Origin of the sequence: Collinsella sp. AM12-1, from assembly GCF_003472325.1 — a bacterium.
GTDB lineage: Bacteria > Actinomycetota > Coriobacteriia > Coriobacteriales > Coriobacteriaceae > Collinsella.
In genome coordinates, this window is sequence record NZ_QRLS01000008.1 from 1 (window position 1) to 57,671 (window position 57,671).

At 60.6% G+C, this 57,671-nt stretch carries 54 protein-coding genes (1 of these 54 running past the window's edge); 12 read left to right on the forward strand and 42 right to left on the reverse strand.

What is annotated here, in order from left to right:
• Positions 1 to 109 precede the first annotated feature (109 nt).
• The 3 genes from DW136_RS05285 to DW136_RS05295 form a co-directional block, all read right to left on the reverse strand.
• Positions 110 to 1,510, reverse strand: a complete 1,401-nt coding sequence (locus tag DW136_RS05285) for a phosphoglucomutase/phosphomannomutase family protein (protein WP_233546543.1) — start codon at positions 1,508 to 1,510, stop codon at positions 110 to 112.
• 158 nt (positions 1,511 to 1,668) lie between these two features.
• Positions 1,669 to 2,562: a homocysteine S-methyltransferase family protein gene (locus DW136_RS05290; RefSeq protein WP_118289238.1), complete on the reverse strand. Its 894-nt coding sequence runs from the start codon at positions 2,560 to 2,562 to the stop codon at positions 1,669 to 1,671.
• Positions 2,563 to 2,572: 10 nt separating this feature from the next.
• Entirely contained in the window at positions 2,573 to 2,995 is a 423-nt protein-coding gene (locus DW136_RS05295) for a metal-dependent transcriptional regulator (RefSeq protein WP_089573098.1), read from the reverse strand.
• A 120-nt stretch (positions 2,996 to 3,115) separates the two neighbouring features.
• Between DW136_RS05295 and pepT the strand changes: the two genes are divergently transcribed.
• Positions 3,116 to 4,363 carry a peptidase T gene (gene pepT, locus DW136_RS05300; RefSeq protein WP_118289239.1) on the forward strand — a complete coding sequence of 416 codons (1,248 nt, stop codon included), beginning with the start codon at positions 3,116 to 3,118 and terminating at the stop codon, positions 4,361 to 4,363.
• A 411-nt stretch (positions 4,364 to 4,774) separates the two neighbouring features.
• Here pepT and DW136_RS05305 read toward each other — a convergent pair whose 3' ends face one another.
• From DW136_RS05305 to DW136_RS05445, 29 genes are all read right to left on the reverse strand, one after another.
• Positions 4,775 to 6,010, reverse strand: coding sequence for an LCP family protein (locus tag DW136_RS05305; protein WP_117582996.1), 1,236 nt, complete (start codon positions 6,008 to 6,010; stop codon positions 4,775 to 4,777).
• A 12-nt stretch (positions 6,011 to 6,022) separates the two neighbouring features.
• On the reverse strand, positions 6,023 to 7,306 hold the full coding sequence (gene murA / locus DW136_RS05310) for a UDP-N-acetylglucosamine 1-carboxyvinyltransferase (protein WP_117817046.1): 1,284 nt from the start codon (positions 7,304 to 7,306) through the stop codon (positions 6,023 to 6,025).
• A gap of 88 nt (positions 7,307 to 7,394) precedes the next feature.
• Entirely contained in the window at positions 7,395 to 7,787 is a 393-nt protein-coding gene (gene atpC, locus DW136_RS05315) for an ATP synthase F1 subunit epsilon (protein ID WP_006235718.1), read from the reverse strand.
• A gap of 3 nt (positions 7,788 to 7,790) precedes the next feature.
• A complete protein-coding gene (gene atpD, locus DW136_RS05320) occupies positions 7,791 to 9,245 on the reverse strand; it encodes a F0F1 ATP synthase subunit beta (RefSeq protein ID WP_006235717.1) in 1,455 nt (484 codons plus the stop codon).
• Positions 9,245 to 10,153: an ATP synthase F1 subunit gamma gene (atpG, locus tag DW136_RS05325; RefSeq protein ID WP_118289240.1), complete on the reverse strand. Its 909-nt coding sequence runs from the start codon at positions 10,151 to 10,153 to the stop codon at positions 9,245 to 9,247. Before atpG ends, atpD begins: the two co-directional genes overlap by 1 nt.
• Before the next feature lie 5 nt (positions 10,154 to 10,158).
• Positions 10,159 to 11,757 (reverse strand): F0F1 ATP synthase subunit alpha, encoded by a 1,599-nt coding sequence (gene atpA, locus DW136_RS05330; protein ID WP_118289241.1) that lies wholly within the window; start codon positions 11,755 to 11,757, stop codon positions 10,159 to 10,161.
• A complete protein-coding gene (locus tag DW136_RS05335; RefSeq protein WP_006235713.1) occupies positions 11,757 to 12,233 on the reverse strand; it encodes a FoF1 ATP synthase subunit delta in 477 nt (158 codons plus the stop codon). Before DW136_RS05335 ends, atpA begins: the two co-directional genes overlap by 1 nt.
• Entirely contained in the window at positions 12,223 to 12,825 is a 603-nt protein-coding gene (atpF, locus tag DW136_RS05340) for a F0F1 ATP synthase subunit B (RefSeq protein WP_117758464.1), read from the reverse strand. Before atpF ends, DW136_RS05335 begins: the two co-directional genes overlap by 11 nt.
• A 15-nt stretch (positions 12,826 to 12,840) precedes the next feature.
• Positions 12,841 to 13,035 (reverse strand): ATP synthase subunit C, encoded by a 195-nt coding sequence (locus DW136_RS05345; RefSeq protein ID WP_022094262.1) that lies wholly within the window; start codon positions 13,033 to 13,035, stop codon positions 12,841 to 12,843.
• Positions 13,036 to 13,161: 126 nt separating this feature from the next.
• Positions 13,162 to 13,965 (reverse strand): F0F1 ATP synthase subunit A, encoded by an 804-nt coding sequence (atpB, locus tag DW136_RS05350; protein ID WP_022094263.1) that lies wholly within the window; start codon positions 13,963 to 13,965, stop codon positions 13,162 to 13,164.
• A gap of 3 nt (positions 13,966 to 13,968) precedes the next feature.
• Entirely contained in the window at positions 13,969 to 14,280 is a 312-nt protein-coding gene (locus tag DW136_RS05355) for a hypothetical protein (protein WP_118289242.1), read from the reverse strand.
• 280 nt (positions 14,281 to 14,560) lie between these two features.
• Entirely contained in the window at positions 14,561 to 15,208 is a 648-nt protein-coding gene (gene upp, locus DW136_RS05360) for a uracil phosphoribosyltransferase (protein WP_118289243.1), read from the reverse strand.
• Between the two features lie 122 nt (positions 15,209 to 15,330).
• Complete coding sequence (gene glpK / locus DW136_RS05365) at positions 15,331 to 16,872, reverse strand: glycerol kinase GlpK (RefSeq protein ID WP_089573103.1); 1,542 nt, start codon at positions 16,870 to 16,872, stop codon at positions 15,331 to 15,333.
• A 13-nt stretch (positions 16,873 to 16,885) separates the two neighbouring features.
• A complete protein-coding gene (locus DW136_RS05370; protein ID WP_089573104.1) occupies positions 16,886 to 17,629 on the reverse strand; it encodes an L-threonylcarbamoyladenylate synthase in 744 nt (247 codons plus the stop codon).
• 134 nt (positions 17,630 to 17,763) lie between these two features.
• Positions 17,764 to 18,255, reverse strand: a complete 492-nt coding sequence (locus DW136_RS05375; RefSeq protein ID WP_147351643.1) for a type II toxin-antitoxin system HicB family antitoxin — start codon at positions 18,253 to 18,255, stop codon at positions 17,764 to 17,766.
• On the reverse strand, positions 18,225 to 18,407 hold the full coding sequence (locus DW136_RS10265; protein ID WP_117641020.1) for a type II toxin-antitoxin system HicA family toxin: 183 nt from the start codon (positions 18,405 to 18,407) through the stop codon (positions 18,225 to 18,227). The genes DW136_RS05375 and DW136_RS10265 overlap by 31 nt, the downstream gene beginning before the upstream one ends.
• Before the next feature lie 67 nt (positions 18,408 to 18,474).
• Positions 18,475 to 19,737 (reverse strand): HemK/PrmC family methyltransferase, encoded by a 1,263-nt coding sequence (locus DW136_RS05385; protein WP_117641021.1) that lies wholly within the window; start codon positions 19,735 to 19,737, stop codon positions 18,475 to 18,477.
• 589 nt (positions 19,738 to 20,326) lie between these two features.
• Positions 20,327 to 21,394, reverse strand: coding sequence for a peptide chain release factor 1 (prfA, locus tag DW136_RS05390; RefSeq protein ID WP_055252487.1), 1,068 nt, complete (start codon positions 21,392 to 21,394; stop codon positions 20,327 to 20,329).
• Between the two features lie 231 nt (positions 21,395 to 21,625).
• The gene (locus tag DW136_RS05395; RefSeq protein WP_117582990.1) at positions 21,626 to 23,041 is read right to left on the reverse strand and encodes a M20/M25/M40 family metallo-hydrolase; all 1,416 of its coding nucleotides are present in this window, start codon (positions 23,039 to 23,041) and stop codon (positions 21,626 to 21,628) included.
• Positions 23,042 to 23,113: 72 nt separating this feature from the next.
• Positions 23,114 to 23,899: an amino acid ABC transporter ATP-binding protein gene (locus tag DW136_RS05400; protein ID WP_089573110.1), complete on the reverse strand. Its 786-nt coding sequence runs from the start codon at positions 23,897 to 23,899 to the stop codon at positions 23,114 to 23,116.
• Positions 23,900 to 23,921: 22 nt separating this feature from the next.
• A complete protein-coding gene (locus DW136_RS05405; RefSeq protein WP_089573111.1) occupies positions 23,922 to 25,070 on the reverse strand; it encodes an amino acid ABC transporter permease in 1,149 nt (382 codons plus the stop codon).
• Positions 25,071 to 25,079: 9 nt separating this feature from the next.
• Complete coding sequence (locus tag DW136_RS05410) at positions 25,080 to 26,006, reverse strand: transporter substrate-binding domain-containing protein (protein ID WP_117630043.1); 927 nt, start codon at positions 26,004 to 26,006, stop codon at positions 25,080 to 25,082.
• 256 nt (positions 26,007 to 26,262) lie between these two features.
• Positions 26,263 to 27,156, reverse strand: coding sequence for an aldose 1-epimerase family protein (locus tag DW136_RS05415; protein WP_117582988.1), 894 nt, complete (start codon positions 27,154 to 27,156; stop codon positions 26,263 to 26,265).
• Between the two features lie 79 nt (positions 27,157 to 27,235).
• Positions 27,236 to 28,102 carry a hypothetical protein gene (locus tag DW136_RS05420; RefSeq protein WP_117582987.1) on the reverse strand — a complete coding sequence of 289 codons (867 nt, stop codon included), beginning with the start codon at positions 28,100 to 28,102 and terminating at the stop codon, positions 27,236 to 27,238.
• Positions 28,103 to 28,288: 186 nt separating this feature from the next.
• Positions 28,289 to 29,158 (reverse strand): MerR family transcriptional regulator, encoded by an 870-nt coding sequence (locus tag DW136_RS05425; protein WP_117630044.1) that lies wholly within the window; start codon positions 29,156 to 29,158, stop codon positions 28,289 to 28,291.
• Between the two features lie 92 nt (positions 29,159 to 29,250).
• Positions 29,251 to 29,829 (reverse strand): UbiX family flavin prenyltransferase, encoded by a 579-nt coding sequence (locus tag DW136_RS05430; protein WP_117582985.1) that lies wholly within the window; start codon positions 29,827 to 29,829, stop codon positions 29,251 to 29,253.
• 33 nt (positions 29,830 to 29,862) lie between these two features.
• On the reverse strand, positions 29,863 to 31,350 hold the full coding sequence (locus DW136_RS05435; protein WP_118289245.1) for a UbiD family decarboxylase: 1,488 nt from the start codon (positions 31,348 to 31,350) through the stop codon (positions 29,863 to 29,865).
• 143 nt (positions 31,351 to 31,493) lie between these two features.
• Positions 31,494 to 32,951, reverse strand: coding sequence for an SLC13 family permease (locus tag DW136_RS05440; protein WP_199580181.1), 1,458 nt, complete (start codon positions 32,949 to 32,951; stop codon positions 31,494 to 31,496).
• Between the two features lie 243 nt (positions 32,952 to 33,194).
• Positions 33,195 to 34,142 carry an isopentenyl-diphosphate delta-isomerase gene (locus DW136_RS05445; RefSeq protein ID WP_158549396.1) on the reverse strand — a complete coding sequence of 316 codons (948 nt, stop codon included), beginning with the start codon at positions 34,140 to 34,142 and terminating at the stop codon, positions 33,195 to 33,197.
• A gap of 161 nt (positions 34,143 to 34,303) precedes the next feature.
• Here DW136_RS05445 and DW136_RS05450 point away from each other — a divergent pair, with 161 nt between their 5' ends.
• On the forward strand, positions 34,304 to 35,539 hold the full coding sequence (locus DW136_RS05450) for an MFS transporter (protein WP_233546544.1): 1,236 nt from the start codon (positions 34,304 to 34,306) through the stop codon (positions 35,537 to 35,539).
• 57 nt (positions 35,540 to 35,596) lie between these two features.
• Positions 35,597 to 36,043 (forward strand): low molecular weight protein-tyrosine-phosphatase, encoded by a 447-nt coding sequence (locus DW136_RS05455; RefSeq protein ID WP_199580183.1) that lies wholly within the window; start codon positions 35,597 to 35,599, stop codon positions 36,041 to 36,043.
• Positions 36,044 to 36,241: 198 nt separating this feature from the next.
• On the opposite strand, the gene DW136_RS05460 is transcribed toward DW136_RS05455, so the two are convergent.
• On the reverse strand, positions 36,242 to 36,571 hold the full coding sequence (locus DW136_RS05460; RefSeq protein WP_192934641.1) for a TIGR04076 family protein: 330 nt from the start codon (positions 36,569 to 36,571) through the stop codon (positions 36,242 to 36,244).
• Positions 36,564 to 37,388, reverse strand: a complete 825-nt coding sequence (locus DW136_RS05465) for a PfkB family carbohydrate kinase (RefSeq protein WP_117640962.1) — start codon at positions 37,386 to 37,388, stop codon at positions 36,564 to 36,566. The genes DW136_RS05460 and DW136_RS05465 overlap by 8 nt, the downstream gene beginning before the upstream one ends.
• 691 nt (positions 37,389 to 38,079) lie before the next feature.
• Here DW136_RS05465 and DW136_RS05470 point away from each other — a divergent pair.
• From DW136_RS05470 to DW136_RS05480, 3 genes are read left to right on the forward strand one after another with little or no spacing between them, the layout of a single operon-like run.
• Positions 38,080 to 38,586 carry a MarR family winged helix-turn-helix transcriptional regulator gene (locus DW136_RS05470; protein ID WP_117640961.1) on the forward strand — a complete coding sequence of 169 codons (507 nt, stop codon included), beginning with the start codon at positions 38,080 to 38,082 and terminating at the stop codon, positions 38,584 to 38,586.
• Complete coding sequence (locus DW136_RS05475; protein WP_118289246.1) at positions 38,579 to 40,423, forward strand: ABC transporter ATP-binding protein; 1,845 nt, start codon at positions 38,579 to 38,581, stop codon at positions 40,421 to 40,423. Before DW136_RS05470 ends, DW136_RS05475 begins: the two co-directional genes overlap by 8 nt.
• Complete coding sequence (locus tag DW136_RS05480; RefSeq protein WP_118289247.1) at positions 40,416 to 42,335, forward strand: ABC transporter ATP-binding protein; 1,920 nt, start codon at positions 40,416 to 40,418, stop codon at positions 42,333 to 42,335. The genes DW136_RS05475 and DW136_RS05480 overlap by 8 nt, the downstream gene beginning before the upstream one ends.
• A gap of 218 nt (positions 42,336 to 42,553) precedes the next feature.
• On the opposite strand, the gene DW136_RS05485 is transcribed toward DW136_RS05480, so the two are convergent.
• Positions 42,554 to 43,645, reverse strand: coding sequence for a GGDEF domain-containing protein (locus tag DW136_RS05485; protein ID WP_199578354.1), 1,092 nt, complete (start codon positions 43,643 to 43,645; stop codon positions 42,554 to 42,556).
• Between the two features lie 119 nt (positions 43,646 to 43,764).
• Positions 43,765 to 44,643 (reverse strand): LysR family transcriptional regulator, encoded by an 879-nt coding sequence (locus DW136_RS05490; RefSeq protein ID WP_117629818.1) that lies wholly within the window; start codon positions 44,641 to 44,643, stop codon positions 43,765 to 43,767.
• 233 nt (positions 44,644 to 44,876) lie between these two features.
• Here DW136_RS05490 and DW136_RS05495 point away from each other — a divergent pair, with 233 nt between their 5' ends.
• The 4 genes from DW136_RS05495 (at position 44,877) to DW136_RS05510 (ending at position 50,526) form a co-directional block, all read left to right on the forward strand.
• Entirely contained in the window at positions 44,877 to 45,758 is an 882-nt protein-coding gene (locus DW136_RS05495) for an SDR family NAD(P)-dependent oxidoreductase (protein WP_117582973.1), read from the forward strand.
• A gap of 66 nt (positions 45,759 to 45,824) precedes the next feature.
• Positions 45,825 to 47,081, forward strand: coding sequence for an MFS transporter (locus tag DW136_RS05500; protein ID WP_117582972.1), 1,257 nt, complete (start codon positions 45,825 to 45,827; stop codon positions 47,079 to 47,081).
• 70 nt (positions 47,082 to 47,151) lie between these two features.
• Positions 47,152 to 48,192, forward strand: a complete 1,041-nt coding sequence (locus tag DW136_RS05505; protein WP_117582971.1) for a Gfo/Idh/MocA family protein — start codon at positions 47,152 to 47,154, stop codon at positions 48,190 to 48,192.
• A 186-nt stretch (positions 48,193 to 48,378) separates the two neighbouring features.
• Entirely contained in the window at positions 48,379 to 50,526 is a 2,148-nt protein-coding gene (locus DW136_RS05510; protein WP_118289248.1) for a Tex family protein, read from the forward strand.
• Between the two features lie 381 nt (positions 50,527 to 50,907).
• Here DW136_RS05510 and DW136_RS05515 read toward each other — a convergent pair whose 3' ends face one another.
• The 5 genes from DW136_RS05515 to DW136_RS05535 form a co-directional block, all read right to left on the reverse strand.
• Positions 50,908 to 51,612: a transaldolase gene (locus DW136_RS05515; RefSeq protein ID WP_233503772.1), complete on the reverse strand. Its 705-nt coding sequence runs from the start codon at positions 51,610 to 51,612 to the stop codon at positions 50,908 to 50,910.
• A gap of 324 nt (positions 51,613 to 51,936) precedes the next feature.
• Complete coding sequence (locus DW136_RS05520) at positions 51,937 to 53,328, reverse strand: PTS ascorbate transporter subunit IIC (protein ID WP_089573144.1); 1,392 nt, start codon at positions 53,326 to 53,328, stop codon at positions 51,937 to 51,939.
• Between the two features lie 71 nt (positions 53,329 to 53,399).
• Entirely contained in the window at positions 53,400 to 53,675 is a 276-nt protein-coding gene (locus DW136_RS05525) for a PTS sugar transporter subunit IIB (RefSeq protein WP_022094539.1), read from the reverse strand.
• 75 nt (positions 53,676 to 53,750) lie between these two features.
• Positions 53,751 to 54,197 carry a PTS sugar transporter subunit IIA gene (locus tag DW136_RS05530; protein ID WP_117582968.1) on the reverse strand — a complete coding sequence of 149 codons (447 nt, stop codon included), beginning with the start codon at positions 54,195 to 54,197 and terminating at the stop codon, positions 53,751 to 53,753.
• A gap of 9 nt (positions 54,198 to 54,206) precedes the next feature.
• A complete protein-coding gene (locus DW136_RS05535) occupies positions 54,207 to 54,917 on the reverse strand; it encodes a transaldolase (protein ID WP_117582967.1) in 711 nt (236 codons plus the stop codon).
• A gap of 348 nt (positions 54,918 to 55,265) precedes the next feature.
• Between DW136_RS05535 and DW136_RS05540 the strand changes: the two genes are divergently transcribed.
• Positions 55,266 to 56,057 (forward strand): DeoR/GlpR family DNA-binding transcription regulator, encoded by a 792-nt coding sequence (locus DW136_RS05540; protein ID WP_158548938.1) that lies wholly within the window; start codon positions 55,266 to 55,268, stop codon positions 56,055 to 56,057.
• 45 nt (positions 56,058 to 56,102) lie between these two features.
• Here the strand turns inward: DW136_RS05540 and DW136_RS05545 are convergent, their stop codons facing one another.
• A complete protein-coding gene (locus DW136_RS05545; RefSeq protein ID WP_158551683.1) occupies positions 56,103 to 56,930 on the reverse strand; it encodes an HAD-IIB family hydrolase in 828 nt (275 codons plus the stop codon).
• A 75-nt stretch (positions 56,931 to 57,005) separates the two neighbouring features.
• On the opposite strand from DW136_RS05545, the gene rlmKL reads away from it, so the two are divergent.
• Positions 57,006 to 57,671 carry the beginning of a bifunctional 23S rRNA (guanine(2069)-N(7))-methyltransferase RlmK/23S rRNA (guanine(2445)-N(2))-methyltransferase RlmL gene (rlmKL, locus tag DW136_RS05550; RefSeq protein ID WP_117629820.1) on the forward strand. It continues 1,905 nt past the right edge of the window, so only the first 666 of its 2,571 coding nucleotides appear in the window; the start codon lies at positions 57,006 to 57,008; its stop codon lies beyond the right edge, outside the window.

A 57,671-nucleotide genomic window follows, 5' to 3' on the forward strand; every position in this document is an offset into this window, starting at 1 on the left:
GCGGGAATCTGGGCGTACACATTTCCTACACAGTTTGGAATCCGACCAACGTTTGCCAGCCGTTAACTACCGCTCGCCGAGCATCTCTTTATATAAGGCAGTCTCATGGTTAAAGCGGATACGTCCCCCTAGCTAAAGCACAGCCAGCATCGAGCAACTCATCACGTTCTTCCACCGAGAACCCCTCGGCGTAGACGCGCACCACTGGTTCGGTCCCGCTAGGACGGACCAGCAGCCACGTATCATCCTCGAATGACAGACGCAAGCCGTCCATATGACTAACGTTTTGCGGCACCTTGCCACAAATCGACTTGGGGTTTACGCCCGGCAGCAGGGTTCGTAACGTTTCGGCATCTTCGGCCTCAAGGCGCAAATCGCGTCGACCGTAACTCGTCTTACCAAAACTGTCCTCGAGTTGGTCGACCAGAACGCCCAAAGGCGCGTCCGTCTTTGCCATAAGCTCACACAGAATCAGACAGGCGAGGATTCCATCGCGCTCGGGCATATGCGCGGCGATGCCGATACCACCGGCTTCTTCGCCGCCCATGAGGACGCCGCCCTTCTTCATCTCCGCCGCTATATATTTGAAACCGACTGGTTTGACGGTCATGCGGCAGCCAAGCGCCTCGGCAATGCGACGCACGAGCGTCGAGCATGAAAGATTGACGACGACGCGCCCCTCCAAATTACGAAATTGAACCAAGTCGCCTAAAACGAGCGCCATGATCTGATGCGGATGTATATATCTGCCGCGCTCGTCAACCGCGCCGATACGGTCGGCGTCGCCGTCGGTCACCAGGCCAGCGCAAGCTCCGTCCTCGATAACCGTATGCTCGCAAGCGTCCACCCACGGCTCAACGGGGTCGGGGCAGATATCTTCTTGATCAGACGCCTGCCCGGCGTGAATCTCGTGCACCTCAACGCCAAGCTCGCGCAGCAAGTCGGCTAGATAGCCCTGGGCTGCGCCGCCCATGGGGTCGACAACCACGCGCAAGTGCGCGGCGCGGATGGCTTCGGCATCGACAAACGATGCCACCGCTTGCATATAGTCAGGAATGATATCCGCGGTGCGATATTGCCCCTCGATCCCCATTGGCTCGGGAGCCATGGTCTCTTCGAGCTCTTCGATGACATCCTGGTTGGCGGTCGAGCCGTCACCCATGCGAATCTTGAGGCACAGATAACCCTGCGGATGATGGGACCCCGTCACCATGAGCGCGCCGCACGCCTCACCGTCATAAGCCGCCGCCCACGTAAGGGCAGGGGTCGGAACAGGTCGCGAAGCGAGCACGGCGTCTAGCCCGTGCGCTGCTAGCACGCCCGCCGCAAGCTCAGCGAACTCGCGCGCCAGGGGCCGGGTGTCGAACCCTATATATACCGTTTTGCCCGGATTGGTCTTTTGCCACAACTCGCCGACGGCATCGGCGATACGGGCAACGTTATCGGCAGTGAAGTCCTCATCGACGCGAGCGCGCCAACCGTCAGTTCCAAAATGAATTATCGCGCACACGCGCAGACACCTCACAGTGTTTGGATCATGGTACGCATGGGGTATACCCGCAACATGCACTCGGCAACCTGCCGGCACCAGCATTCACCATTTGGGCAAATGCTGCCGAGGACATGCAGGCAATAAAAAAACCGCCCCGTATGGAGCGGTTTTGCCCTTTATATATCGAGCGCCTCGGCCATCGCTGCCGTAGTGATTGCCGTGGTTCCACAGCAACTGCCCACCATTGCGGCACCGGCATGTCTCCATTCGATGCATGCGCGCGCGAAAGCTTCGGGGTTCTCGTGCCATACGGGGCCATCCTGAGTCTGGACCGGATCGCCCACGTTAGGACGCACCGTGACGGGAGTAGTCGCCGATGCAACCATCCTGGGCACCGCCGCGTTCGCGGCCGCAAGCGAACAACAATTAACACCAACCGAGTTTGCGCCGTGTTTTTCGGCGTACAAAACGGCTGCCTCGATGTTGAGGCCATCGCCTAACAGGTCGCCTTTGTCATCAACGACAAAACTCACCAGGACAGGCATGCCGCCAGCGGCATCTCGAGCGCCGGCAAGCATGGGCTGCAAATTACGGATAGACGTCACCGTCTCGATCAGCAGACCGTCAACACCAGCATTGAGCAAGGCGTGCGCCTGTTCGCGCGCAATGCCTCGGATCTCACGAAACTCGGCAGAGTCTTCGGCAAACCACTCAATACCGATCGGACCCATCGAGCCCAGCAGCAGCTGAGGGTGCGCCTGGCGGGCATCGTCGACGGCCCCGCGATTGACCTCCGCCACGGACGGCGCAATCTGGTCGTGCTTGAGGGCATAGCTTGATGCCTGAAAGGTATTGGTAATGAGTACCTGCGCGCCGGCGGCGACATACAAGCGATGGATACGAGAAACGGTCTGCGGCTCTGCCAGATTCCAAAACGCCGGTGGAATATCGGCGGCATCGTACTCACTCAACAGAACACTGCCCATGGGACCCTGCGCCAACAAGGTCTCGCTCGACAAGCGGCGCGTAAGTTCCTCGGCACCAAAGCGATTGTAATAACTCGTATCCATATATATCCCGCTATTCCTCGACGCTGATTCCCTGCTTTTCGAGATAGGCGAGCCAGCGGTTCATCGTGTCCTCGGATAGCGCATGCTCCATCATGCAGGCCTCGGAATCGGCTCGCTCAAATTCGACACCGAGCTCCTGAACCAAAAACGTGCGGACGAGGCGATGACGGTACCAGATAGCCGTGCCAACCTCGCGGCCGCGATCGGTCAGGACTACCTTGCCGTAGTGCGATTGCTCGACAAGCTCGGATGCCTTGAGCGCCGAAACCGCTTTATTGACCGATGCCTTGGAGACGCCAAGGCGCTGCGCGATGTCGACCGATCGCACGCCGTTGGTTTCCCCCTCTTCGCTTTCAATGCGAACCATGCACTCCAAGTAGTCTTCGTTCGCCACCGTCAGATGTAGTTCGCGCGAGCTATTTGTCGTATCCATGATCTTCCGTCCCTTCTGCATTCAATGGCTGATTCTACCCCATCCAAGCGTCGCGGTATGCCGTGGCATACCGTGCTAGAGTTCTTGTTGCACACGACGACCAAGATTGGAGCGGTCTTTATGGAAAACACCACCACGAACCCCGATGTCCTCGAGCGCTTTTTGCGCTACGTCCAGATCAACACGCAGTCCGAGGATGCAAACTGCGACCAGGTACCCTCGAGCGCCGTTCAGTTTGACCTTGCCAACGTGCTGGCTGAAGAGCTGCGCGAGCTTGGTGCGGAAGATGCCCACGTGACCGAGCACGCCTATGTCTGCGCGCATATCCCCGCAAGTGTGGGCGCTGAGGACAAGCCCGCCCTGGGCCTGATCGCCCATCTCGACACCACCGAAGTTGCACCGGGCGCCGGCGTGAAGCCGCACATCGTACACTACGAAGGCGGCGACCTGGTCTGCGGCACGGTTGACGGTAAGCCCGTTGCCATGAGTACCGCCAAGCTTCCCGCCCTGAACGACCTCGCGGGTGAGGACCTGGTCTGCAGCGATGGCACCACGCTGCTGGGCGCGGACGACAAGGCAGGCGTCGCCGAGATCATGTCGCTTGTCGCGCGTATCGCTCAGGACCCTTCTCTGCCCCATCCCGCACTCGGCATTTGCTTCTGCCCTGACGAGGAGATCGGTCACGGAGCCGAGCTGTTGGATATCGATACCTTTGGCTGCAAGTACGCCTACACGGTCGACGGCGGCCCCATCGGCGAGCTGGAGTGGGAGTGCTTTAACGCCGCCGAGGCGACCATCCGCTTTGAGGGCCAGTCCATCCACCCGGGCGACGCCAAGGGCCGTATGGTCAACGCAGGCAATCTGTTCTGCGACTTCAACGCGTTGCTCCCCTACGTGCAGCGCCCGGAGTATACGGAAGGCTACGAGGGCTTTTATCACCTTGAGGGTGTATCTGCGACCGTCGATCACGCCACGGCGCGCTATATCGTCCGCGACCATGACGCCGCCAAGTTCCAGCAGAAACTCGACCTTATTGATGCCGCCGCCTCGATGCTCAACCAGCGTCTGGGTGAGGAGCGCGTAACGGTCGAGATTAAGCAGCAGTATCGAAATATGGCCGAAATCGTTCGTGACTATCCCGAGCTTATTGATGTTGCCAAGGAAGCCTACCTTGCCTGCGGCGTTGAGCCCCAAGTGCTGCCGATTCGCGGCGGCACCGACGGCGCGCAGCTGTCGTTCCGCGGTCTGCCCTGCCCCAACCTTTCCACCGGCGGCTATTGCTATCACGGCGTCAACGAGTTCGTCCCGGTCAGTTCGCTCGTCAAGATGACCGATGTCCTCCAGGAACTAGTCGCCCGCTTCGCATAAGCCTGGCTGCATAAGCCCAAAAGACGAATCGCCCCGTCCTCAACCGAGAACGGGGCGATTATTTATGGTGCACTGAAGACAGGTAGATGTGCGCCAGCCTCTTGGCACAAGGAGTGTCCCAAACTGCCGGCACAAAAGGAACGTCCCCAAGTGCCAAGTGCATCAAGAGTGTCCCCTTTGACCAGTCGTTTAAGAACGTCCCCAATGACAACGGGGCGGTTTTGGTGCAAGGGGAGTAGTTAGCACCGCAGGTTGAGCCAACGTCAGCGAGCGACGTCCAAGGCGAACAAGTTGGCATGAAAAAGGCAGGGCATTGACCTTCTGGTCATGCCCTGCCTTTTGAATGACAAATTGTCGCCTTGGGCGGCGCGCAGCGTCGAGCCGTTACGGCGTTTGGTAAAACGCCGTAACTTAGTAGTTGGCCTCGTAACCGTTGCCGTCGCCGGTGGGCTCTTCGTAGTAGTCCGAATCGCTCGAATCGCTTGAGTCATCGGAATCGTCAGAGCTGACCGATGAGGTTGCGGTACCGTTTGCGTAGTCGTCAGACGTGTTGTTGTTCAGGTCACCGATCGTAGAGCTGGAGCCGTCGGAAAGACCCATGGTGTTGGGACCCTTGGGATCCTTGCCGGCATCGACGCGCTCCATCATTTCCTTGAGCTCGTCCTCGTAGACAAAGACATAGCTCACGCCGTCGATCATGGTGCTGTCGTCGGCGTACGAGGGCAGGTTGGCCGAGTAGATACCGTCGACATCCATACCGCGCATGGCATTGACCGTAGCCACGATATCCTGAACGCTCATATCGGTTACGAGCATATCGGACAGCGAATTAACCAGGCCAAAGATCTTCGTGGCATCGAAGTTATTGAGAATCTGGTTGGCAAGGGCGCCAAGCACCTGACGCTGGTGGCGCATGCGCGTGTAATCGCCGTCGGCATAGGTGTAGCGGCAGCGGGCATAGGTAAGGGCGGTGGCACCGTCCATATGCTGCTGGCCAGCGGTAATCTTAATATCCAGGTGCTCGGGGTCGTCAACATCATCGGTTGCGTTAATGTCGATACCGCCAACCGAATCAATCAGCGCCTGCATACCGTCGAAGCTGACCTCGGCATAGTGGGAAATCTGAACACCGCACAGCTCGTTGACCGCCTCGACCATGGCCTCGGCGCCGCCAACGGTATGGCAGGCGTTGATCTTCATGGTCTCGCCCTTGTACACGACCTTGGTGTCGCGCGGAACGGAAATGAGCGTCGCCTGCTTTTGCGTGGGGTCGATGCGTGCCAGGATAATCGAGTCGGCACGATACGTATCCTCGCCCGGACGGCCGTCGGTGCCAAGAAGCAGCACGTAGAACGGATCCTTTGCTTCATCGGTGTCAACCAGAACCCGACGCAGATTGTCGGTAATGACATTAGAATCGCCGAGCTTGCCCATAATGGTGGCAAACCACAGGCCGGCAGCGGTAGTGGCGCTCAGTAGCACGCCAAGCACGACAATGAGCGCGACGTGGCGAATCGTGTGGCTACGACGACGTTGGCGAGCTCGCTCGGAATAACGAGCCACGTTATCGCGACTGTAGATCTTGGCCTGCGCACCAGTTGAGGGTCTTCGGGTGGTGGTATCCGCGAGGGGCTTTTTATTAAACATAGGCAACCTGTATTAGTAGATGACGGGATCGGGGACGGTAGCATGCTCGACATGCGCGCCAAGCGCCTGCAGCTTTTCGACAAACTGCTCGTAGCCGCGCTTGATGTGATGGATAGCCGAAACCTCGGTCGTCCCGTCGGCGATCAACCCCGCTACGACGAGGGCCGCTCCGCCACGCAGATCGGGCGAGGTAACCTGTGCACCCGAGAAGCCCTTGACGCCATGAATCATGGCATGATGGCTCTCGATACGAATGTCGGCACCCATGCGCACCAGCTCAGAGGCAAACATAAAGCGATTCTCGAAGATGTTTTCGGTAATAACGGAACTGCCGTCGGCGAGGGCGGAGAGTACCATAATTTGTGCCTGCATGTCGGTCGGGAAGCCGGGGAACGGAAGCGTCTGGATGTCGACCGGCTTGATGCGCTCGGCACGGTTCACATGGACGCCATCCTCGACGCGCTCGCAGTCGATACCCATGAGCTCCATCTTCTTGAGCACCATGCCCAAGTGAATGGGACAAAAGCCCGTGACATCGACACCGCGATCGTCGGCCATCAACGCACCGGCAACGATAAAGGTACCGGCCTCGATGCGGTCGCCCACCACGCGATGGGTAACGGGATGGAGCTCTTCCACGCCTTCGATAGTCACGACAGGCGTACCGGCGCCGACAATCTTGGCGCCCATCTCGTTGAGCATGTTGGCGAGATCGACGATCTCGGGCTCGCGGGCGGCATTGTCGATAACCGTGGTGCCCTGTGCGCGCACAGAGGCCATGATGAGGTTCTCGGTCGCACCGACGCTGGCAAACTCGAGCGTGACGGTGGTGCCGCGCAGGCCCTGAGGCGCGCTAGCGTTGATGTAGCCGTGGGCGGTATCAAACTCTACGCCCAGGGCCTCGAGACCCAGAATGTGCATATCGATCTTGCGAGCACCCAGGTTGCAGCCGCCCGGCATGGCAATCTTGGCGCGATGGAAGCGACCCAGCAGGGGTCCCATGACGGCGGTGGAAGCACGCATCTTGGCAACGAGCTCGTAGGGGGCCTCCCAAGAATCGACCTGAGAGGTATCAATCTCGAGCGTGTGCTCGTCGAGAACATCGATCGTAGCGCCCATGCCCTTGAGCACCTTGCCCATCACGTGGACATCGGAAATATCGGGCACGTTCTGCAGCGTCGTCTTGCCCGGCGCCAGAAGCGTTGCCGCCATGAGTTTGAGCGCGGAGTTCTTGGCACCCGAGACGGGCACAGAGCCTCCGATGGCGTGGCCACCCTCAACGCGGATAATATCCAAGGTCTACCCTTTCAAAAAGCATGCCCGGGGTGGCTGGGCCATCCCGGGCATGATGTGTTCGCAAATGGTCGAACGTTAAATCGTTTGACTATTGGGCAAGCTTGAGCTTACACCATGCGATTTCATTATAGAGGTAGGCGCGGCGTGCATCATCCTCCGACAAATTACCCAGCTTCTCTTCAAAACCTTGAATATCAGCTTTAAGCTTGTCGGCATCGACGGTCGCCAGATCGCAAGCGCGCTCGGCGAGAACGGTCACGACATCGTCCGCAACCTGGGCATAGCCGCCGGCCACGGCAAACGTGTGGTCGACAGTGCCCATGGCCTTATCGGAAACGCGAACGTAACCGCGGTCGATCGTGCAGATCTCGCTGGAGTGAGCAGGCAGGACGCCAAACTCGCCATCCGTGGACGGAATCGACACAAACGCAGCGTCGCCCTCATAGGCGCAGCTCACGGGGCACACGATGCGGATACGCATAACCTACTTCTCCCCCATCTTGCGGGCGCGCTCGCGCACGTCCTCAATCGTGGAAGCATAGCGGAATGCCTGCTCGGGCAGGTCATCGGCCTTGCCGTCAACAATCTCGGCGAAGGAGCGGACGGTATCCTCGACGCGGACGTAGACACCGGGGTTGCCGGTGAACTTCTCGGCGACGTGGAAGGACTGGGAAAGGAACTGCTGGATCTTACGGGCACGGTTGACCGTAAGGCGCTGCTCCTCGGACAGCTCGTCCATACCCAGAATGGCGATGATGTCCTGAAGGTCGGAGTACTCCTGCAGGAGCTCCTGGACCTTGACGGCGACACGGTAGTGCTCCTCGCCGACGATCGAGGGATCGAGAGCGTCGGAGGAAGACGCGAGCGGGTCGATAGCCGGGAACAGACCGAGCGACGAAATGCTACGCGAAAGAACCGTAGTGGCGTCCAGGTGCGTAAACGTCGTGGCAGGCGCCGGGTCGGTCAGGTCGTCTGCAGGGACGTAGACAGCCTGGACGGAGGTAATGGAACCCGTCTTGGTCGAGGTAATGCGCTCCTGGAGGTCACCCATCTCGGTAGCCAGCGTAGGCTGGTAACCGACGGCGGACGGCATACGACCCAGCAGAGCGGAAACCTCGGAACCGGCCTGGGAGAAGCGGAAGATGTTGTCGATGAACAGCAGAACGTCCTGGCCGCGATCGCGGAAGTACTCAGCGGTGGTAAGGCCAGCCAGACCGATGCGCAGACGCGCTCCAGGCGGCTCGTTCATCTGACCATAGACCAAGCAGGTCTTGTCGATAACGCCAGACTCGCTCATCTCGAGGAACAGGTCGGTGCCCTCACGAGTACGCTCGCCGACACCGGTGAACACCGAGGTGCCGCCGTGCTCCTGGGCGAGGTTGTTGATGAGCTCCTGAATCAGAACGGTCTTGCCGACGCCGGCGCCGCCGAACAGACCCGTTTTGCCGCCACGGATGTAGGGCTCGAGCAGGTCAACGGCCTTAATGCCGGTTTCGAAGATCTCGGTCTTGGTGGTGAGCTCGTCGAAGCGGGGTGCTGCGTGGTGGATGGGATAGAACTCCTCCACCTCGGGCATGGGCTTGCCGTCGACAGGCTTGCCCATGACGTTCCAAATGCGGCCGAGCGTCTTGGGGCCAACGGGCATCTTCATGGGCTCACCGGTATCGGTGGCGATGAGACCACGCTGCAGACCGTCGGTCGAGGACATGGCGACCGTGCGGACGACGCCGCCCGGAAGCTGGCTCTCAACCTCGAGGATCGTGCTCAGGTGACCGATCGGGGTCTCGGCCTCGACCGTGAGCGCGTTGTAGATCGGGGGCACCGCACCGTCAAACTTGACGTCGACGACAGGGCCGATGATACGCACGATGCGACCATCACCGGCAGTCGTCTTCTTGGTGGCTTCCTCGACCGCAAGCTTTACGGTGTTATTAGCCATTACTGTTCCTCCAATGCTGAGGCTCCGCCGACGATCTCGTTAATCTCGGTCGTGATCGAAGCCTGACGCACGCGACTATACGTGCGGGTAAGGGTCGAGATGATCGCGGTGGCGTTTTCCGTCGCGGAGTGCATGGCCTTGCGGCGTGCACCCTGCTCGGCGGCCGCCGAATCGATCAGGGCCTGGTAGACGACCGTCAAGATATACGACGGTACAAGCTTGCCGAGAACATGCTCGGGAGAGGGCACGAACTCGAACGTGGACGAGATGCGCTTAGGGGCGTCGGTCTCGTTCTTACGCGGACCGTGGGCCATAGCGATCATCTCGGGATCGAGCGGCAGCAAGTGCTCGACGCGAAGCTCCTGATCCACGCGGTTCTTGGCGTGGTGATAGACAAGCTCGACACGGTCAAGCTCACCGGCACGATACGCATCGCAGATATGAGAGGAAATCATGCGAGCCTGATTGAAATCGGGCTCGGAGGAATTGCCCTCAAAGTGCATGACGACGTTTGCGCGGTCGCGGAAATACGTGGCCGGCTTGCGTCCGCACGCAATGATCTCGCACTCGATGCCATCGTTCGCCCAAGAAGCGGCGAGCTTTTCGGCCGTGCGCTCCACCGTCGTATTGAAACCGCCGGCAAGGCCGCGGTCCGAGGCAATAACGACAATCAGGCCATGCTTGACGCTCTCATGCTTCTGCAGCATGGGATCGGTGCCCGAGCAGGAGGCGTCGCCGGCGACCGTCAACATGACGTCGGTCAGCGCCTCCTTATAGGGCTCGGCCTGCTTGGAGCGATCGAGGGCACGACGGATCTTGGCCGTAGAGACCATCTCCATCGTGCGCGTGATCTGCTTGGTCGTGGTAACCGAGGAGATTCGCTTCTTAATGTCGCGAAGGTTGGCCATAGGGCTTAGTTCTCCTCTGATCCAGTCGTATCGGCATGGTGCTTGGCCATGAACTGCTGCTTGAAGTCACCGATGACGCGCAGGAGCTCAGCCTTGGTGTCATCGTCGATCTTCTTGGCGCGAACCTTGTCGAGCAGCGAGCCAAAGCCATTGTCCATGTACTCGATGAGCTCGGCACGGAAAGGCAGCACATCGGCGATCTCCAGGTCGTCCAGGAAGCCCTCGTTGCCGGCAAACAGCGCAACGATCTGCTCGCCAACCTCAAACGGTTTATAACGCGGCTGCTTAAGGAGCTCGGTCATGCGGGCACCATGGGTCAGCTGCTTCTGAGTAGCCTCGTCAAGGTCGGAGCCGAACTGGGTAAAGCCAGCGAGCTCCTGGTACGAAGCGAGGTCCAGACGGAGGTTACCGGCGACCTGCTTCATGGCCTTGGTCTGAGCGTCGCCACCGACGCGGGACACGGAAATGCCCACGTCGACTGCCGGGCGCTGGCCCTGGAAGAAGAGCTCGGACTGCAGGTAGATCTGACCATCGGTAATGGAAATGACGTTGGTCGGAATGTAGGCCGAAACGTCGCCGTCCTGGGTCTCGATGATCGGCAGTGCCGTCATTGAGCCGTAGCCGTTCTTCTTGGACATCTTGACGGCACGCTCGAGCAGACGAGAGTGCAGGTAGAAGATGTCGCCAGGATAGGCCTCGCGTCCGGGCGGACGATGCAGCGTCAGCGACATCTGACGATATGCCACGGCCTGCTTGGACAGGTCGTCGTAGATGACGAGCACGTGACCACCGGGGTTGGTCTCGCTGGCGGGCTTGCCGTCCTCGCCGTTGTACATAAAGAACTCGCCGATAGCGGCACCGGCCATAGGCGCGATGTACTGCATAGGGGCGGAATCGGCAGCGGTGGCCGAAACGATGATGGTGTAGTCGAGCGCACCGTGCTGAGCGAGGGTCTCGCGAATGTTAGCAACCGTGGAGGCCTTCTGGCCGATGGCGACATAGATGCAAACCATGCCCTTGCCGCGCTGATTGAGGATAGCGTCGATGGCAATGGCGGTCTTACCGGTCTTACGGTCGCCGATGATGAGCTCACGCTGACCGCGGCCGATAGGCACCATGGAGTCGATAGCCAACAGGCCGGTCTGAACCGGCTCGCACACCGGGGTACGGTCGATGACACCGGGGGCCTTGAACTCGATGGGGCGACGGTGCGTGGCGACGATGTCACCCAAACCGTCGATAGGCTGGCCGAGCGGATTGACGACGCGGCCGAGCATGGCGCGGCTCACAGGGATATCCATAATGCGGCCAGTGGTGCGGCACTCGTCGCCTTCCTTGATGGCGTCGACGGCACCGAACAGAACGGCGCCGACCTCGTCACGGTCAAGGTTCTGGGCAAGGCCGAAGACGGTCTCACCGGTATCGGAGCTCTTGAACTCCAGAAGCTCGCCTGCCATGGCGCTCTTGAGGCCGGAGACGCGCGCGATGCCGTCGCCTACCTCGTCGACCGTTGAAACCTCATGCGTATCGACCGTCGCGGAGAGGCTCGTGAGCTGCTCCTGCAGTTTCTTGGCGATATCCTGGGCATTGAGGGTTTCGGACATTAGGCTTCACCTCCGTACGAATTAGCAGAGTTTGCGAGGGTCTCCTGCGCGATGCGCAGCTGCGTCTTGACGGAAATGTCACGACGCTCGCCGCGGGCCTCGAGCACCAGGCCGCCCACGATAGACGGGTCGACCTGCTCGATAAGGAATACCTTGCGGCCGAAGTCCTGCTCGCATTTCTTAGTGATGGTTTGACGCAGCTCGTCGTCGAGCGGGATCGCCGTGGTGACGGTCACGCCCACTACATCCTCGTCTTCCTCGGCAACATACTTAAAGGCAGCTGCCACCTTGGGAAGAAGGTCGAGCTGGTCGCGCTTGGACATGGTGTCGAGCACGGCGATGATCTCGGGGCTGGCGCTAGCCAGACGCTCGATCATCTCGAGGTCCTCGAACACATGGTTCTCGGCCTTGGCGGCTTCCAAAAGGGAGCGCGCGTAGGTCTCGAGCACCTTGTCCTGATAGCGGCTAGTCGGCATTCAGGCTACCTGCTTCCTGGATGTAGCGCTCGATGAGCTTCTTCTGCTCGGCCTCGTCGTCGAGTGCCTCGCCCACGATCTTGGTGGCGACGGCAACGGACAGGTCGGCGATAGAGCTCGCGGCACCGGCGTAGATGGACTTGCGCTCGTCCTCGACGGTCGTGTGGGCCTTGGCGATGATCTCCTCGGCCTCCTTGTGAGCAGCCTCGATGATACGGGCGCGCTCGGACTCGGCGTCCTTACGGGCCTCGAGAACGATGTCGGCAGCCTGACGACGGGCGTCGGTAACGATCGAGTCGGACTCAGCGCGCTTGGCGATAGCCTCCTGCTTGGTCTTCTCGGCCTCGTCGAGGCTCTCCTCGATCTTCTTGCCGCGCTCCTCCATGGTTTTCATGATGCCCGGCAGGGCGACCTTGGCCAGCACGATCCAGATGATCAGGAAGGCGATAAGCGCCGGGATGAACTCCGCCATCTTAGGGATGAGGATGTCCGCACCGGCAGCGCCGTCCTCGGCGAACGCGGAAACCGGCATGAGCAGCGCGGCCGCGGACGCGGAGAGTGCGATCGCGCTCTTCTGGGATGAAAGATTCATACTTGACGCTCCGTGCTATTTAACGATCAGCGCGACAACGAAGCCGATCAGAGCCAGAGCCTCGCCGAAGGCGGAGCCCATGATGAAGACGGTGAACACGCGGCCCTGGACCTCAGGCTGACGGGCCATAGCACCCGTAGCACCCAGAGCAGACAGGCCGATAGCAAGACCAGCGCCGATAACACCGAGACCGTAACCGATAACTCCCACGATTCCTCCTTTGTCGTGCGTGTCTTATTTCACGCAGGATAACCTTTTTTATAACTGCCGGGCTCCATGGGTACGGGCACCGGCGGTTTAACGAACTGCCTTACCTTTTAAGGCGCGAACGGAGGTCTACTCCTCCTCCGCGACCTCCTCTGCCTCGGAGACATACACGGCGGTAAGGACCGTGAAGACGTAAGCCTGGATGGCGCCGACCACAAGCTCGATCGCATAGATCAGGATGAGGATGGCAAGCCAGGCCAGCGAAGGCAGAGCGCCGACGGCGTGGGCCGCGGAAACCTGCTGAAGCAGCGGCTGCATGAACATGCTCGCCATGATGGCGAACGAGCCCATGACCACGTGTCCTGCGAACATATTGCAGAACAGACGGACGGCAAGCGTGATGAGGCGCAGGAAGGTCGAAAAAAGCTCGACGACCCACACAAGCACGTTCATCGGGAAGCTCACGCCCTGCGGGGCGAGGCTCTTGATGTAGCCGATCACGCCGTGAGCCTTGCATCCGTAGTAGATGAAGTACACGAAGGCGAAGATGGCGAGCGCGGCGGTGGAGCCGATTGCACCGGTGCCGGGCTTCATTCCCGGGATCAGGCCGATCATGTTATTGATCAGGATGAACAGGAAAAGCGAGCACAGGAACGGGAAGTGCTTCTTCCAGTTCTCACCCACGACGCCCTTGCCGATATCGTTCTCGACGTACTCGATGATGTACTCGAAACCGTTGACGAAGAAGCCCTTGGGAACCAGGGTCTGCTTCTTCTTGAACACGGCCAGGACGATCAGGAGCACGATCGTGGAGACGATCAGCCAAAACGAGTACTGCGTGATGCCGCAGCTCAGATCGCCCACGACAGGGGTGGAGCTGAACTCGCTGACCAGATGATTAATCTCATCAGGCAGCTTTTCAAAAATTTCCACGACTTACCTTTCGACCTCATGAGGATCTCGCAGCGCCTTGGCGACGCGAACCGTGCAGGCGGCCATAAAGGCCACGAAGCCGATCGCCTCGCCCAGGAGGAACATACGAAATGCCTCTCCGAACAACGCAAACACAACCAAGGTAAAGACAAGCAACGCGATCGCCGAGACCGCGAGACTCACCATGCCCCTGAGCATGCCCGCATTCTGTTTATCGTCAAGAACCGGCTTGAGCGTAAAAACAAAGGGAAGGAAGGCAATTGCGCCCGCGATGGCGCCTGCAACGATAGCGAGCAGATCGGCTATCTGAAACACTGGCTTCCTCGCTTTCCTTTTTAACGCCTCACAGCACAGTCCCAGCCAAACATTGGTGACTATTGTACGAGCCAATCGCTAAAGTACAACCGTAAAACAAACGGTTAATACGCACCTGTACGTTTTCTTAAGGCCTTCTTTATGCCGCAGGTACGGTAATACGTTTTTTCGAACCCCTCAGCGCAAAACGTCCGTTAACAGAAGTGCGCGTGGACGACTTTTGCTCGCCCACGCGCACCATTTCTTCGTATTTGTGACCGTAGCCGACAAGGCCCAACGACTAGAGCGTACCGTAGATGCGGTCGCCGGCGTCACCCAGGCCGGGAACGATGTAGGCGGCCTCGTTGAGATGGTCATCGATGGCGCACGTATAAATATGTACGTCGGGGTCCTTTTCGGTCAGTGACTTGAGACCCTCGGGCGCGGCGACGATGCACAGCACGCGGATGTCCTTGACGCCACGCTCGCGCAGATAGCTGATAGCCATCTCGGCCGAGCCGCCCGTGGCGAGCATGGGGTCGACGACCAGGCAGATGCGCTGGTCGATATCCTTGGGCATCTTGCAGTAATACTCATGCGGCTCGTGGGTGACCTCGTCGCGCTCCATGCCGATGTGGCCCACGCGAGCAGAGGGCACCAGGTCGAGGATACCGTCGACCATGCCAAGGCCCGCACGCAGGATAGGCACGATGGCGAGTTTCTTGCCGGCGAGCTGTTTGAACGTGGCGGCAGTGATGGGGGTCTCGACCTCGACGTCTTCCATGGGCAGGTCGCGCATGGCCTCGTAGCCGTCAAAAAGCGCAAGCTCGCGCACGAGCTGGCGGAACTGATTGGTGCCGGTGCTCTTGTCGCGCAAGATCGACAGCTTGTGCTGGACGAGTGGGTGATCGACAAGGGTCACACGGGACGTATCGTAGGTGACGGTCATGGGTTGAAGCCCCTTTCGTTGCGGCCGGAAGATGGCCTTGCTGACAAGGCGCGCAGCAATGTTGCCGCCGCACGCCATGCATTAGTTTAGCGGTTTGTTGTATCGAGCAGCCCATCGCAGCCCTACTGTGAGGTGCTGAGCGAGCGCCTGACTGCATCACGCCAGCCCGCAAGGTTTTGCTCGCGGCGCTCGGCGGACATGTGGGGAAGGAAGGTCCTAACGATCTGGGCATTTTGCTCCAGCTCTTCCAGGTCTTCCCAATAGCCGACGGCAAGACCCGCCAAGTACGCGGCACCGATTGCCGTGGTCTCCACCGTCTCGCATTGCAGCACGGGGATATCCAGCAGGTCGGCCTGGAATTGCATGATGAACTCGTTGCGCGAGGCACCGCCATCGACAGACAGGCGCTCAATCGAAAGCCCCACGTCCTGCTCCATGGCGCGCAGCACGTCGTAGCTCTGATATGCCATGGATTCGCAGGCGGCACGTACGATGGTCGCACGGCTCGAGGCGCCGGTCAGACCGCACACGATACCGCGAGCATGCGGGTCCCACCAGGGAGCACCCAAACCCGCAAAGGCGGGAACGAAGTAGCAGCCCTCGTTGTCGCTAATCGAAGCAGCGAGTTGTGCCGACTCGCTCACGCTCGAGATGATGCCCATGTTGTTGCGAAGCCAGTTCATCGTTGAGCCGGCGGCAAAAATAGAGCCCTCGAGCGCATAGCTGACTTTGCCGTCCGCAGCGATACCGATGGTGGAGACCAGGCCATTCTTGGATTCGACGATCTCGTCGCCGGTGTTCATGAGCATAAAGCAACCCGTGCCATAGGTGTTTTTGGTCTGGCCGGGACGGAAACAGCAGTGGCCGAACAGCGACGCCTGTTGGTCACCCGCCACGCCCATGATGGGCGGCATGTTGGTCATGATGTCGCTCGCGACGCGGCCGTAGTCGCCCGAGCTCCAGCGAACCTCGGGCATCATGGAACGTGGAACGTCAAAGAGTGCCAGCAGGTCGTCGTCCCAATCGAGCGTATGGATATTAAAGAGTGCCGTGCGGCTGGCATTGGTGTAGTCGGTGGCAAAGACCTGGCCGCCGGTGAGGTTGTAGATGAGCCAGGTGTCGATGGTGCCAAACATGAGGTCGCCCGCCGCCGCGCTTTCGCGTGCGCCGTCGACGTTGTCGAGAATCCACTGCACCTTGGAGGCCGAGAAATACGGGTCGAGCGTGAGTCCCGTGCGGGAGCGCACCAGCCCTTCTGCGCCCTGCTCGACAAGCTCGTCGATCAGAGGTGCGGTACGGCGGCACTGCCATACGATAGCGTTATAGATCGGCTGACCGCTCACGCGATCCCAGACCACCGTGGTCTCGCGCTGGTTGGAGATGCCGATGGCGGCAATGCGGTCGGAGTGGATACCGCTCTTAAACTGGACTTCCATCATGACGGCGATCTGGCTAGCAAGGACCGCCATGGGGTCTTGCTCCACCCAGCCGGGACGCGGAAAGCTGGTTTTGACGCTGCGACGTGCCTGCGCGACGATGCAGCCGTACTCGTCGACGATGGTCGCAAGTACCGAGGTGGTGCCGCAGTCGAGCGCCATGATGTAGGAACCGCCAAAGTCAAACGAGGCATCTTCCATGCCCAGGCTGCCCAGATTCAACGACATCGCTTAAACCTTTCTATTGCATCGGGTCGGACAGGACCCGTTCGATCTCTGATGCGGGAAGTGCGCCTTGGCGCAGGATCTGGAGCTCGCCGTGCTGAAACGACACGATGGTCGAGGCGTCGCGACACGGGGTCTCACCGGCGTCGACGGCAACATCGACCCCCTCCAGGATGCGACCCTCCACCGTGATAAAACTTGCCGGCGCGGGCGCGCCATGCGTGTTGGCGCTGGTGCAGGCAAGGGGGCTGCCACAGGCGCGAATGAGCGCCTGCACCACGGGCGAGGCCGAAGCGCGAAGTGCCACCGTGTCGTCGGCAGCGCGCATAAAGGTCGGCACGCAGGGAGCTGCCTTGACCACGATAGTCAGGGCTCCCGGCCAGCATCGTCGCGCGAGTATGCGGGCATCTTCCGGGATATCCACGCCATAGCGGTCGAGTGCTTCGACGCCATCGACCAGCCAAGCGACGGTTTGCGTGAGTTCACGTTGCTTGAGAGTGAAGATACGGCGATAGCCGGTGCCGAGCGCAGGAACTGCGGCGCCATTGACGGCAGCCTGCGGATCGCGCGGCCACGATGGGAATTCGCTTGTATCTTGGGGCACGGCGTCCGAGAAGGCGTTGACTGCCACGGCGACACCGTAGACGGTCTCGGTCGGGATCAAAGCCAGGCCGCCGCGGCCGAGCACCTCGGCCGTGCGCTCGACGGCAAGCCGATGCGGCTCGCGCGTTCCCTCGTATACCCGATAGACCGTCTGCATGTGTATGCCAGCCCCTTACGCTCTGGTGCAAGTTTGTTTACTGTGGGGCATTCTCGCACGAAACGTTCAACCTATTTGCCCAGAGCGCATGTTGGTTTGGTGAGCGGCTCTAGTAGTCGGTGAAAGTGAGGGGGTTATTGGACTGCGACGAACTTCTTTGGCCTGCCGGCGTGACGTTCTTGGGCGGCGTAACGCTCGATACTGTCTATCGTTATCATCCGACGGCCGTCGACGAGTTCAACATCGAGTTTGCCGGCTTTGACCAGCGCGGTAATCCGCGGAGCGGAGACTATGAGGTCCAGCGCTGCGTCTTTAAATGTTCGGCACGCCGCTTCCCGAGCGTCCTCGTGGTCGATTTCGACTGAAAGGGCCACGACCTCGGCCGAGCGTTCGTACCCTGCCGGAGTCAAACCGTTGTTGAGGTCGTCGGCCAAAAACGCCATCAGTGCCTCGGTGGCATGGGCAATCGCTTCTTCGCGCGTATCGCCATCGGCAAAGGCGCCGGGAATCTGCGGGAAGCTGGCGCAGTAACCGTCGTCTTCTTTTATGAGAACGCAGTCATAGGTAAATCGCTGCCTCATTTTGCCTCCAACTATCATCCAGCTTGGCGACGAATACTTGACCACGTGCCCTTCTTTGGTCGATCACCACCAGAGCCGTTCACGGTGACAACACGGTCACCAGAAACATACTTAGCATGACTACCGACTTGCGCGACCTTCACGAATCCATCGTGCTTGAGTAGGGCAATGATTTCCCGAAAGGCAGGGGGTTGCATGGGCCGACCTCTTTCAGCCGTCCTAATTATAAACTACTTTATAATTTTGCTAACCAGTTAATAAATATTACTGGCGCTGTTTGGGCTCGGCGACGATGGCTCGAACGATGCGGGGGCGATCGGTGAGATCGCGGACGATGCGCACATCCGAAAGGCCCGCCTGGCGGCAGAGTTCGGCGGCAGCGTCGAGGGCACCCTCGTAGAGCTCGCAGGCAAAGAGTCCGCCGGCACGCAGCATATAGGGTGCCGCATTGAGCAGGCGGCGGAAGATGTCCAGGCCATCGGCACCGCCCTCGAGCGCCAAATCGGGCTCGAAGTCCTTTACCTCGTGCGGCAGCGAGCGCATAACGTCGGTCGGGATGTAAGGCGGGTTGGAGACGAGCACGTCGAAGGTGCCCCACTCGTCGTGGGGAATGGAACTCACCAGGTTGGTGAGGCTAAAGGCGACGTCGTCGGACGTGAGACCAAGCGCATCGCGGTTTTTGGTAGCAAGGTCGATGGCGCGCGGCTCGATATCGGTAGCAGTGCAGGTGACGTGGCCGCGGCGCTCCCAGGCAAGGGAGAGCGAGATGCAGCCCGTGCCGCAGCCGACCTCGAGAACGCGGGCGATGCGGGGCTCGGCTGGGGTAGGCGTGACGGCATCGTCCGCGGCATCTTGCGCGGGAGTCGTCTGTTGGTCGTTGCCCTCAATGGCGATGCCGTATTCGTCGAGCTCGGGCTCGGGGGTTTCCATGGCCTCTACTTCTGCCGCCTGCACGGCGGCTTCCTCGGCCTCGCGATCGGCAAGCTCCTCGGCATAGGCGCGGCTGCCGAGCACGTCGCCACCCAGCGCAGCCTCATCTGCGGCCGTCAGGTTGGCGGCACGGCGCTCGGCGGTCGCGCGTTCGTCGGCCAGCGCCGCCTCGGCTTTGCGGGCCTGCTCGACCTCATCGTTCCAGGGCAGCTCCACGCGCTGGCGGACGGCGGCCTCGGGGCTCAGCACCTCGGTATCCAGATAGTTCAGGACTTCTTCGACGAGCATCTCGGTCTCGGGGCGCGGGATGAGCACGCCGGGGGCGCACGCGACGTCGATCATGCGAAACTGCGTGCTGCCCGTGATGTATTGCAGCGGCTCGCCCTTAGCGCGACGGACAACGGCCGCGTGCATGGTCTCGAGCTGGGCCGCGTTAAGCGTCTCGTCCATACGCATATATAGGTCAATGCGCGCCAGGCCCGTGGCGGCGCACAGCAGCCACTCGGCAGAAAGACGGGGGTGCTCCTCGCCGCGCTCGGCCAGGTACTCCTTGGTCCACTCGAGACAACGCTTGATGGTCCAGATCTCGTTTGCCATGGGGCCCTCCCCTCTTAAGCGCCGGGCGGCGCGCGAATGTCGGAGCAGATTGTAAGCGAGGCCAGCGCTTGGCAAGGGACGATTGAAGGCGATTATCGAGAATCAGCCCAGAATTTTGCACCGGGCTCGCTCAAAGTGTTCATTCGCCGACGTCTAGATTTGCATTCGTCAAGCTTTTGGCAAGGTTGCCCCAAAACTGACCAATATCTAACCAAGAACTTGCCAAATCACTTGACGCGCGACGCACCAAAAATCGCCCCGCGACTTCTTGAACGATATTTTGAGCAATATTTTCGATAGCGGACTTATGCCGTCAATTACCTTAAGCAGGTAAGCAGCTCAAATGCCATAACAGCCGACTGAATAACATCTCAAAGCAATGTCCCCAATGACTCCCTACGGATCATTTGACAACCAAGGAAACGCCGATGTTTTGGCAATGCCAGCGAGCGACGTCCAGAGCGAACAAGTTGGCATGAAAAAGGCAAGGCATAGACCTTCTGGTCATGCCTTGCCTTTTGAATGACAAATTGTCGCTCTGGACGGCGCGCAGCGTCGGCTGGTCCGCCGTTCGGTAGAACGGCGGAACTTAGACTGCCTGTGCCAGCTTCTCGGCTCGCTCGGCGGCGGCGAGTGCCTCGATGACCGTGCCGAGCTGGTCGCCCAGGAGGACGCCGTTGTAGGTGGAATTGAAGCCGATGCGGTGATCGGTCACGCGGTCCTGGGGCTGGTTGTAGGTGCGGATCTTCTCGGAACGGTTGCCGTGGCCGATCTGGCTCTGGCGCTCGGCACCGAGCTCTGCCTGCTGCTTCTCGAGCTCCATCTCGTACAGGCGGGCGCGCAGCATCTGCATGCAGACCTCGCGGTTCTGGATCTGGGAGCGCTGTTCCTGCGACTGCACCACGGTGTTGGTGGGAAGGTGGGTGATGCGCACGGCGGAATAAGTGGTGTTAACGCACTGACCGCCAGGGCCGGAGGCGCAGTAGGTGTCGATGCGCAGGTCGGACTGGTTGATCTGGACGTCGATCTCCTCGGCCTCGGGAAGCACGGCGACAGTTGCCGTGGAGGTCTGGATACGGCCCTGGGACTCGGTCTTGGGAACGCGCTGGACGCGGTGCACGCCGGACTCGAACTTCATGACGGAGTAGACGCGGTCGCCCTCGACCTTGAACTCAATGGACTTAAAGCCGCCGGCCTCGCTGGGGCTGGAGTCGAGCACGGTGGTCTTCCAGCCGCGCGACTCGCAGAAGCGCTGATACATCTTGTACAGGTCGCCGGCGAAGATGGCCGCCTCGTCGCCACCGGCGGCGGAGCGAATCTCGACGATGGTGTTCTTGTCGTCGTTGGGGTCGCTCGGGATGAGCATGTACTTGATGTCTTCCTCGAGCTGGGGAAGCTTGGCCTCGTTTTCGGAGATGTCCATCTGGAGCATCTCCTTCTCATCGGCATCGGTAGTATCGTGGAGCATTTCCTTGGCAGCCTCGATGTCATCGAGCGCGCCGATGTACTCGCGCGAGGCAGCGATGAGGTCGGACTGGTGCGCGTACTCCTTGTTGAGACGCGTGAACTCCTTGATATCGGAGGCGACGGCTGGGTCGGAAAGCTTCTTCTCGAGCTCCTCGTAGGCCTTGATGATCTTTTCGAGCTTGTCGCGCATGACGGACTCCTTTTATATGCGTGAAGGTGAAAATCGGCAGAATTGATGGGGCGCGGGGCGCCGCTGCGGGGGTAAAGCCCGGCTAGAACATGTCGATCTTCAGATACATGCGCATCCCTTCGCGTATGGGGGTACATAGTTGCGGTCTAACCCATACATGATAGCGTGCGCAGGCAAACCTGCATACAACCCGCACGGAATCCGACAAAGGGAGAGTCCCTTTGTCGGATTCTAGAGCGTATGGAGCAGGGCGATGAGGAAGCGAACACCCTGGAGGTAGGCGCGGCGGGTGATGCGCTCGTTGGTGCCGTGGACGCCGCGGTCGCACTCGTCATCGTCGACCACAAACGCCGAAAAACGAATGCATTCGGAGCAAATGTGCTGGTAGTTGGCAGCGTCGGTCGCGCCGATCACGGTCGAGGGGACAATCGCCAACGGCTCGGATGATCCGTTTTCCTCCGTCCCCTTTGGATCGCAGAAATAGCGGGCGGCGATGGAGCGAACCGCCTCGAGGCCGGGACCACCGATGCGCGGGGACGGCGAGGGCTCGGAGCTGCCGGGGCCCAGCTCCACTTCGACACGACCGGCAAGGTCCGCCCCGGCAACCGCCTCACGGCAGCGCGCCACAACGTCGGCCACGCTCGTGCCCTCGAGCATGCGGAAGTTAATGTTGGCCCACATATCCTGCGGCATCACGTTGGCGCCGGCGCTGCCTCCCTCGATCTGCGTGGGCGCGCAGGTGGTCGTCACCAGCGGATAGAGCTTCTTGCTGGCGAGGCAATCGCGGACAATGGCGCCCCCGTTGGCGGCAATCTCATCCGCCGTGTAGAGCCCCAGCTCGACAAGCTGCGCGGCAAGCAGATCGGTCACGCGCGTCGGCCACTCGATATCGCAGATTGCGGCGATGGCACGGCTGAGCACCTCGAGCGACGTGCCGCCGTAGGGGTTAGACGAATGCCCGCCCGCGCTCTTCGTCTTGAGCACGATATCGGCATAGCCCTTTTCGGCCAGGTCGGCATGCATAAGCCAGCCCTCGCCCGCGCCGTACTCGGCAGCCGAAACAATACGGTAGTCGCCCTCGTCGATCAGGAACTCGAGCTCAACACCGCGCTCCTCGAGCACGCGGCCGATAGCTCCAGCGCCGTACTGCGTGGTTTCCTCGTCCTGGCCAAAGGCGAGCAACAGCGAACGCTTGTGCTCCCAACCGTGCGCCAATGCATACTCAACCGCCTCGAGAATGCCTGCGACCTGATCCTTCATGTCGATAGCGCCGCGGCCCCAAATGTAGGTGTCGTCCACGTGCCCGCTAAAGGGGGCGTGCGTCCAGTCGGCCTCGGTACCCGGCACCACGGGGACCACGTCCATGTGGCCCATGAGCATAACAGGATTGAGAGCAGGGTCGGAGCCGACAAGCGTCACCAACAGCGAGTGGTCGATAAGCTCGACCTCGCCCGCCGCAAACACGCGCGGCCAGGCCTGCTGCATATAGGCGCGCAGGTCGTCGAAGGGCTGCCAGTCCACCGCCTCGGCATCCATGCTCGAAATGGTCGGAAACGACAGCACGCGGCCCAAGCGCTCGCACGCGCTGACCTCGTCTATATCGGCAAAATCGTCCTCATGCGCAAAGAAGCGCCAAACCTCGGCCATGACATCCTTTCGATTGTGACGACAAAGGCCGCCCCACGGGAGCGGCCCTGCAACGTAAGCGTTTGCGGTCGGTTATTTGTCCTCGAGATAGCGAGAGAGGAACTCACGAGTGCGCTGGTGTTTGGGGTTGCCGAAGAGCTCGGCCGGCGCGGCATCCTCGAGCACCACGCCCTTGTCCATAAAGACCACGCGGTCGGACACCGTGCGGGCAAAGGCCATCTCGTGCGTGACGACGACCATGGTCATGCCGTCGGCGGCGAGCTTGCGCATGACCTCGAGCACCTCGCCCACGATCTCGGGGTCGAGCGCGGAGGTCGGCTCGTCGAACAGCATGATCTGCGGATTCATACATAGGGCACGAGCGATGGCCACGCGCTGTTTTTGACCACCGGACAGGCGGCCAACGGCGGCGTGCGCGAACTTTTCGAGTCCCACGCTCGTCAGATGCTCCATCGCGACCTTCTCGGCCTCGGCCTTGCTCATCTTTTTGAGCGTGACGGGCGCGAGCGTGCAGTTGTCGAGCACATCCATGTTGTTGAACAGGTTAAAGCCCTGGAACACCATGCCGATGTCCTCGCGCAATTTGTTGATGTTGCAGCGCTCGGCCGTGAGGTCCTGGCCGTGGAACCAGATGTGGCCCGCGTCCGGGGTCTCGAGCAGGTTGAGGCAGCGCAGGAAGGTCGATTTGCCCGAGCCCGAGGCGCCGATGATGGTGACAACCTCACCGGAATTGACGGACAGGTCGATGCCCTTGAGCACCTCGAGTGAGCCAAAGCTCTTGCGCAGGCCCTCGACGCGGATAAGCGGCTCTTGGTTTTGCACGGCTGCCGCAGTGCCGGTAGTGGCGGTATCTGCCATGATGATTCTCCTCGTCTTGCGCCTAGTTGGAGCTGGGCAGCGTGGCAGGGGCCTCGGCGCCCAGCTTTTTGCCAAAGGCTTCGAGCAGGCGGCTCGCCACGAGTGTCAGGATCAGGTAGACCACGAGCGCCACGCAGTAGACCTCCATCTGGCGGTAGTACACGCCGGCGACCGTGGTAGTAGCGTACATAAGGTCGAACACGCCGATGACCGAGAGCACCGACGAGTCCTTAATGTTGATGATGAGCTCGTTGGTGAGCGCCGGAATCGCGTTTTTAATGCCTTGGGGGAACACGACTTTGCGCATGGCCTGCCACTGCGACAGGCCCAGCGAGCGCGCTGCCTCGGCCTGGCCGGGATCGATGGACTCGATGCCGCCGCGCAGGACCTCCATCATGTAGGCGGTGGAGTTGAGCGAGATGGTGACGAGGCCGGCGGTGAAGGTACTCCAGATCTGGTTGGCCTGAGCGGTCTCGAAGCCCATGCCGCGCAAAACGGTAAAGCCCGCGTAATAGATGAGCAGGCCCTGGACCATCATGGGCGTGCCGCGCACGATGGTGGAGTAGATGGTCGCAAAGCCGCGGCCGATACTCTTAAAGAAGCGCACCAGGTCGTTGTCCACGCGGTCAAAGGTCTGAATACGCAGGAACACAAAGAGCAGCGCCAGGAAGAATGCGATGACGGTACCGAAGGTCGCAAGCGCGATGGTGATCTCGATACCGCGGATAAAGAAGTCGCCACTCTTGTAGGTCATGTAGACCAGGCTCGACAAAAAGTCGCTGGGGTTGGAATCCGAGACAATGCTCACCTGCACCAGGTCGATAAACGACATGACGCAGCGGTCGATAAAGAAGATCGCCGCGATAGCGACCACAACATAGCTACCCAGGCGCGCGCCGCGGCGGAAACGCTCGGATGCGAACGGCGACTTTTCGCGATAGTCACTCCAGTGCATAAGCTTGGTGACAAGCGCCGCTGCCGACACGACAATCCAGGCCCAAAGAATCGCCCAAAGGCAATCCTGGAAGATACCGGTGGGGGCTAAGAAGCTCAGCGGTGTGGGGTTGCGCTGGCTAAACGCCAGGCCGAGCGCCGCGATGACGCTCGTGCCCAGGTATACATAACGGTGGTCGGCCTTGATAAAGGAGGCCAGACGGTTGATGGCTTTCATGCTGCCTCCCTATGCCGGCTGACGGTCGAGGCACGCGTCCCACATTTGGTCGCGCTCCTCTTGGCTAATGCCCTTGAGTGTCTTGTCGATGAGCTTAAGCAGTTTGTCCGAGCCCTTGCGGCAACCGACGTTTGTCGTAACCTCCTGCTTAAAGCCCTCGCCCTCCGCAAAGCGAATGGGCACGATGCCCGGGTTTTGGGCCATATAGCCCTTCTCGTTTTCGGTGTTGTAGGTCACGGCGTCACAAGTGCCCTGCAGCAGGTTCGAGAACACCGTGGGTACCGAATCGACCGGATTTTTGTGGACGACGCCCGGAATCTCGTCGATGACGGTGTCGAGCATCGTGTCCTTTTGGCCGAGCACCGTGGCGCCGCTAAAGTCGCTGAGCTTGGTCGCGTTTTGGTAGGGCGAGCCCTCTTTTACGAACAGGCCAAAATAGCCGATAAAATACGGCTTGGAAAAGCCGACGGACTCCTCGCGCTCGGGCGTGGCGCTCATGCCGGCGATGATGAGGTCGATCTGGCCGTTGTTAAGCGAATCGATAAGGCCCGAGAAGCTCTGCTTGACGGCAACAGGCTCGCCGCCGAGGGCTTTGCAGACGATCTTGGCGATCTGCACGTCGTAGCCGTCGGCATAGGCGCCCTGCACGTTGTCGATGGGAATGGTGAACTCGCTGGCCTCGGAAACCTGCCAGTTGTACGGGGCGTAGGCCGCCTCCATGCCAATGCGGATCTTATCCTTGCCGATAACGGAATCGGACAGGTCATCGCGACCGCCGCCCGTCGTGGGCTGGACCACCTTGAGTGTGGACGGACGCTGGCAGCCGGCAAGCGCGCCGGCGACAACGGTTGCGCTCGCAGCGAGGGCGCTACCCAAGAAGATGCGACGACTGCACACCGGCTGGGTCTGCGCGTCGCGCTGTAGTCGAGGTTGCATCTGATGCCTTCCCTATGTCGTTTTGCTGACAATAAGACAGGATATACGTCAACAACCAGCAGCGCGGCATGTGCGCGAAAAAATAATAGACACACGAAGACGATTGGCGCAAAGCAGCCTGCCCCCATGTACCACTTGGCATGAAAAAGGCAAGGCATAGACCTTCTGGTCATGCCGTGCCTTTTGAATGGCAAATTGTCGCTCTGGGTGGCGCGCAGCGTCGACCGGTCCGCCGTTCGTCAGAACGGCGGAACCTCTAGAGCAGGGTGACGCTAAAGCTGCGGACGTCCGTCTCGCCCGGCGCCAGCGTAATGGTATTGACCTTGTGCTCAAAGACATCGTCCTCGGTGTCCATGGTGGTGTGGCCGGTCCAGGGCTCGAGCGCCACAAACGGAGCGTCGTTGGCGGCAGACCACACGCCGATGTACTTAAAGCCCTCAAAGTCGATCTTGACGCCGTGGCCCGACTTGCGACCGCGCAGCGTGAGCGTAGAGCCCGGAGTATCGGTGAACATGATGGCATCGTTATCGAAACTGCGGTGCGCGATGGGCAGCACGTCCGAGTTATCGGGAGCCTTGTAACTACCCTCGAACGTCATAAGACCGTCGGGCGTGATGACGGGGGCCTCGTTAGTCCAAGCCTCGGTAAACGCCAGCTCGTAATCCTCGAACGCCTCGTCCTCGGCACCGGGAGCCGGTACGTTAAACGCGGGGTGGCCGCCCACCGAGAACGGCAGGTCCACGTCGCCGGTGTTGGTGACGGCAAAGGTCTGCGTGAGGGTGGCGTCGCCGGTCAAGGCATAGGTCATGCTGAGCTTAAAGTGGAACGGGAACGCCTTGAGCGACTCGGGCGTGTCGGTGATCTCGTACGTTACCGAGGAGCCGTCCTCCGAAACCTCGACCAGTTTGTGTTCGACGATGCGCGCGAGTCCGTGGCGCGGCATCTCGCAGGTGCCGGCCGCAGACGTCGCCGTGTTGTTGCGCAGCGAGCCCACAATGGGGAACAGGATGGGCGCATGCTTGCCCCAAAAGGCGGGGTCGCCCTGCCACAGATACTCGTTGCCGTTGAGGGCAAGGCTCGTGAGCTGGGCACCCATGGAATCGATGGCCGCGGTGAGGCCGCCGCGCTTGATGGTAGTGACGGTGGACATGCTACTTCCTCCAATAGTAAACAACAGTGTCGAGGGCTATTGTCCCACTCTTGGCGGCGGGGTTGAGCGACAGGTGCAGTTATTGAGCAATAGCGTAAAGGTCAAACCCGCCCTGCGGCGTGCTATCGACCGTATCGGGCGCCTGTGAATTAAAACTCACCGGAACCATGCGCTTTGAGGCACGGTAACGCGTGCCGTCGGTGGCGACGGGCGGCTCATCGACCGTGAGCTCGTAGTCGCCGGGCTTGAGCTCGATGCCGTCACCTTCGGAATTGACGTATTGATACTCGTCGATTGCTTGTCCCTTGAGTGTGCGGCCCACGATATGGACGAGCATTTGGCTATCGCCGCGCGCGGTATCCCACGTCGCGCCGTCCTTAACCTCGACCGACACATGCACCGAGCGCGTGCGGCTGAGCGATTGTTCGACGGACATCTCGACCTTGGCGGCGTCTTTGCGCTGTTGCTCCACGTGACTCCAGACATTTCCGATCGCCGAGCAAGCGATGACGCCGGCCATAAAGGCGATGAGAATGGGGCCGAGCGGCGAGCGACGTCCCGCATCTTCCTCGCGAGACAGATTGGGGCGACGCGTGGGCGCGGGCGCCTGAGCACCCTGCGAGGGCACGTCGAGAATGCTGAAGGATGCCGTGCTGTCGGGGTCGATGTTATGGCGAGGTTGCGGGGTCTTTGCCGGCGAGATGGACATATCGGCCGGCTCACCGAGCGTGGCCGTGGCATCGGCCTTTGCCTCGTCGGCCTCGGCCTGGGCCCAAGCCTGTTCAAAGGTCAGGGGCTCGGCGGAGTCGGAAGCGGCGTCCGTCTCGACGACATCGTTGCCGCTCTCGTCCTCGTCGCTCGACACGCCACGCGGCGCGGGCTCGTCCCACTCCTCGTCCGGAGCCTCGCCCTCGCTATACCACCATTCAAAGTTATCGATATCCATACGGGGCGCCCCCTTGGCCTCGCAAATAAACACTTGCTAGCCTTATACCCCCAGATGGCACAGGAGCTCGCACGGAATGTGGCAAAGGGACTGTCCCTTTGTCACACGACCAGACGTGAAAACATAGAAACTTGCAGATTTTGCAAGTTTCTAAGAAATGGATGTGGCAAAGGGACTGTCCCGTTGTCACATCTGGAGGGCGACGGGGATTTGGATGCAGCAAAAGTCCTCTTGGTGGGACTCGTCGTAGCTCGTGGTATCGAGGTAGCAAAAGTCGAAAGCGTTGCCAACGGGCTGGAGCGCGTGCTCGTCCATGCAGGCAACGATGGCGCGGATGCCCTCGGGCTCGTACGGCATACCCCAGCGGCTCATGCACAGGTATGTGCCCTCGGGCAGCACCTCGATGCCGATCTCTGCCAGCTCGGCAGCGTCGCTCGGCAGCAGTTCCTCGACACCGCGCGGCAGCACGACAAAGGAGCCCGCGCCGGCGATAGGGTCGTCGGAATGCAGCGCCTCGCGACGCAGCATGGCGCCCCAACCGCGCATGGGGCGCGTGCCCGTCAACGTACGCATGCGCAGGATTGCCCGCATGAGCGTAGGGTGCAGCATCGAGCGGCCGCGCTCGATATCGCCCGGAAACTCCTCAAAGACCACGTAGCGACGCTCGAATTGCTTGAGCTCCGGCTTGCCCTCGCGCTCGCGCCAGTAAACCGCCTCGTCGTAAAAGCTTAGACGCTCCTGTACGCTCGCGCGCTCGGCTTTGAGCCCGGCAATCTGCTCATCGAGCGCCTGCACCCGCGAGCGCAGGTGATCGGTCATCTCGCCAATGTCGAACGTCGAGGTCAGGCGGTCAATCTCGTCGAGTTCGAGCCCCAGGTCGCGCAGCATGCAGATCAGACGCATGAGCGGGATCTGCGTGGGCGAATAGAAACGGTAGCCCTTTTCGTTCACCACGGCGGGTTTAAACAGACCGATCTTGTCGTAGTAGATGAGCGTTTGGCGCGAAACGTTAAACAAGCTCGCCATCTCGCTAATCGCATACATGCCCGTCTGCATAGGTCCTCCCGACACATCCCTTTTGCGCACAAAGCCCGCCGCCCACAGGGGCAGCGGGCTCAAACACTACTCGTATCCTACCCTAAAGACGCCTATGACCAGCGCTTATAGTTTGCACATGACACGCCGACGGCCTCGAGCGCCTTGGCGGCGATGTGATGCACCGCGTCATCGAGCGTGGCGGGGCCGTTGTAAAACGTGAGCATGGGCGGCATGAGCATGACGCCCGGTACGCGCGCCAGGCGCGCCATGTTGTCGACATGAATGGCGCTGAAGGGCGTCTCGCGCACCATGAGCACCAGGCGGCGCTGCTCTTTCATCTGCACGTCGGCCGCACGCAGCAACAGGTTTTCGCTGTAGCCGCTCGCGATGCCGGCGAGCGTCTTCATGGAGCAGGGTGCCACGATCATGCCATCGACCGGATAGGTGCCGCTTGCGATGGCAGCGCCGATGTTCTTGTTGTCGTAGACCACATCGGCATGCGTGGCAAACTCGTCGAGCGTCATGCCGAGCTCCTGCTCGATGGTGATCTCTCCCCCGCGCGTGACGACAAGCGCCGACTCGGCACCTGCCTGGCGCAGGCATTTGAGGCACTCAAGACCCAGCGCGGCACCGCTGGCGCCAGACACGCCAACGACAATGCGACGGGGACGGACAGAAGACTCAGGCATGACGGCTCCTTAACTACTTGGTAGGGCTACTTACTAGAAAGCAATCTCCTTGGCCCACTTGTCCATGTCGATCTCCATGAACTGCGAGCGGATGAAGTTCTTCTTGAGGTCGAACGGAGCCGTGCAGTCGAAGATGGCCTTGCAGGCGATGCCGTGCTCGCGAATCGAAGGATCGAACGCGGGGTCATTGGACGGGTCGAGCACGTGGCAGTGGCAACCGGGGATGGTGATGAGGTCGACGTCGGCCTGGAAGCGCGTGGTCATGGCCCACATCACGTCGCTCATATCGAAGATATCGACATCCTCGTCAACAAGGATGACGTGCTTGAGCTCGGAGAATGCCGAGAAGGCGAGCATGGCGGCGTTGCGCTGACGGCCCTCGTCATTTTTGCTCGACTTCTTGAACTGCATGATGGCAACGAACTTGCCGCCGCCGCAGGGGGCGGCGTGAACGTTGAGCAGGCGGCCCGGGATAGCGGTCTCGACCATCTTGTAGATGGAAGCCTCGGTGGGGATGCCCGCCATGGAAACGTGCTCGTGCGAAGGACCGATGCAGCTCTCCATGATGGGATTGACGCGCGTGGTGACGGCGGTGATCTTGATCACCGGGCAGACCTTGGCGCCGCCGGTGTAGCCGGGGAACTCGGGCATGGCGTAGCCGTGGCCGTTGACGTCCTCGTTGATGGTCTCGTCGTGCATGAGGTAGCCCTCGAGCACGTACTCGGCATTGGCGATGCACTTCTGCGGAACGGTGACGCAGTCGGCAAGCTCGACGGCGTGGCCGCGCAGGGCGCCGGCGATCTGAAGCTCGTTGAAGCCGAGCGGCGTGGTGGGAGCCTCGAAGCCGCAGCACATGTACACGGCGGGGTCCAGGCCGATAGAGATGGAGATGGGCATGTCCTCGCCGCGCTGGCAGTACTCGTCAAAGAACGCGCCCAGGTGACGGCTGCCGGGGGTAATCCACATGGCGAGCTTGTCCTTGTCGACGCAGGAGAAGCGGTGGATGGTCACGTCGGACTGGGAGCCGTCGGGGCTCGTACCATAGGCGAGACCCATGGTGATGTAGGGGCCGCCGTCGACGGGCGTGTTGGTGGGGGCGGGAACGATCTTGCGCAGGTCAAAGCCCTCGTCGGTCGCCTTGTACACGACCTCCTGGCAGTCGACGTGCGCACCCTCGGCGATCTGCTCGGGCGCGATCAGGTTCTCGAAGCGCTTGCCGATCTCGAGGCCCAGGTGCTCCTCGTCCAGGTCGAGCAGGGCGGCAACGCGCTTGCGGCTGGCAAGCATGCCGATGCAGACCTTGGCATCGTCAAAGCCCTTGACGTTGTTGAAGACCATCGCCGGACCCTCTTTGGTCGGACGCATAACGGTGCCGCCGGCGCCGACGTGACGATAGACACCCGAGACCTCGGCGTCCGGGTCGACCTGGGTGTCGGTCTCGAGCAGCTGGCCCGGCATCTCGCGCAAAAAGTCGAGCGCGGAGCGCAGGTCGTGGATCTGGGAAGCATCGGTAGTGGACATAGCATGCTCCTTTCGGGAGAGTGCCCGGCGGCGGGGATGCCGCCGGGCTGGGTAACGTAGTGGGGCCGCAGCGCTTATAGATGGAGCGCTTGGCAACTCGCGGTTCAAGCACTCGGCTGTTTACAGCCCAAGCGCTCGGCCGCTTACATCAGGCCAAAGAGATGGAACCAGGCGGCCTCGACCAGCACGACGATAAAGACGACCGCGGTGAGGGGAATGCCCATGCGCATGGCTTCTTTGGAGGTGTAGCCGCCGGCGTCCTTGCCCTCGCCGATAAGGATCGGCAGGTTATGGAACGGCAGGATGTAGTGGATGTTGATGGACGTGAAGACGATGAGCGCCACGGCGAGCGGGCTCACGCTGGAGCCGGCCGCGAAGCTTATGAACGCCGGCACGCACACGCCGAGTACGGCCATAACCGAGCCCATGAACATGTGGATGATCATGGAAAGCGCAGCGACAAGCAGGGCGAACAGGAAGATGTTCTCGGGCACGGAGCTGGGAAGCACGACGTCGGCGATCCAGGCGTTCATACCGGTGGCACCGCCCACGGAGCCCACGGCCATGGCGGCCGTCAGGAACATGAGGGACTTGATGTCGACAGCGTTCCAGCTGGCGGGGGTAAGGACCTCGCCGATGATGGGCATGGCGAGCGCGACGCCGATGGCAAGCGTCACCCAGCCGATGTAATCGCCCGAGACGGTGAGCCACAGCGCGATGGCGATGATAAGCCACACGATGGTGCGGATCTCCTTGACGGAGAGCTTGCCGAGCGCAGCCTGCTTGGCCACGATCTGCTCGCGATCGTAGACGAGTTCCTTGCTGGGCCTAAAGAGGAAGAGGCCCAGGAACAGGGTGCACAGCAGCGCGACCAGCATGGGCACACTCATGTACAGGAACCAGTCGACAAACGACGGGCTCATGCCGCCGGCCTCGGCGCTGTACTGCGCAACGAGCGGGTTGAGCGTGGAATCGCCCGTCAGGAAGAACATGGAGCCCGGGGCGGCAGCGGCAAACACGAGGAAGCCGAGCTTGCCGCGGTCGTCGTCACCGTAGCCGGCGGACTCGGCGATGACCGAGACGACGGCGAGGATGAGGAAGGCGCGGGGGAACGGATGCGGGATCAGCAACGACAGCACAAAGGTGAGCGCGAAGATAGAGATGATGAGCGACTTGGCATCGCGCACGAACTTGAGCATAAACGCATAGGCGATGCGCTCGCCCAGGCCCGACTCCTTGACCGCGCTGGCGATGAGGTAGGCGCCGATGACGAGCCACATGGTGGCCTTGGTCCACGAGCTAAACGTGGAGGCGACCGTCGCCGAGATGCTCGCGGCGCCCGTGTCGTCCACGCACACCTTGAACAGAACGAGCAGCGCGCAATAGAGCAGGCCCACAAAGCCCGGCTGTGCCACGCCACACGCCCAGAACACCACCGTGGCGAGCGTCAACGCCAGACAGGTCTGACCGCCGACCGTAAGCTCGACCGTCGAGCTCAGCTCCGCCAAAGGAAGAAACTTCACCAGCAAAAAGACAACGATACCCAGCACAAAGCCAATTTCGCGCTTGGTGATCTTAAACGCCTTCTTTTCCGTTTCCATCTCCCCACCTTTCTTGTTGGGGGCGCTCCGGATTCGCAGCCACGTTGCCACTTAAAAAGGGGCGCCCGTTATCGGACACCCCTTACGTTGCGCTGTGTTGTGGCAATACAGTCAAGCGGGATTTTTGGATGAGAAGCGATCCTCTGGACAAAAAGCGTCACAACATTCGACGCTTTTCCTCGTTTTCGAGATTTTCATCAAATGTTGTGACGGTTTGGATATGGCAAAGGGACTGTACCTTTGTTACATAGCGAGATCCGTACGGATGGATGGGTCGCTGAGGGCCTCGCGGAGCCAGGGGGCCAGCTGCTCGGGGCGACCCTGCAGGTAGCCTTTGAGCTCGGACGGGGCCACGCGGCGCACCTCCGAGATCTCCTCTTGGTTGATATGCAGCTCGCCCGGCTCAACATGGGCGAGGTAGACCTCGCACCACTCGCACTCGCAGCGGCCGTCGCCGTGATCCTCGCGATACACCACGTGACCGAGGTGCTTGAGCTGGTCGGGCTCGCGCGCAATGTCGAGCTCTTCGTTGATGCGGCGCGCGGCTGCGGCGGCGACGCCTTCTCCGGGGAGCGGATGGCCGGCGCAACCGTCGGCAAGCACCCCACCCCAAAGGCGCTTGAGCTTGCTGCGACGACAGAGCAGCAGGCGCGCGTCTTCGCCCTGGCCCTCGACCAGCAGCGTCAGAAATGCCTGATGCAGGATGCCCTCGCCGGTATGGGCCTCGATGCGATCGACGGGGCCAAGTACCTCGCCGGTCGCGGTATCGACCGCCACGACCTCGGCGCCCACACCGCCCTCGTCCCAGCCGGCGCGCAGGATGCGGGCTGCGGCTGCCTCGAGCGCGGCGATGAGTTCCTTGGTGGTGTCGAGCACGCGCTGCAAGTCGTCCGCGGTCGCGTTCTCCACATGAAAACCCGTGCTTGCGACTACCGGCACGCCAAAGCGCGTGGCCAGCGCCGCCGCGATATCGTGCGCCGGGATCTCATCTCGATGGCACGGAACGGCCAGGATGCTCACCGTCGCCGTACGGCCGGGCTCGGGGCGCGGAATGGCCTGCGCCGTAGCGCCCAGGTGCGCGAACTCCGGCGAGCAAGCGTACACCGCCATGCCTCGCGGCGTCACCGTCAGCTGGGCCTCGAGCGCAAACTTGCCCTCGCCCACTGCAACCTTTGTCGTGTGCATACCCATGGGATCTCCTGTCGCCCGCGATGTACCTGAGACCATCTTCGCCTGTATTGCGACTATACAGGCAAGCGCAGCCTGCGACAAAGGGGGCAGGCACCTGACACATTCTGTTAGAGTTGCAGGGATTGAATCCCGCTTATTCATGCGACATTGGAGTGACAACCTTGACCGCCGCAACCACGTCTAAAAGTAAGTCAACCGCCGCCGCGCTCTCTCCCGCGCGCACCAAGCTCTGCCTGGCGCTGCTCGTGCTGTTGGGATTCTCGCTCGGCTGCTCCGAGTTCGTGGTCATCGGTATCGAAAGCGACTTGGCAACGGAACTCGGCATATCGCTTGCCACTGCGGGTCAGCTCATCAGCGTGTTCGCGCTGGTCTACGCTATCGCCACGCCGGTGCTCGCGCTCAGCACGGGACGATTCCGCCGCTACCAGCTGCTCGTGTGCTACAGCATCGTTTTTGTGCTCGGCAACCTGGTCATGGCGTTGGCGCCCAACTTCCAGGTGCTATTTATCTCGCGCATTGTCCTGGGCTCTGTCTCGGGCGCACTGCTCGCCGTGGGCGTGACGTACATCCCCGAGCTGCTGTCCCCGCAGCAAACCTCGCTTGCCATCTCGGTGGTATATGGTGCGTTTTCCGTGGCAATGGTCTTTGTCACTTCAATCGGCAAGTTCGTGGCCGACACGCTCGATTGGCACGTAGCCATGTACGGCACGCTTGCCTTTGCCGTTTTGATATGCGGAGCGCTCGTGGCGTTTATGCCTCGCGCCGGGCAGACCGATGAACCCGCCACCTTCCGCGAACAGGCGGGGCTGCTGCGCGAGCCGAGCATCATCACCGGCATGCTCATCTTTTTATTTGGCGTGGGCTCGGTCTATGTGTTCTACGGCTACGTGACGCCTTATCTTGAGCAGGTGCTGGGCATGGGCACGGTCGAAGCCAGTACCACGCTTATGGCCTACGGCGTGTTTTGCCTGATCTCGAATATCCTGGGCGGATGGATTGATGCGCGCTTTGGCATGAAGGCGCTGCTTGTGACGTTTGTGCTGCAGGCTGCGGCGTTACTCGGGTTGTTTGCTGTAGGCGGCACTATGCCGCTCGCGCTGGTCTTTGTCTTTAGCCTGGCGATGCTCATGTACCTGTTCTCGGTCTCATGCATCACGCACTTTATGGACGTGGCACGCAGCCGCCATCCCAAGTCGATGGTACTCGCAAGTTCGGTTGAGCCCATGGCGTTTAACGTCGGTATCTCGTTTGGCACCGCGGTAGGCGGCGCCGTTGTGAGCAGCGCTGGCATTGCGTACGTGGGTGCCGTGGGCGCCGCGTTCTCGCTTGTGGCCTGGGCGCTCACGCTGGTGACGATTAAGTTGGCTCGCTGGGAGCGCAAGCGGGCGAGGGCGTAGGCGCAGGCGTAGATGCGATACTCGAGCTCGATGATGACGATCGAAAGGAAACCGCATATGCAACGCGTACTGTTTATCTGCTACGGCAACATCTGTCGCTCGACGATGGCCGAGTCGGTGTTTACCGAGCTCGTGCGCCGCGCTGGGCGCGAGGCGGAGTTTGTCATCGATTCCGCGGCGACCTCAACTGAAGAGATTGGCAACCCGCCGCATCATGGCACGGTCGCCAAGCTGCGCGAAGTCGGGATTCCCGTCGTTGCCCATCGCGCGCGCCAGGTGCGTCGCGCGGAGTATGGCGACTGGGATCACATTGTCTATATGGATGCTGAGAACGCGCGCGGCCTGCGTCGCATCTTTGGCGACGACCCCGACGACAAGATTATGCGCTTGCTCGATTGGACCGAGCGCCCCGGCGACGTGGCCGATCCCTGGTACACCGGCAACTTCGATGCCACCTACCGCGACGTGCTCGACGGTTGCACTGCTATGCTCGAGCAGTTGTAATCGATGAAATGCAGAGTTTTTAGAGCCGCAAATCGGATGAAATGCAGAAATTTGACCTTGCTCGCGCACAGAACAACGACGACAACGCCTAAGCATAGGCATAAGCGAAGTCGGAATTCCCATATACAAATCGAGCGTGGTTTTTCTCCCACTTTGAGCGTTCAAGCGCGCTCTAAACGGGAGAAAATCCACGCCCAACTACTCGTCAACGATCTCGGCAAGCCAGACGTTCAGCGTATCGACCTCGGGGCAGCAGAACTTTGCCGTTCCAGGCTCGTTGCCAGGCACGGTTCCGCCATAGCGCAGGATATCAATATAGGGAAAGCCCACATGGCAGGCCATGGCGCACATCTTGCCGCGGTCTCGGTCGAAGTCAAAGACGTCGCCCGGCTTGTGACCATGGTGGCAGCGACACGCACCCAGCTGGTCCACGCAGCTCACGCGGATACGCGGACGCTTGCCACGCGGCGCGCCGAGCGGCTTGTTCTCGCCCGCAGGCTTGACGCCGCCCTCGCCAGCGTTACTCATGGTCAATCACATCCAGGCAGGCCTCGATGGGCAGGCCGGCCGACTTGTCCTCTTGGTCGGCATTGCGCTCGATGAGCTCGGCCACCACGCGCATGGCGTCGGCCGTGGCGCGCTGAAGCGTCCAACCGCTCATCACGCGACCCATAAGCACCGCCGAAAACGTGTCGCCCGTGCCCGGGAAATAGACCGGAATGAGCTCAAAGGGAATCGTGAAGTACTCCCCCGCCACATGATCATAACCGATAACCGCGTTCGTGCCATTGACCACGGCGCTCGTAATGACCACCGACTTGGCACCCAGCTCGCGCACGGCGTCCACAAGGGCGCGGGCCTCATCGGGCGTGATCTGTTCTGCAATAGGCGTATCGGTGAGCAGACAGGCCTCGGTGTAGTTGGGCACCGCGTAGTCTGCGCACTCCAGCAGGTGCCGCATAAGGCCAATCGTGGACTCGGGCACACCGGCATAGAGCTTGCCGTTGTCGCCCATGATGGGGTCGACGAACACCTTGGTGCCCTTTTGCGCGCGGCGGTGGCAAAAGTCCGAGATGATGCGCGTCTCTTCCTCGGTCACGATAAAGCCGGTCGAGATGGCGTCGAACTCAAAGCCGAGCTCTTCCCAGATGGCAAGACTCTGACGCACGTACTCCGTGGTGTCGTGGATGTAGAACTTGGGATAGTTGAGCGTATCGGACACAAGTGCCGTCGGCAGATTGTGGATACGGTAACCCATGTGCGACAGCACCGGCAGCATGGCGGAAAGCGCGACTTTGCCGTAACCGCACATATCGTTGATCAGCAGCAGCTGAGTGTTCTTCATGAGGGTCTCCCTTGTTTCGGGTGCGGCGCGGCAGCACCACAGTGCGACTAAGTGTAGCGCAGGAGGCATCGTGAGCGGTCGCTAGGGTCGCGAAGAGCGCATTGTTGCGGATAGGTTTCGGAAATGGGGACTGTTTGCTCCATAACGGCCTAGTTGATACTACTCATATAGTGCCATTTCAAAACTATGCCTATTTACTACGTTTAACCGCCCACCTCCAACCACAACAAATTTCGCTCCGACAAAACCGCAGGTAGATAGCTTGCGCTTTTTCAGAAACAGCTGTTGTGGTCGGGGATGCCGGATTCATCGTAGTAATTAGGCATAGTTTTTGGCGAGGCCGCTTCGAAAGGCGTCATCGCAGCCCAAAGTAATCCCTTTTCCTCCGTCCCCAAGGGATCACATGCACCGAAGCGGACCGTGGCGGAATCACATGTTGAGGACGGACAGCGAAAACGCTCCTAAGCGAGCAAGGTGGCGTGAAAGAAGAGGGCATAGGCCTTGTGGCCATGCCCGATGATTGAACGCCAGATTGCCGCTTAGGAGCGTTTGCAGCGTCGAGCGGTTACGGCGTTTGGCAAAACGCCGTAACTATAAGTTTGGTACCTTGACATTTATTTACCGTGCCCCTAGATTGGTTAGGCACAAAACAATTCCTCTACCTAACTAAAGAAAGGAGCGGCACTAATTCATGTGCGATGAACCTCTTAACCTTTGTTCGCACGAGCCCGGCGGCGACCCGTCACAGCCGGCGGATGCACCCGAAGCGGTTAGCTCAGAAGACAAGCTTGCCAAGCGCATCCTCAATGGCCTGGGCTTTTGCGGCCATTACATGCATTTTCATGGCGGTGGCGTGTCCGGCAAGGCGCCCATCATCTGCCTGCTGGCCAAGCAACCCGGCGGCGAGATGTCGCAGCAGGAACTCGGCATGCACTTTGACCTCAAGCCGGGGTCGCTTTCCGAGATCCTGTCCAAGCTCGAGCTCAACGGCCTCATCGAGCGCAGCCGTAACCCCAAGGATCGACGGCAGCTCACCATTCGCCTGACCGAAACCGGCCGGGAAAATGCCCGCATCGACCAGGCGGCCCGCATTCGCTTTAGAGAGCAAGCCTTTAGTGCCCTCACCCACGACGAGCGCGAGCAGCTCGCCGAAATGCTCGAGAAAATCCGTGTAACCTGGGAGGAACTGGATGATTAAAACCCTCATGGGCAGCATCCGCGACTATATGAAAGTCACCGTTGCCACGCCGTTGCTCGTGCTTGGCGAGGTGCTCTGCGAGATGCTGATTCCATTTATCACCGCCAACCTGATCGACGCCATCAAAGACGGCGCCACCGTAGCCGAGATGCTTCCCACCGCGGGCCTTTTGGTGCTCATCGCGCTGACATCGCTTGCTTTTGGCGCCGCGGCAGGCGTCACCTGCAGCCATGCGAGCTGCGGCTTCGCCAAGAACCTGCGTCACGACCTGTTCTACAAAATCCAGACGTTCAGCTTTGCCAACATCGATGAGTTCTCGAGCTCATCGCTCGTCACGCGCCTGACCACCGATATCAACAACGTGCAGCAGGCCTTTATGATGATCATCCGTATCGCCGTGCGCGCGCCGCTGGTATTGATCTTCGCCTTTACCATGGCGTTTATCATGGGCGGCAGCGTCGCCATGGTCTACCTGGTCATCATTCCGCTGCTGGGCTTTGGACTGTTCTTTATCATCTTTAAGGTGCGCCCCATCTTCTCGCGTGTGTTCCACAAGTACGATGCCCTTAACGAGTCCGTTGAGGAAAACGTCACCGGCATGCGCGTGGTTAAGAGCTACGTGCGCGAAGACTTTGAGAAGGAGAAGTTCGCGGCCGCCGCGCGCGACGTCCAGATGGACTTCACCCGCGCCGAGAAGCTGCTCGCCTTTAACAACCCCATGATGAACATCTGCGTCAACGGCGCGTTTGTCGTCATCATCTACCTGGGCTCCAAGCTCATCATCACGAGCCAGGGTATGCTGTTCGACGTGGGCCAGCTCTCCTCGACCTTTACCTATGGTTTCCAGATTCTCATGAGCCTGATGCAGCTGTCGATGATCTTTGTCATGGTGACCATGGCCGACGAATCGGCACACCGCATTGCCGAGGTGCTGGCCGCCGAGCCCACGATCGCCAATCCCGCCGAGCCCGTGCTCGAGGTTGCCGACGGTTCCATCGACTTTGACCACGTGAGCTTTAAGTATTCCAAGCATGCGAAGCGCCAGGCGCTCGACGATATCGACCTGCGCATTACGAGCGGCGAGACCATCGGCATCATCGGCGGCACCGGCTCGGCCAAGTCCACGCTCGTAAACCTCATCGCCCGCCTGTACGACACCACCGAAGGCGCTGTGCGCGTGGGCGGCGTGGACGTGCGCGACTACGACCTGGACGCGCTGCGTCACCAGGTCGCCATGGTGCTGCAGAAAAACGTGCTGTTTAGCGGCACCGTCGCCGAGAACCTGCGTTGGGGCGACCCGAACGCCACCGACGAGGAAGTCCGCGAGGCAGCGCATCTGGCCTGCGCCGACGAGTTTGTCGACGGTTTCCCCAAGGGCTACGACACCTGGATCGAACAGAGCGGCTCCAATGTTTCCGGCGGTCAGAAGCAGCGCCTGTGCATTGCACGCGCCCTGCTGCGTCGCCCCAAGATCTTGATCCTGGACGACTCCACCAGCGCCGTCGACACCAAGACCGACGCCAAGATCCGCGCAGGGCTGGCAAGCTATCTGCCCAACACGACCAAGCTCATCATCGCCCAGCGCATCAGCTCCGTGCAGGATGCAGACCGCATCATCGTCATGGAGGGCGGCCGTATCGCGCAGATCGGCAACCATGACGAGCTACTCAAGACGAGCGAGATCTACCGCGAGACCTTTACCTCGCAAAACAAGATGTCTGCCGAAGGTACGGAAAGCGCCGACGACGTCTCCGGCGACACGACCACGGCGGCAGACAACACCGATACGACCGCAACGCAAGCTCAGACCCAGGAAGGAGGCGAGGCACATGAGTAAGGCAACGACCGCCGAGCGCGCGATCAACCGTAAGGGCGGCACCATGTCGCGCCTCATCAAGACGCTCTTTGGCTTCTATCCCGTGCTTTTGCCCCTTGTCGTCGCCGGCGTGGTGCTCTGCGCCATCATCAACTCCATCGGCGCGACCTTCCTGCAGAGCGCTCTGCAGATTATTAGCGAATCGTGGCAGTCGGGCGATTGGGAAGCCGCGCAGCCCAAGATCGCACAGCTCGTGACCACCCTCGCCTGCATCTACGGCGTCGGCGTCCTGTCCTCGCTCTTCTGGAACCGCGCCATGGCTATCGTCACGCAGGGCTCGCTCGAGAAGCTGCGCGAGATGATGTTCAACCGCATGCAGGACCTGCCGATCCGCTACTTCGACACGCACCAGCGCGGCGACATCATGAGCCACTACACCAACGACATCGACACGCTGCGTCAGATGATCAGCCAGTCGCTGCCCAACCTGCTCATGACGATCATCATCATCGTTACGGTGTTCTTTATCATGCTGTACTACAGCGTGTGGATGTGCCTGGTCATCATCGCCGGCGTCGCCTTTATGACCTTTATGACCAAGCTGCTCGGCTCCAACTCCGCGCGCTTCTTCATTGCACAGCAGACCGAACTCGGCGTGGTCGAAGGCCATATCGAGGAAGTCATGAACGGCCAGAAGGTCGTCAAGGCGTTCTGCCACGAGTCTGCCGCCGAGGCCGATTTTGACGAGCGCAACGAAAAGCTCTTCGAGGTCTCCCAGAAGGCCAACATGTACGCCAACATCCTCATGCCCATCCTTATGAACCTGGGCAACCTGCTCTACGTGCTGGTGGCCCTTGCCGGCGGCATTTTCCTGGCGCTGGGCGTGCCCAACCTGAGTATCTCGGGCATGGCGCTGTCCATCGCCGTCGTGGTGCCGTTCCTCAACATGACCAAGCAGTTCTGCGGACAGATCGGCCAGATTTCGCAGCAGATCAACGCCGTTGTCATGGGCCTCGCCGGCGCCGACCGCATCTTTGAGCTCATCGACGAGGAGCCCGAAGCCGACGAAGGCTACGTGACGCTCGTCAACGCGCAGGTGAACCCCGAGACATGGGAGCTCGAGGAGGCCGACCACCACACCGGCATGTGGGCATGGAAGCATCCGCACCGCGCCACCGGCGAGATTGAGTACGTACCGCTGCGCGGCGACCTGGTCATGGACAACGTCGACTTTGGCTACACGCCCGACCACGAGGTGCTGCACGGCGTGTCCGTGTTTGCCAAGCCTGGCCAGAAGGTCGCGTTTGTCGGCGCCACCGGTGCCGGCAAGACGACCATCACCAACCTCATTAACCGCTTCTACGACATTGCCGATGGCAAGATCCGCTACGACGGCATCAACGTCAACAAGATTCGCAAGGCCGATCTGCGCCGCTCGCTGGGCGTGGTGCTGCAGGACGTGAACCTGTTCACCGGCACCGTGATGGACAACATCCGCTACGGCAATCTGAGCGCCACCGACGAGGAGTGCATCGCGGCGGCAAAGCTCGCCGGCGCCGACGACTTTATCACCCGCCTGCCCGACGGCTACGACACCATGCTCACCGGCAACGGAGCCCAGCTATCGCAGGGCCAGCGCCAGCTGATTTCGATCGCGCGCGCCGCCGTCGCCGATCCGCCGGCAATGATCCTGGACGAGGCCACGTCGAGCATCGATACCCGCACCGAAGCTATCGTGCAGGCAGGCATGGACAAGCTCATGGAGGGCCGCACGACGTTTGTCATCGCACACCGCCTGTCCACCGTGCGCAACTCCGACGCGATCATCTGTCTGGATCACGGCCGCATCATCGAGCGCGGCAACCACGACGAGCTGATTGCCAAGCGCGGGTATTACTACCAGCTGTACACGGGAGCGTTTGAGCTGGAGTAGGAACGGTTACTGACGGAGGGTTCCCCGGGGCGGCGGGGTAATTCCTCCGTGCTCAAACATTCTCGCTTCGCTGCGAAACTGCGCGCGGAGGAAATACCCCGCCGCCCCGGGGCACCCTCCTGCGCGCAATCAGCCCGTTGTTTAAAACGGAATAAAGGTTAGTGAGGCCCTGGCCGTTTGGCCAGGGCCTCGTTTTGTAGCCGTCCTCTGTTGCAGGCTTACCGGCCATCGCGTTGCGGACCGGCTGCCTCGGCCGTCTTTATGCGGTTCTTGTCGATGTACATGTTTTTGTCGGCCTGTGAAAAGAGCTCGCGCATCGTGGGCAGCTCATCAAAATCACTGGAAAGCGCATAGCCCACCGCGTAGCTGATAGGCATGTCGGAGTGAGCCTCGGAATACTCGTTCACGTTCGCACGGACCCGAGCGAGACGGGACTCCACGGCAGCTCGATCGGCATCCCACAGCACCGCGATAAACTCATCGCCGCCGTCGCGGCCCACAAAGCAGGCCTCGGACGCCACGCGCCCCAGCTGCTGGGCAAAAGAACGGATGTATTCGTCACCCTTCTCGTGGCCAAAGCGGTTATTGACCGTATGCAGATTATTAAGATCGAAGACACACAGCGCAACGGGCGCTTCAGCGGAAACGGGATGCTCCTGACCCAAGATTTCCTCGCATTTGTTCTTGTTGGGCAGTCCCGTAGCTTCGTCGAGATAAACTTTGCTCTGCAGCTCGCGATTGAGTGCGGCAGTGCGCACCGCGCGAACAAGTTCGACCGCAAAGGTCGTCACCAAGCCCACGATGTCGATGATCACCAAGCCCTCGAGATAGTTGAGCGCCGACGCCTTCTCCTGAGAGTAGTCCTCTGCGAGTCGCGTAGCATCGTCGCAAATACCAAAGAACTCCTCGCTCATGGCGATGATGTCGGTGTTCTCGTAGCCGACTTCGCGCACATGGATGATCTCGGCGCAAAGCTCATCATAATAGTTTGCAAGCTCGGTCATCTTTGCCTGATACTCGTCGTCGTCGAGACGGACGAGGTTGAGGTCATCACTTCCGTAACGCAAACCGTTGATGTATGAATCAACGGCTCTGAGCAGGTCATCTCGAGGCTGGCCCGCGTCCTCGAGCTTAACGATTCGCTGCGTAGTGCCGCGCACCAGACCGGCGTAGTTGACCACGCGCGCTGTGCCCTGGATATCGGAGACGAGCAGCATAACATTGATGAAAAAGAAGATGAGAACTGCCGTGAGCACCATCATGAGCAGGCGCACCGCCCGGCTGGCTTTCTTGGCGACAGAAGGATTCACAAGTTCACTCCTCAAATGACAAAAGTGCAGGTAGCACACAGTGTGCTGAAATTCACGTGAGGTCAACTCTACCAGATGATTTTTCTAGGACGGGGATTAAAGAATCATCGACACGATAGCTATTTGAGAAGTTGGACCATGGCGTTGACGAATTTTTGGACTTGGAGGGTGGGCTCAAGCGGGTAGTGCAAATAGACCGGCACCTCGCGGCCACATAGGAACGGTACGCCCACAAAGGCCGGGTGCACGCCCGACCACGCTCCGCAGGTGAGCACCGCATCGCCCTTTTCCTCCGCTTCGTTAAAGAGCGCAAAGTCAAAGCTGTCCACGTCGATCACGTCCACGCCGCCGTCGGCCAACAGGTCGATGCGCAGGCTGTCCATGGCGTCGTTGCCGTGACGAAGCACGCGCAGGCGCATGCCCTCCAAGTCGGCAACCGTGATGCGCGTCTTGCGCGCAAGCCGGCTTGTGCGCGGCACGTCGATATAAAACGGCACGGTAACGATGCGGAGCTTTTGGCAGGCGTCACCCCAGCGCGGGGTCGAAAAACTCGACTGCACTACATCCACCTCGCGCCCCAAGCTGCGCATGACGGATTCACGCTCGTCATAGAGGTCGTTCACCGGCACGATCTCGAAGCGCAGCGATGGTTCCAGCTCGTGTACGCCCGTCCACATCGACAGCGTCTGACGCCCCGGGCACATCATCGACACGCCCAGGCGCACGGCGCCGCCATCGCCCGCCGCGCGTCGGGCGCGACGCAGGGCATCCTCGGACTGGCGCATAATCGAGCGCGCGTCGTCCACCAGAAGCGCCCCCGCCGGCGTCACCTTGACGCCCGAATGCGAGCGCTCGAACAGCGTGATGCCAAACTCGGCCTCGAATCTTGACACCTGTTTGACGAGTGCCGGGGTCGACACGCGCAGTTTTGCCGCGGCGCGCGAGAAGCTTCCCAGCTCAGCGGCGGCCGCTATGGCCTCGAGTCGTCGATCGTACACGTCAATCTCCCGTTTCCAGACGTATGGACATGCGCTGCCGAAGGGGGTCGTTTTGGCAGGTCACACACTCAATTAAGAACAAATTGCCTTGCGTGCTGTAAACCATAGGTTTACGCCATTCTAACAAATATGCAATTCACCTGCGCAAATGCAAAGCATACGATAACCAGCGAAAACCACGTGGGTCGATTAATGGGAGCGACCCACCGGGAGGCACAAGAAGGGAAGTTCCTATGAGCAACTGGCTTAAGCTCGAGGGCGATGTCTGCGCTGTGACCGGCGCACTCGGCGGCATGGGCGTCGAGATCTGCCGCGAGTTCGCCCGCAACGGCGCCAACGTCGTCCTGCTCGACCTGGACGAGGAGAAGGTCAAGGCCGCGGCCGCCGACCTCGCCGCCGAGTTTGGCATCCACGCCGAGGGCTACAAGATGAACGCCACCGACGAGGCCGAGGTTCAGGCCGCTGTCGATGCCACCATCGCCGACTTCGGCCGCGTCGACGTCCTCGTCAACACTGCCGGCATCCTGCGCTTCGCAGCCATGGAAGACCTGCCGCTGAGTGACTGGAACGAGGTCCTCAACGTCAACCTCACCGGCTACTTCATCACCTCGCAGCGCTTTGGTCGCGAGATGATCAAGGCCGGCCATGGTCGCCTGGTGCACATCTCGACCGTTGCCAGCCACTCCCCCGAGACGTTCTCGGGCGTGTACAGCTCCACCAAGGCGGGCGTCAACATGATGTCGAAGATGTTGGCTGCCGAGTGGGGTCCCTACGGCGTGCGTTCCAATTGCGTCGAGCCCTGCTTTGTTAAGACCCCCATGTCGGCGAGCTTTTACGCCGACCCCGAGGTCGAGAAGAGCCGCAGCCGTCTCATCGCCACGCGCCGCATCGGCGAGGTCAGCGATATCGCCAACGCCGTCATGTTCCTGGCGTCCAAGCGCTCGGACTTTACCACCGGCGACGCCATCAAGGTCGACGGCGGCTTCTCCAATATGATGGGCGACCTCACCGCCAAGCCCGGCGGCCGTCGAGCCTTTGCCGACAACTACCTCAAGAACAAGGGTGTCGAGCTTTGGTCCGACGAGTCTGGCGTCGCAAAGCCCACTGACCAGTAAACCAGCCTGACAGGGAGGCCCCGCGGACGTGTCCGCCCCTCCCCCGCATCGATTAGAAAGAGTCCAATGGCTTCCACCAACTCCAACAAGGGTCGCGCCGTCGTGCTTTCCGCCGCGTGCGTCACCATGTTCTTTATCAGCTCCATCGCGCTGTATTCCGTCGTGAGCAAGAACCTGCTCGCCGTCTACCCCGAGTGGTCCAGCGCCCTTACCTGGGCTTTCCCGGTCTTTCAGACCATCATGGCCGTGACAGGCATCTTCGCCGGCCGCATCTCCGATAAGATCGGCCCCCGCAACGTCGTGATCGCCGCCGCCGTGTGCTACGGCCTGGGCTGGTTCATGTCTGGCACCGTCACCGAGCCGTGGCAGTTCTACCTGTGGTTCTCGCTCGTCGCCGCCATCGGCAACGGCCTGGGTTACAACCCGGCGCTCACCACCGGCCAAAAGTGGTTCATCGACAAGAAGGGCCTGGCCTCCGGCATCACCCTGGCCGCTTCGACCGCCGGCCCCGCCGTGCTGTCCCCGGTGCTCGCCTCGCTGCTCATCCCGAGCCTGGGCATCTTTGGCGCCCTCAAGGCACTCGGCGTCATCTTCTTTGCGATGATCGCCGCCTCCGCCCTGTTCCTGAAGGCCCCCGAGGCCGGTTGGCTGCCCGAGGGCTTCGAGGCCCCCAAGGGCGGCGCACACGCCGGCACCTTCGGCGACCTCACCCCGGGCGAGATGGTCAAAACCCCGCGCTTTTGGATCCTCATCGTCACCTTCGCCTTTGCTGCCACTGCAGGCACCCTGCTCGTGGGCAAGGTTGCCTCCATCGCCGCCGTCCAGCTCTTCGCCGACCCCACGTGCGCCGCAGCTGTCGCCCTCGGCGGTGTAGTGGTCTCCGTCAACACCTGCGCCAACCTGGTCGGTCGTCTGTCCTTTGGCCAGATCATTGACAAGCTCGGCGCCTACAAGTCGCTGCTCATCAGCCTTGTCGTCACCATCGTCGCGCTCGTCATCATGTCGATGAGCTTTACGCAGAGCATGTTCTTTGTGGCGCTCGCCCTGCTCGGCTTTAGCTTTGGCGCCCTGCTCGTCATCTACCCGCCGCTTACCGGTGGCGCCTTTGGTACCAGCAACATCGGCGTCAACTACGGCATCATGTTCCTGGGCTACGCCGCTTCCACCTGGATCAGCCAGCCCATCACCGCCGTGCTGTATCACGCCGAGGCCGGCAGCGCCGCCTACCAGCAGTCCTTCTACGGCGCCATCGTGATCGCCGCCATCGCCGTCGTACTCACCGTCTACATGATGGTCTCCGACAGCAAGAAGAAGTCCGCTTAGTTTTACCGATGTGACATGAGGGACCGTCCCTTTGTCACATTCCACCAGCCACCAGCATTAAGGAGTCGAAATGTCTGAGCTCAACCCCGTCCGCATTGCCGTCATCGGCGCCGGCGCCATGGGCCGCAACCACATCCGCTTTGTCACCGAGGAGCCCGAGGCCGAGCTCGTCGCCATCGCCGACGCCTTTGAGGGCGCCCGCGCCACGGCCGAGGCTGCCGGCGTGCCGTTCTTTACCGATCCCGCCCAGATGATGGACGAGGTCAAGCCCGAGGCCGTCATCATCGCCACCCCCAACGACCTGCATCTGGGCGTTGCCCGCGAGGCCGTGAAGCGCAACATCGTGCCGCTGGTCGAAAAGCCGATCTCCAATGACCTCGAGGATGCCCAGACCTTTGCCGCCGAGGCCGAGACCGCCGGCGTGCCCGTGCTCGTGGGCCAGCACCGTCGTCACAACCCCTTCGTCAACAAAGCCAAAGAGATCATCGAGTCCGGCGAGCTGGGCAAGCTCACCGTGTCGAGCTTCCACTACATGATCTATAAGAATGACGAGTACTTCGATGTCGAGTGGCGCCGCAAGAAGGGTGCCGGCCCGATCCTGGTTAACCTGGTTCACGACGTCGACCTGCTCCGCTATCTGCTGGGCGAGCCCGTCGCCGTCCAGGGTATGCAGTCCAGCGCCGCCCGCGGTTTTGAGACTGAGGACTCCGCCGTGGTCAACGTCCGTTTTGCCGATGGCGCGCTCGCAAGCATGACCATCTCCGATGCCACCGCCAGCCCCTGGAACTGGGAGGCCACCGCTCGCGAGGACCCGCAGTACCGTCCCTTCGACGCCGACGCCTACTTTATCGGCGGAACCTTGGGCGCCCTTTCGCTGCCCCGCCTGCACCAGTTCTCCTACAACGGTGCCTCCAACTGGCACAAGCCGCTGCAGATGGAGATCCCGGCCGTGGACCCGGCGCTGCCGCACAAGATGCAGCTCAAGCACTTTGTGAAGGTCGTCCGCCGCGAGGTCGAGCCCGTCGTGACCCCCGCCGACAACGTTAAGACGCTCACGCTGCTTAACGCCATCAAGGAGGCCGCCGAGACCGGCCAGCTCGTCGAGCTGTAATGCCTTAAGAGCGGCCGCGGCAGAAACCCCATGCCGAGTCCCTCGGTCCGCCACAAATAAGCCCCTCTTCTTTGCCCCACGAGCAGCCTCCTGCCCGCGGGGCTTTTCTTTGCAGCCGCGGCGCGCGGGCGGGTGGTAGACTGGGTGGCTCATGCACCTGTAACGTACTCACAGACAGGAATTCCCATGGATCTTATCGCCCAGCTCGCCCGCGAGCTCAACCTTAAGGCCGCCAATGTCGAGGCGACCGTCAAGCTCATCGACGAGGGCAACACCATCCCCTTTATCTCGCGCTACCGCAAGGAAACCACCGGCGGCATGGACGACGTCGCCCTGCGCGCACTCGACGAGCGCCTGTCCTACCTGCGCAATCTTGAGCAGCGCAAAGAGGACGTCATCCTGCTCATCGACGCACAGGGCAAGCTCACGCCCGAGCTCGAGCAGCAGATCCGCGAGGCCACACAGCTCCAGCGTGTCGAGGACCTCTATAAGCCCTACCGCAAAAAGCGCATGACCCGCGCGCAGAAGGCCCGCGAGGCAGGTCTGGAGCCGCTTGCCAACATGATCATCATGCAGGCCTCGGCCAAGGGCAGCGCGCTCGACGCCGCCGCGGAATACGTCAACGAGGAGGCCGGCTTCGACACACCTGAGAAGGCGCTTGCCGGCGCCGCCGACATCGTGGCCGAGACGGTGGCCGAGGACCCTGAGAACGTCGCCGACCTGCGCGCCTTTACGCAAAACACCGCCGATATCGTCGTCGAGGCCACCGACCCCGCGGAGAAGACTCCCTACGAGCCTTACTACAACTTTGACGAGCCGCTGCGCCGCATCCCTAACCACCGCGTGCTGGCTATCGACCGCGGTGAGCGCGAGGGTAAGCTCCGCGTGCGCGTGAGCGTCGACGGCGCTGCCGCCACGGCGCGCCTCGGCAGCCGTTGGCCCCGACGCCAGGGCGTGTTTGCTCCCATCTTCGATGCCGCCATCGCCGATGGTTACAAGCGCCTCATGGCCCCCTCGCTGGAGCGCGAGGCCCGCGCCAAGCTCACCGTCCGCGCGCAGACCGAGGCCATCAACGTCTTTGCCAAGAATCTTGAGGGCCTGCTCTCGGCACGCCCCGTGCGCGGCGCCCGCGTGCTCGCGCTCGATCCGGGCTACCGCACTGGCTGCAAGGTCGCCGTCATGGACGAGACCGGCAAGCTGCTCGACCACGGCGTGGTCTACCCCACCAAGCCGCGCCACGACGTCGCCGGCACCAAGCGCGAGCTCGCCCGCCTCGTCAAGAAGGACGGCGTCAACACCATCGTCATCGGCAACGGCACCGCCAGCCGCGAGACCGAGGAAGTCGTCTCGGAGTTCATTGCCGAGCAGGCGCCCAGCCTTCGCTACACCATCGTCAACGAGGCCGGCGCATCGGTGTACTCCGCCTCCGAGCTCGCCAGCCAGGAATATCCCGACCTGGACGTCACCGTACGTGGCGCCATGAGCCTGGGCCGCCGCCTGCAAGACCCGCTGGCAGAGCTCGTCAAGATTCCGCCCCAGTCCATCGGCGTGGGTCAATACCAGCACGACCTTGACCAGGCCGAACTCTCGCGCACCCTGGGCCACGTGGTGGAGGACGTCGTTAACCGCGTGGGCGTCGACGTGAACACCGCGAGCGCGAGCCTGCTGGGATACGTATCGGGCATCACGCCGAGCGTGGCCAAAAACATCGTGGCTTTCCGCGAGGAAAACGGCGCCTTTACCGATCGCCGCCAGCTCAAGAAGGTCCCCAAGCTGGGACCCAAGGCGTACCTCAACGCCGCAGGTTTCCTGCGCATCAGCGGCGGCAAGAACCCGCTCGACGCGACAAGCGTCCACCCCGAAAGCTACGAGGTGGCCACGGCCGTCCTGGAGCGCGCCGGCGTTGCGGCAAGCGAGCTCAGCCGCGGCGGCGTGCCCGACATCGAGCGCCGCCTGGGCAGCATCTCGACGCTGGCAAGCGACCTGGACTGCGGTACCCTCACGCTCATCGACATTGTCAACGAGCTCAAGAAGCCCGGCCGCGACCCGCGAGACGACGCGCCCGAGGTGGTCTTTAGCCGCTCGGCACTTTCCATCGACGACCTGGAACCCGGCATGGAGCTCAAGGGCACGGTGCGCAACGTCGTCGACTTTGGCGCCTTCGTCGACGTGGGCGTGCACCAGGACGGCCTCGTGCACATCTCCAAACTGGCCAACCGCTTCGTCAAGCACCCAAGCGACGTGGTGCGCGTCGGCGACACGGTCAAGGTGTGGGTCGAAAAGGTCGATCGCGACCGCAAGAAGATCTCGCTCACCATGGTGCAGGGGAAATAAACCGCCAAAGCAAGGGTACCCCCTGTAGCAGCGTGCAAAATCGCGAGCATTCTGCAATTTCCGCCGCTCCGAACGCTCCTCAGAGGCAATAAAGTCACAAACAGCCCCCGTTTTAGCGTCGTCAGAGCCAAAACGGGGGCTGTTCCGTGCTTCAACCAGCTGGTAAAAGCCTTTACCTTGCTGAATACTCTCAATTTTGCACGTCGCAGGCGGGGGTACCTTTGCCTACGGCAGGATATGGAAGCCGAGTGCTAACTTGCCGGCAAGCTCGTGTCGGCAGCCCCGGCCTTTCCTTTACCTAGCGCGACCCTCGCGAAGCGCGTGAGCGATAGGGAAAGGAAAGGCCGGGGCGAACAACCCGCGGCGCAGCCAGTGTTCGCGTTACGGCAGGATATGGAAGCCCAAAGCGGCGATATCCTTGGCAAAGCCGCGCACGGTATCGAGCGAAACCTCATACGGGTCGCGCCCGATGTTCTTGCGCTTGGCCAGGATACTGTTGGGCACCGTGATGATCTGACAACCGCAGGCCTCGGCCTGGTAGATGTTGATGAGCTCGCGCGTGGATGCCCACAGGACCTCGCAGTTGGGCTTGGCGGCGGCCGTCTTGACCGACTCCGTCACAAACGGAATGGGATCGACGCCGGTGTCGGCGATGCGACCGGCAAAGAGCGAGATGATGGACGGCGTCTCGGCGTCAACGGCCTCGACCATCTCGTCGACCTGCGTAGGCGTAAAGATGGTGGTGACGTTGACCTTGATGCCGTCGGCCGAAAGCTTGTGCACCAGCTCGGCGGTGGACTCGCCCTTGGTGGTCACGCACGGAATCTTGACGTAGACGTTCTCGGCCCAGGCAGCAATCTCGCGGGCCTCGACCTCCATGGTCTCGACGTCGTCGGCAAAGACCTCAAACGACACGGACACATCGGTGATGTGGGCCAGGACCTCCTTGGCAAACGCGCGGTAATCCGTCACGCCGCCCTTCTTCATAAGGGACGGGTTGGTCGTGAAACCCTGAACGTTGCCGCTCTCGTACATGTCGAGCATGCCCTCGAGGTTTGCACCGTCAGCGAACACCTTGATTGCCATCTGCCTGATTCCTTTCGTTAGCATACGGCCGATAAACTGCTAAACACTTTATCTACGTTTATCAAGGCGTGAACTGCGGTTTTTTATCTTCTCGGCGAACGGTTTTGCAGATTTACCATTTTTATATCGACGCCCCAGCGGCAAAACGTTTTTGCCGATCATTGCGTTTGATTCCGTTCACGGAACAGAAGCAGCGCCTCGCCGGCTCATATTCACAATCGCTCCAAAGCAAAAAGCGGTGACGCCTCGATTGAGACGTCACCGCTTCCGTGTAGGAGCCGGTTATCGGAGCTCCGCCCGATTAGGGCTTAACGTATGCCTGGATTACTCTTCCTCAACGTGATTGATCACAGCACCCTTGGTGTGGATGAAGTTGGGGACGAAGGCAACGACCAGAAGGACAGCGAGAATCGCGTAGACACCGGTGGTACCGAAGGCCTCGGCAGCGCGGCCAAGCGTAATACCAATGACGGAGAAATCGAAGTCGCCGAACGTAGTGTTCTTGAAGCCAAAGACGTCAAGAACGGGCAGGAGCAGGGCCGGGGCAAAGGTGATGAGCAGGCCGTTGACGAAAGCGCCAAGAGCTGCGCCCTTGCGACCGCCGGTAGCATTGCCGTAGATGCCCGCGGTAGCACCGCAGAAGAAGTGGGGAACCATGCCCGGGATGATGAAGATGCCCAGGGTAGCGCCCACGATGAACATACCGACCACGCCACCGATAAAGGAAGCGACAAAGCCGAGGATGACGGCGGTGGGAGCATAGGGGAAGAAGACGGCGCAGTCGACGGCGGGGATGGCACCGGGGATCAGCTTGTTGGAGATGCCCTGGAAAGCCGGGACCAGGTCGGCAAGGATCATACGAACGCCGTTATAGACGATGGTGACACCAACGGCGAAAGACAGAGCGCAGGTCAGGGCATAGACAATCACGTTGTCGCCACCAGCGGTCTTGGTAACGACCGCAGGATCTGCAATGTAAGCGGCGAAAGCGGTAACCAGGTAGAAGAAGGCCATGGTAAGAGCCGTGGAGATGGTAGTGTCGCGCAGGAAGGCGAACTTCTCGGGAACCTCGATCTTCTCGGTGCTGTTCTCCTCGGCGTCCTTAGCAAAAAGCGTACCGACTGCAGCGGAGATGTAATAGGCGAGTGAACCGAAGTGGCCCATGGCGATTTCATCGCCATCGGTAACCTTCTCGGTGAAACGCTGACCAACGGCGGGAAGCATAGCGCTCACGAGGCCCAGGAACATGCCGCCCACGATGACAAGCTGGACATCCTGGAAGCCAGATGCCTGCAGAACGGCAGACAGCAGGCAGGCCATAAACATGCTGTGATGGCCCGTCAGGAAGATGTACTTAAACTTGGTAAAGCGGGCAATGATAATGTTCACGACATAGCCGAGAATCAGGATCATCATGGTCTGAACGCCGAGGACGCTCTGAGCCATCGAAACGACGACCTCGTTGTTGGGCACGACGCCGGTGATGTGGAAACCGGTCTCGATGAAGGTACCCAGCGGAGCAAGGTTCTCCTGAACAACAGCGGCGCCGGCAGACAGCATGATGTAACCAAGAATGGGCTTCAGGGTGCCCGTCATCACCTTGTGGGCAGGACGCTTAAGCGCGACAAGGCCCACAAAGGCAAATAGACCCATAATCCACGCTGGCTTGGTCAGAATCGATTGGATAAACTCAAGTATGGGAAGGATGGCTTGCATCTGCGCTTCCTTTCTCTCTAACGTGGGCGCGTTTCCCTCTTCCACAGGGAACCGCCCTTTTTTGTGCCGCTTTAGGCGTTAGCGGCGGCCGCCTTGATTGCCTCGAGGGCGTCTTCGCGGATCTTCTTCTTGTTCACATAGCTGCGAACGATCACAACGTTGCCGTGGAGCTCGGGGGCGAGTTCCTTAACGGTGATGAACAGATCCGGATTTGCGGAAGAAGCACCGTTCAGGTCCATAGACTCAACGTCGGCCTTGATGCCCTCCTCCTCGCAAAGCTCCTCGACTTTGCCAGCGAGCATCAGGCTGGACCCGATGCCGTTTCCGCATACGGTGATGATATGCATGGCAACCTTCCTCTCCTACACGTGACGGTTTTCCGTCTATCCAAAAGCGGCGACGCATCGCCGTGCCATTAAGGCCTAAAAGAATGAACGCATGGTCTCCAAAACCTGCTCGGGCGTATCGCATGCGCTGAGCTTGGCAACGCAGTCCTCGTCCTCGAACATCTGCGAAAGCTCCGCCAAGCAGCCAAGATGAGCCTTGGGGTCGGGTGCGCAAATACCCACGAGCACGTGAACCGGATCGAAATCCTCGTGTCCAAACGCAACGGCTGGGTCAAGCGTGACGATACAGATTCCCGCTTCGCTCACATTGCCATCTGCCTGAGCGTGGGGCATGGCGATGCCCTCTTCCAAGACCATATAGGGGCCGAATTTGTGAACCGATGAAATCATGGCGTCAACATAGCTCTGATCGCATTTGCCAGCGTCTACGAGCAACTTACCGCATGCCCTGATCGCTTCCTCCCAGTCGGAGGCCTCGACGTGGCAGGCAACAAGCTCGGGCTTAAGAAGATCGGTCAGCATGCTCGTCCCCTACTCCTCGGGCAGGATATGAAAACCAAGCGCCTGAATGTCGCGGGCAAAACCCTTGACCGTATCAAGCGAGTACTCAAGCAAATCTTTCCCGAAATTCTTGCGCTTGGCAAGAAGGGCATTGGGGACCGTAATGATCTGGCATCCAACGGACTCCGCCTGGAAGATATTAAGGACCTCGCGCGTAGACGCCCAGAGAACCTCGGCAGCAGGCTTAACGGCAGCCTTCTTTACGGACTCCGCCATGAGGGGCAGCGGATCGACGCCGGTATCGGCAATGCGACCGGCGAAGATGGACAGAATAGAGGGGGTCTCAGCAGAGACGGCATCGACAAACTCGTCGACCTGTTCGGGCGTGAAGATCGTGGTGACATTCACCTTGATGCCGTCGGCAGAAAGGCGCTTGACCAGCGCGGCAGTGGACTCACCCTTGGTGTTGAGCGCCGGGATCTTAACGTAGACGTTGTCTGCCCAGGTTGCGATCTCGCGAGCCTCGGCTTCCATACCTGCCTCGTCGTCGGCGAATACCTCAAAAGAGACCGACACATCAGTAATGTGCTCAAGAACCGTCTTGGCAAAAGCGCGGTAGTCGGTCACGCCGCCGGCCTTCATAAGGGAAGGATTGGTCGTGAAGCCCTGAACGTTGCCATTGTCATGCATGTCAAGCATGCCCTCGAGGTCAGCGCCGTCGGCAAACACCTTGATCGCCATGTTCGGTCCTTTCTCATCTAACACTATTGCTATCGAAAGCCTTCTTCTTTGTTTCAAAAGCTTTTCGGTTTTCTTTTATAAACTATTTCAAAAGCTATCGAAAGCTCAATTGTCAACTTTCCGTGAACGGTCGAATATCGGGCGTGAACGTACTTCTTTTGGGCGGCACCTTCAGAATGAGACTCTTTATAGCCCGTTTACGTGCGAACTATCTGCTACGCATGCATTTGTGACATGCCATTCCGTTCTTTTGATTCATTCGAATTTGCCTTGTTCTTTTCATATCGATACGTTATATTTCGATTACGAAAGGCGCATCTTTTACCTTTTGTTCAAAAGGAGCGGCATATGGCATCTACTTCAGACCTTTCACCGGCCGAGCGTCAGCGATTTATCATGAATTGGCTGGCCGAAAAGCCAAATATCTCGGTATCCGACATCGTTCGCCGTTTTTCGGTTTCGGAAGTCACCGCACGGCACGACCTCATCTCGCTGGAATCCGAAGGCAAGCTGCGTCGCGTACGCGGCGGAGCGGTATCGCTTTCTCGCTCCAACGCAATCTCGTATCCCGAGGAGCGCATCAATGTCCAAGTCGAGGCCAAGGAGGCCATCGCCGCAACCGCAGCAACTCTTGTTGATGATGGCGATGTTCTGGTAATTGATATCGGCACCACAGGCTTTTACTTCGCTAAGGCCCTCATGGACAAGCGTGAGATCACCATTATCACCGGCGATCTTGCAATCGCGAACTACGCCAGCTTCAATCTCCCCAATGCTTCGGTAGTGCTGCTGGGCGGCTCCGTGCGCAAGGGGCACCTCTATCTCGCGGGCGCACTGACGCTCGACTGCATGAGCAAACTACATGCCGACAAGGCGTTTGTCAGTGCCGACGGATTCCACCCCGACCACGGCTTTACCGTCGAGCACGACTTCTCGGCCATGATCAAGCATATGTACCTTACCAACTCAAACCAGGGCTACATGATGGTTGACCAGGGAAAGTTCAACAAAACCAGTTTTTATCAGTCCGCGCAGATCGATGACCTCGACGGCATCATCGTTGATGGAGACGACGAGGGCATCATGACGGCGGCGATCGAGAGCAGTCGCAGTCATCCCAAGCTCTATATTGCAAAATAGCTCAAATGGCCGGGTCGCCCCCACTGCGGGCGACCCGGCCATTTATTAAATCAACCCAAAATGCTGCATCGCTGTGACGGTACCGTCGTGTGCGACATCGTCGGTCACGTAGTCGGCGAGCGCCTTGACTTCGGGCATGGCGTTGCCCATGGCGACAGCTGTCTCGACCGCAGCGAGCATACCCAGGTCGTTGCCCGAATCGCCAAAGCCAAAGGTGCGCGCATTTCCCGCGCGACCCAGATACTCCAGCGCCCGCGCCACGCCCACGCCCTTGTCGATGCCCTTGGGGCTCAGCTCGCGATTCTGACCACCGGTGTTGCACAGCTCAAACTCGCGCTCGATAAAGCCGTCATCGTTGGCTACGCGAGCCAGGTCGCACGCGTTAATGCACACCTTGCCTACGCGCAAGCGGCCATCGACGCGCATCTGATCAACGCCATGCACCACGCCGGCGCCTAGCAGAAATGACTGTTCGACACCAACTGGCTCAAGTGAATAGGTGGCACTGTTCGTCTCGAACAACGCCTCGCCGCCCGCCACAGTAATGCGACGCGCGAGCTCCTCAACAATGTCCTCGTCAATGCAGTCCTCGTGTGCCACGCGGCCCTCGACCTCTAGCGTGGCCCCCGCCATGGCAACGATACCCGCCGGGTTCAGCGCGCGCAGGCCATCGGCAATCAGCCACAAGGGGCGACCCGTGCAGATAAATGCCTTGTGCCCCGCATCGCGCAAACGGTGAAATGCCTCGATAACCGCCCGCGAGGGACGCACCGCCGTAAAGTCCTTATCGGTCATATCGTCGGGATCGAACGACGTCAGCGTGCCGTCCACGTCAAAAAAGAGCACAGCGGGTTCGGGACACGCATCAATCATATGGGTTCCTTTCGAGGATAAGGGCAAACGAAGCATCCATCATATAATGGAGCGACGCAACCAGAGAGGTCACCCATGGAATTTTACGCAAGCTGCCCCGAGGGCTTTGAGTCCGCACTCGCCGATGAGCTTAAACGCCTCGGACTTTCGCATGTTCGCCGGCTGAAGGGCCGCGCTACATTTGAGGGCGAGCTCGAAGAAGGTTACCGCGCCTGTCTGTGGTCGCGCCTGGCGAGCCGCGTGTTCGTGGTGCTCAGGCGCTTTGAGGCGCAGAATGCCGATGAACTGTACGATGCCGTTTACGACATTGCCTGGGAAAACATCGTCCGCTGCGGCGCCACCATTGCCATCACTGCCCGTGGTGTGACCGAGCAGCTGCGCAACACGCGCTTCTCTGCCCTGCGCGCCAAGGACGCATTGTGCGATCGCCTGGCCGAGACCACAGGCCGTCGCGCCGATGTCGATGCTGCCGACCCCGATGTCCACCTGCTGCTTTCGCTACGCCAGCGCCGTGCGAGCATAAGCCTGGACCTTTCGGGCGACCCGCTGTTCAAGCGCCTGCCGCCCGCCGCGACTCGCGCCGGCGAGGGCGCGCACGTGCTACGCCCCGACTACGCCGCCCTGGTGTTGGCGCAGGTCGGCTGGACCGCGCTGTGCGAGCGCGAGCTGACGGCCGACGACTACGAAAACGAGGCCCTACCTACGCTGATCGACGCCTCGTGCGCCGGCGGCGGCCTGCTG

Bases quoted from the DNA above. Each gene is read 5' to 3' on its own strand.
- DW136_RS05430 (WP_117582985.1), bottom strand. From the start codon at position 29,829: ATGCCTGAGTCTTCTGTCCGTCCCCGTCGCATTGTCGTTGGCGTGTCT.
- DW136_RS05500 (WP_117582972.1), top strand. From the start codon at position 45,825: ATGGCTTCCACCAACTCCAACAAGGGTCGCGCCGTCGTGCTTTCCGCC.
- DW136_RS05510 (WP_118289248.1), top strand. From the start codon at position 48,379: ATGGATCTTATCGCCCAGCTCGCCCGCGAGCTCAACCTTAAGGCCGCC.
- DW136_RS05410 (WP_117630043.1), bottom strand. From the start codon at position 26,006: ATGCAACCTCGACTACAGCGCGACGCGCAGACCCAGCCGGTGTGCAGT.
- DW136_RS05525 (WP_022094539.1), bottom strand. From the start codon at position 53,675: ATGCATATCATCACCGTATGCGGAAACGGCATCGGGTCCAGCCTGATG.
- DW136_RS05455 (WP_199580183.1), top strand. From the start codon at position 35,597: ATGCAACGCGTACTGTTTATCTGCTACGGCAACATCTGTCGCTCGACG.
- DW136_RS05420 (WP_117582987.1), bottom strand. From the start codon at position 28,102: ATGGATATCGATAACTTTGAATGGTGGTATAGCGAGGGCGAGGCTCCG.
- atpC (WP_006235718.1), bottom strand. From the start codon at position 7,787: ATGCGTATCCGCATCGTGTGCCCCGTGAGCTGCGCCTATGAGGGCGAC.
- upp (WP_118289243.1), bottom strand. From the start codon at position 15,208: ATGACCGTCACCTACGATACGTCCCGTGTGACCCTTGTCGATCACCCA.
- DW136_RS05395 (WP_117582990.1), bottom strand. From the start codon at position 23,041: ATGGCCGAGGTTTGGCGCTTCTTTGCGCATGAGGACGATTTTGCCGAT.
- DW136_RS05505 (WP_117582971.1), top strand. From the start codon at position 47,152: ATGTCTGAGCTCAACCCCGTCCGCATTGCCGTCATCGGCGCCGGCGCC.
- DW136_RS05415 (WP_117582988.1), bottom strand. From the start codon at position 27,156: ATGTCCACCGTCACTACCATCAAGCGCGGCGGCCTCACCGCGGCCATC.
- DW136_RS05520 (WP_089573144.1), bottom strand. From the start codon at position 53,328: ATGCAAGCCATCCTTCCCATACTTGAGTTTATCCAATCGATTCTGACC.
- prfA (WP_055252487.1), bottom strand. From the start codon at position 21,394: ATGCGCGACAAGCTCGAAAAGATCATCAAGGCCTACGAGGAGCTCGAG.
- DW136_RS05535 (WP_117582967.1), bottom strand. From the start codon at position 54,917: ATGGCGATCAAGGTGTTTGCCGACGGCGCTGACCTCGAGGGCATGCTT.
- DW136_RS05305 (WP_117582996.1), bottom strand. From the start codon at position 6,010: ATGTTTAATAAAAAGCCCCTCGCGGATACCACCACCCGAAGACCCTCA.
- DW136_RS05515 (WP_233503772.1), bottom strand. From the start codon at position 51,612: ATGGCAATCAAGGTGTTCGCTGACGGTGCAAACCTCGAGGGCATGCTC.
- DW136_RS05445 (WP_158549396.1), bottom strand. From the start codon at position 34,142: ATGGGTATGCACACGACAAAGGTTGCAGTGGGCGAGGGCAAGTTTGCG.
- DW136_RS05290 (WP_118289238.1), bottom strand. From the start codon at position 2,562: ATGGATACGAGTTATTACAATCGCTTTGGTGCCGAGGAACTTACGCGC.
- DW136_RS05530 (WP_117582968.1), bottom strand. From the start codon at position 54,197: ATGCTGACCGATCTTCTTAAGCCCGAGCTTGTTGCCTGCCACGTCGAG.
- DW136_RS05465 (WP_117640962.1), bottom strand. From the start codon at position 37,388: ATGAAGAACACTCAGCTGCTGCTGATCAACGATATGTGCGGTTACGGC.
- DW136_RS05295 (WP_089573098.1), bottom strand. From the start codon at position 2,995: ATGGATACGACAAATAGCTCGCGCGAACTACATCTGACGGTGGCGAAC.
- atpD (WP_006235717.1), bottom strand. From the start codon at position 9,245: ATGGCTAATAACACCGTAAAGCTTGCGGTCGAGGAAGCCACCAAGAAG.
- DW136_RS05370 (WP_089573104.1), bottom strand. From the start codon at position 17,629: ATGCAGACGGTCTATCGGGTATACGAGGGAACGCGCGAGCCGCATCGG.
- DW136_RS05480 (WP_118289247.1), top strand. From the start codon at position 40,416: ATGAGTAAGGCAACGACCGCCGAGCGCGCGATCAACCGTAAGGGCGGC.
- DW136_RS05435 (WP_118289245.1), bottom strand. From the start codon at position 31,350: ATGTCCACTACCGATGCTTCCCAGATCCACGACCTGCGCTCCGCGCTC.
- DW136_RS05545 (WP_158551683.1), bottom strand. From the start codon at position 56,930: ATGATTGATGCGTGTCCCGAACCCGCTGTGCTCTTTTTTGACGTGGAC.
- atpG (WP_118289240.1), bottom strand. From the start codon at position 10,153: ATGGCCAACCTTCGCGACATTAAGAAGCGAATCTCCTCGGTTACCACG.
- DW136_RS05425 (WP_117630044.1), bottom strand. From the start codon at position 29,158: ATGCAGACGGGCATGTATGCGATTAGCGAGATGGCGAGCTTGTTTAAC.
- atpF (WP_117758464.1), bottom strand. From the start codon at position 12,825: ATGAATCTTTCATCCCAGAAGAGCGCGATCGCACTCTCCGCGTCCGCG.
- DW136_RS05440 (WP_199580181.1), bottom strand. From the start codon at position 32,951: ATGGAAACGGAAAAGAAGGCGTTTAAGATCACCAAGCGCGAAATTGGC.
- DW136_RS05405 (WP_089573111.1), bottom strand. From the start codon at position 25,070: ATGAAAGCCATCAACCGTCTGGCCTCCTTTATCAAGGCCGACCACCGT.
- DW136_RS05495 (WP_117582973.1), top strand. From the start codon at position 44,877: ATGAGCAACTGGCTTAAGCTCGAGGGCGATGTCTGCGCTGTGACCGGC.
- DW136_RS05400 (WP_089573110.1), bottom strand. From the start codon at position 23,899: ATGGCAGATACCGCCACTACCGGCACTGCGGCAGCCGTGCAAAACCAA.
- atpA (WP_118289241.1), bottom strand. From the start codon at position 11,757: ATGTCCGAAACCCTCAATGCCCAGGATATCGCCAAGAAACTGCAGGAG.
- DW136_RS05540 (WP_158548938.1), top strand. From the start codon at position 55,266: ATGGCATCTACTTCAGACCTTTCACCGGCCGAGCGTCAGCGATTTATC.
- pepT (WP_118289239.1), top strand. From the start codon at position 3,116: ATGGAAAACACCACCACGAACCCCGATGTCCTCGAGCGCTTTTTGCGC.
- DW136_RS05460 (WP_192934641.1), bottom strand. From the start codon at position 36,571: ATGAGTAACGCTGGCGAGGGCGGCGTCAAGCCTGCGGGCGAGAACAAG.
- DW136_RS10265 (WP_117641020.1), bottom strand. From the start codon at position 18,407: ATGCAACCCCCTGCCTTTCGGGAAATCATTGCCCTACTCAAGCACGAT.
- DW136_RS05335 (WP_006235713.1), bottom strand. From the start codon at position 12,233: ATGCCGACTAGCCGCTATCAGGACAAGGTGCTCGAGACCTACGCGCGC.
- DW136_RS05475 (WP_118289246.1), top strand. From the start codon at position 38,579: ATGATTAAAACCCTCATGGGCAGCATCCGCGACTATATGAAAGTCACC.
- DW136_RS05385 (WP_117641021.1), bottom strand. From the start codon at position 19,737: ATGGCAAACGAGATCTGGACCATCAAGCGTTGTCTCGAGTGGACCAAG.
- glpK (WP_089573103.1), bottom strand. From the start codon at position 16,872: ATGTCGTTGAATCTGGGCAGCCTGGGCATGGAAGATGCCTCGTTTGAC.
- DW136_RS05470 (WP_117640961.1), top strand. From the start codon at position 38,080: ATGTGCGATGAACCTCTTAACCTTTGTTCGCACGAGCCCGGCGGCGAC.